Source organism: Pseudoalteromonas sp. SCSIO 43210 (assembly GCF_054133285.1).
The window spans coordinates 1,153,430-1,211,100 of sequence record NZ_CP087225.1; the positions used below are offsets into that span (position 1 = coordinate 1,153,430).

The following is a 57,671-nucleotide window of genomic DNA, read 5'->3' on the forward strand; positions in this document are numbered from 1 at the left end:
TAGAGACAATAAAAAGCACGCACAAGATGTACCATTTAGTAATGAACTGTTTGATATGCCGGCTGACAGCCCAGCTCACGATCTCCCAGAAGGGTTTGGATTTGCAGGTTTTAGAATAATGCGCCCAGATATGAAACCAGATTGGATATCTTTTTTAGGCGCGTCTTATTTTCGTACCGACGGGCCAGAGGGGCAATATGGACTGTCGGCTCGAGGTATTGCAATTAATACGGGTATGAATCAACCAGAAGAGTTTCCGCGCTTTTCTGCATTTTGGATTGGTCCCGCAGAGAAAAAAGGTGAAAGTGTGTCTGTTTGGGCATTGCTTGAAGGGCCTTCTATCACTGGTGCTTATCGATTTGGTTTAAGTAAAGATAACAAAGAAGCCAAAGGCCATATTACCTCTGTAACGGCTAATTTGTATATGCGCGCCGATGTTGAACGCTTAGGCGTAGCCCCGTTAACCAGTATGTATTGGTACTCACAAAAAGATAAAACAGAAGCTAAAGATTGGCGCCCAGAAATTCACGACAGTGATGGCCTGGCGATTCACACAGGATCGGGTCAATACGTTTGGCGCCCATTAAATAATCCTCAGTCGGTGTCGACCAATAGCTTTATTGATGAGAACCCAAAAGGGTTTGGTTTAATCCAAAGAGACCGTGATTTTAATAACTACCAAGACGACGGCGTATTTTACAATAAGCGTTCATCAGCGTGGATAAAACCTACTGACGATTGGGGCAAAGGCGCAGTTCAGTTAATCGAAATTCCAACAAAAGACGAGACGTTTGACAACATTGTTGCCTACTGGGTGCCAGAAAAAGAGGCGCGCAAAGGTGATGAGTTTACCTTTTCTTATGATATTGAATGGCGTCCACTCGATCCAAAATCAAAAACGCTTGCAAGCGTTGTAAATACTCGCCAAGGCTTAGGCGGAATTCCCGGCCAGCCTATTCCTGAAGGCGTTAACAAGATGGTGATTGATTTTGAAGGTCCAGTATTTAAAGGCTTAGATAGCAAAAGTGCTATAAAGCCGATTGTTGAAGCCAGCAACGGTGAAATATTAGAGCCTATTGGGGTTTATCCGGTAGTTGGTACAAACCAATGGCGATTAGCGTTTGACTACAAACAAGCTAACAACAATCCGGTGAACATACGCGCGTATTTAGTTGATAAAAATGATGAAGCTATAACCGAAACATGGGTAAGTGATGCAAAAGTAACGATTAAATAAGCCCTTAAATAAGCATTAAAGTAAAACGGGTGGCTATATTTTGTAATTATAGCCACCATAATGTCTTTTAAAACGCCAATCAAAACACCATTAAAACTCCCTTTTATATCCCACGTAAAATACAGTAAACGATTGAATCAAAATATGAACTCGGCTATGGTTTGTTTATCAATAAAAATAAAAAACGAGTTAACCTGCAGCTTGTTAGCTGTTTCGAGGGATTGTATGTTTTTTTTGAGTAAATTATTTTGTTGGGAGCGAGGCCGACAAAAATCAGGCTACGATAAAATGTTGATTTGTGGTGCTACGTGGCCAATTAAATTTGATACATATTTGCTTAAATTCCCACAAGGAAGTGAAATAGCACCACACACAGACAAAGTTGAATCTGGTAAACACTATCGATTGAATATAGTGCTTAAAAAAGCAGATTTGGGTGGTGAGTTTATTTGCAGTAATCCGATATTTGAAACAAAGCGGGTTAAGCTATTCCGCCCTGATGTAAGTGAGCATCAGGTATCAAAAGTTATAAAAGGTAATAGATATTTACTCAGTATTGGGTGGATAAAAGGGAGCTCTAAATGCTAGATTTAAGACCTAATTGTGAATGTTGTGATAAGAATCTACCTGCACAGTCCAGTGAGGCTTTTATTTGTTCATTTGAATGCACATTTTGTTCTGGTTGTGCTCAAACGCTGTTAAATAACGTGTGCCCAAACTGTTCAGGTAATTTGGTTCAGCGGCCAATTCGCCCTTTGGCTGCACTAAAAAATTACCCAGCATCGACTAAGCGGGTATTAAAAGAAAGTGTTTGTGCGCCAAACACATAAGAACACAAAGTATAATAATTACATTTTCTGAATATGGAGATCTGATGAGAAAATCCTTTGAATTTACTATTAAGTCAATCAAAGTTAAAATAATTAACACTTGGTTTAGTGGTGCTAAATTATATGTGAATGGTGACTTACGAGATACTGACAAAACTTTGTTAGCTATTAGGAATAATACTTTACTATCTGCAAATTTAGGTGAGTTGGGTGTTCTAGAAATCAAGCCATTATCGGGGCTAATTACTGTTGAAATGGATGCATATTTGGTTAATGGTACAAACATTCAACATGTATATAGCTCACATAAACGCCTTAGCCTAAAAGAGCAAAGGGCAGTCCGATAAAGCTACTTTAAATAACGTATATTCCTGCATTTACCTGCCTTCAGTAATAACCTCCAAATGACTTTGAGGAGGTTTAAGCCCCTAAGCATACCAAGTTAATATACTTGGTTTACTCGATTACCTTAAAATCACTCACACTCTTTCACATAAAGTAAAAGCGCGCTGTACATTACACTGAGTGCCTTTGTTACATCGCTGTCGATAACTGCTTCTGCTGGGTGATGGCTTATACCGCCAGGGCTGCGTATAAACAACATGCCAACGGGGCAAATTGGAGCGATTGCCATTGCATCGTGCCCTGCGCCTGAGGCAAGTGAAGGCGATGCTTGGTTATTGAGTTTACATGCGCTTGAAAACAAATGCTGAATAGTGGTGTCGCACGCTACGGCATCGGCGGCATGCGTCCATTGCCAATCAAGCGTTAAATTGCGTTTGCTTGCTATAGATTGTGCGCTGCTTTGTATGGCGCTTAATAAGTTAGCGAGATCTGTGTCGCTTTGTGCGCGTGCGTCTAGGCTTATGGTTGTTTTGCCTGCAATCACGTTTGTAGCCCCAGGGCGAGACTGTATTTGCCCTACGGTGGCAACTTCGCCATTTTTAGCATTACTTGCTAGTTTTTCAATTTCGGTTACTAATTCAGCGCAGCCTGCTAATGAATCCTGCCTCAAGTCCATTGGCGTTGTACCCGCATGACCGCTTTGCCCTGTTAGGGTAAGCATGGCGCGCTTTGCTCCTGCGATTGCAGTTACAACCCCTAACGCCTGATTTACCGATTCGAGTACCGGGCCTTGCTCTATATGAGTTTCCCAGTAACCTAGTAATTCGTTTTTGTTTAGTGCTGCCTTTGCGTAGTCGTTAGGGTTTAGGCCAAAGTCGAGCATGGCTTGGTGCATAGTTATGCCGTTTGTGTCTTCAATGTTTAGCCACTGTGGGTCAAATTCGTTAGCGAGTGCTTTTGAGCCAATTAAAGTAGTGGCAAAGCGGGTGCCTTCTTCATCGCAAAAGCCCACTACATCTAAATGAAACGGTAAATCAAGCTTAAGCGTGTGTGCAAGCGCTGCTATTTCAATCCCCAGTAGTACACCTAAAATACCATCAAACGCACCTGCATTTGGAACGGTGTCGAGGTGCGATCCTATAATTAAACGTTTAGCATGGGGGTTTGATGATTTAAGCCGACCCCAAAGGTTGCCCACTTCGTCTTGCCACGATTGCATGCCTGCCTCAACCATCCACGATGCAGTAACAGCGTTACACTCTTTGTGCTCTTTTGATAAGTACACGCGGTGAATACCGCCTTGCATTTGCGATAGTGCGCTGAGGGTTTTACAGCGAGATAAAGCGCGTGTTGCGTATTCATCAGCAAGTTCTTTATCTAATAGAGGGCTGTGTTGTGGGCATTCAATCGTCATGCTAAATCCTTTTTTATTCATAGTGAGCAAGGGCGGCAATGGCGGCTTCGCCTTTAGGGCCTTTGTAACCATTGGCATGTAAGCAAGCGTCTAGGCTTGCTAATGTTTGTAATACAGCATCTTTTCGGGCGTTGTAACCCATGGTGCCAATACGCCAAATTTTGCCATGCAGTGGTCCAAACGAGGTGCCAATTTCTATTCCAAAATCGGTTAGCATTTGCCCGCGTACGTGATCGGCATTAATGCCCTCGGGTATATAAACACCCAGTACGTTGTTCATTTTATGCGTTAAATCGCCAAATACATTTAAGCCCAGTGCTTGAATGCCTGTTAGCATGGCATCGCCATGTAATTTGTGGCGCGCTACGCAGTTATCTACGCCTTCTTCAATAACTATGCGAGCACATTCTGAGGCGCAATACAGCATGCTGGTGGCTTCGGTGTGGTGGTTGAGGCGCTCTTCTCCCCAGTAATTCATGATCATGCCTAAATCAAAATAGTTTGAGCGTACAAAGGGCTCTGTGCCGTCGGTATGATCGGCCGTGCGAATACCTGCCTCTACCTTTTTGCGTTTTTGGATCCAATCGGCGCATTTATCGCTAAGCGTTAATGGCGCAGACCCAGAAGGACCGCCTAAACACTTTTGCAGGCCAACAGAAAGTGCATCGAGTTTCCATTCATCGGCAGGAAGTTCGTTACCCACAATAGAGGCGGTGGCATCGCAATAAAATAGTACATCGTGCTTTTGGCAAATATCGCCAATATGCTCAAGAGGTTGGTTCATGGTGGTGGATGTATCGCCTTGTACCATAGCAAGTACATGGGGTTTTACATCAACAATGGCTTTTTCGATTTGTTCTGGCGTAAACACTTCGCCCCACGGTACTTCTATTGTGTGCACCTTTGCGCCAACGCGTTCTGCTATTTCAGCAAGTAGGTGGCCAAAGCGCCCCATAATTGGCACTAGTACTTTATCGCCTGGGCGTAAAATTGAGCATAATACGGCTTCAATCCCTGCGCGCGATGTGCCATCTATTAGCATGGTCCATTCGTTTTTGGTTTTAAAAATTTCGCGGTAACGTGCCATGGTTTCGTTCATAAAACCGGTCATTACTGGGTCGTATTGGCCTATAAGCTGCGCCGACATAGCACGTAAAACACGAGGGTCGGCATTAATTGGGCCTGGTCCCATTAATAAACGCTGTGGTGGGTTTAAGGTTTGAACTTGCGTGTTATTAAACATATTTTAGGCTCCCAGAGTCTGAATGAGCATGCGTATGCCGGTTATCATTAAGACAACGGCAAAGGCGCGTTTTAGTTGTTTTTGGTCCAGCTTGCTACCAATTTTTACGCCAATAGGCGCAAATAAAATAGTCAGCGGAATAATAAGAAAAAAGGCAGGGAGGTTTACCAATCCCCACGTACCTAGGGGAGCATCGGTTGGCGTTGTGCCAATACTTAATAAGGTAATAACGCCAGGTAGCGCAATCAATAAACCAAAAACGGCTGCAGTACCTACTGCAACATGGGCGCGTACATTAAATGCGTTTAGCATAGGTACGCCAATAGTGCCGCCACCTATGCCAATCATTACCGACAAACCACCGACAATACTTGCCATAACGCCTTGACCAAATTTACCTGGCAGATGTTTTACAAGCGCGGGTGCGCCGGCTCTAAATAACATGTTTAAACTGACTAAAATAGCAATACAGGCAAACATAAGTACCAGTGCATTACCGCGTATTGAGTGCGCTAAGTAGCTGCCTACAACGGCCATAACTAAAATAAATGGTGCCCAGTATTTTATTAGCGCAAGGTCAATATTCCCTTTGCTATGATGCGAGCGAATAGATGAAAGCGAAGTAGGTACTATGGTTGCAAGTGATGTAGCGGTGGCTATCATCATTGCCGACTCTGGGCTTACGCCAAAACCTTGCAGTAAAAAATACAGCACAGGTACGATAACAATACCGCCGCCTACACCAAAAAGTCCTGCTAAAATTCCGGCAAAAATACCGGTTGCTATTAAAGCCGCTACTATTGGCCATTGGTTTATTATTTCTGACATTGTGTTCCTGCTGTAGTTACTGTTGCACGTCCATCTGAACGAGGATCTGTTGCAGCTTCAAGGCTTGTAGGTGTATCTAAAATCGCCCCAGCGTGCCCCATCATTTCGTTATTATTATCAACGCTTACCCAATCGTGGTCACGTTGATTTAATTCATGTTCTATATGAAAAACTAACCCTTTTTCAATTTTTAAATTTGTACTTGTATCGCCCCATGTGCGTCCAAGTAACCAACGAGGGTCGCTAATTGCTTGTTTTATTGATTTATTTCGCCACGCGTAGCCTGCAAAAACAGCGGCTTGAGTTTGTGGCTGCCCTTCACCGCCCATTGTTCCGTAAGCAAGTCGACGACCATCGCTAAACTTTGCCATTGCTGGGTTAAGTGTATGAGCGGGCTTTTTATTTGGCGCAAGGGCGTTGGTATCTTGATTGTTTAAACTAAAGCTTAAACCACGGTTATTCCACACAAAGCCGCCTTCACTCATTAATATTCCGCTGCCAAATTCCCAGTAAATACTTTGAATAAAGCTGACTAATTGCCCGTTTTTATCTCTGGCTGCCATCCACACGGTATCGCCAGGCTCTGCGTTAAATGGCCATTTTTTGGCTTTGGCCATATCAATATTGTTAGCAAGTTCGCTTAAGCGATTATCGGCTAGTGCGTTTTTATAATCATCCCCTAACACATCAGGGTCAGCCCAAAGGGTAGGGCGATGGGTAAAGCTTTGTTTAGTTGCCTCAACAATTAAATGTGTCCAGTCGGCATCGGTTTTAGCTAAATGCTTTAACTTATTTACGGCACCAATTATTTGTAGTGAATGTACGCCCTGTGTTGGCGCGGGTAAGTTGTAGCAATCAATACCACTGAGGTTTGCATTTAGCGCAGTAACTACCTCGGCTTTAGTATTTGCAATGTCACCTGCGGTAATTAAGCTGCCTGCTTTTGCTAAGTCGGCGGCAAATGAGTTGGCAAGTGCGCCTTCATAAAATGCGTTTAAACCATGCTTTGCTAGGTATTCAAACGTTGCTGCAAGTTTAGGGTTTTTAAAATGCTGGCCTGCTTGTAAGGGCTTGCCATTGGGTATGTAGAGGTTTTTAAACGCGTCATTGGTATTGTTCGCAGCGGCTAGCTTTTCGCAGCCTGCTTGCAAGCTTTTTGTAACGGTAAAACCCTCGCGCGCAAGTTCAATAGCAGGTGCTAAAATTTTTGACAGTGGTAGTGCCGCATGCTCATCTAGTTCAAGCGCTTTTTGCCAGCCGCGTATTGTGCCCGCTTGAGTTAGTGCGCTTAATCCGCCGCGCTCTGGTATTTGTGTGAGCGTGTTATAGGGCGTTGTATTAGTTGCTGCGCGGCCGCAGGCGTCAATAGCAGTGGGCGTTTTTTGATTTGGGTTATCGATAAGCCAAAAGCTGTCGCCACCAATTGAGTTCATATGTGGATATACAACACTAATAGCAGCGGCAGCCGCTACCATAGCCTCGGTAGCTGTACCGCCTTGTTGTAATATATTTATACCCGCCTCAGTGGCCGAAAAATGAGACGCGGTAAATGCAATGTTGTGTGTGGTCATGCCGTTGTGCCTTGTTTAAAGTGTGCAGCTAGGTGCTTAACGCAAGCAAGTAGGCTTTTATCGTTACCGTGGCTCATCATTAATGAAAAACCATACGGATGATCATTTGCTAAATCAGCCAGCGGTAAATGCACTTGCGCTGAGCCACTAAGCCCTGCAATTGCCGAAAGCGTAATAATTTGCATGCGTAAGGCGCTTGTGTCGACGCCTAATTTAGGTGCGGTTGTGGGGGTGGTTGGCAAAAATAAACAGCTGTTTGTATTTAGGTTTTTAGCTATTAGTGTTTGCCATTGGGTTTGTACTTTTAGTGCTTCTTGTTCTTCTTGATCAGTTAGGGCAAGCGCCATATTAAAACGTGCCGCAATTGCTGGAGCAAACTGGGGAAGTTGCCCCGGCAATTGAAGCCAATCTTTATGCGTTTTTGCGATTGCTCGCCCTTGCAGTACTCTAAAGCTATCAGCAAGTTCATTTAATAAGCTGCTGTTAGGTAGTTCAAATTCTTTATGGTGCTTAAAATTAGGCTTGGTTTTTTCAAACAATTGTTTAAGTGGGGCTTGTAAAGCAGAGTCAACGAGTTCAAATAACGGCTCGCAAATAACTAAGGTATCAACGTTATTAATAGCTTGATTTGGTAGCAGTACATTACCTACATCGCTTAATAGCTCAGCGCTTTGGGTAAGCCAACCTATGGTATCAAAAGGCGGAGCCAACGGTTCTAGGCCGTCTTTTTCAATCACGTTATGGCTTGGCCTTATGCCATATAAACCACAATAGCTGGCGGGTATTCTAATTGAGCCGCCAGTGTCGGTGCCTAAGCCAATATCAGCTAAGTTTGCAGCAACTGCAGCAGCAGACCCCATACTCGAACCACCGCAAGCATGCCCTTTTAATTTAGGATTTTGCGCAGTGCCATAATGTATATTATTACCTTCTAAGCTATAAGCCAGTTCGTCAGTATGGGTAAAGCCTATAAAGTTACAACCAGCGGCCATGAGCTTATTAACCGAGCTTGCCGTATTTTGAGCCGGTTTAGCTGTTTTAAACCAGTGTGGATTGCCTGCGCTGTTACGCTCGCCCTTTACTGCAAATACATCTTTTACAGCTAAGCGATTGTTTGTAAGTAGACCAGATTGGTTTGTTTGCCACAGGGTGGGACCATGGTCACAAAAAATACCGGTCGTATTATTATTTTTGGTACTCATATCACCACTCGTTATAAAAAATCTGACCAAGCAGTTCAGATTTAGAGTGATTAAAAAGACGGATTAATTTTTATTATTTTTCAGCTCACTGCGTAACATCTTGTTTTTATTTTACAGAGCCTGATCCGCTTTTTAATCGGTTAGCTTATTATATTGTTTAAAACCTAAGCAAGAGGAATGCCATTAATTAAAATCCTGTCCAACTGGTCAGGTTTTGTTGGGTTATATGAGATTTGTAAATGTGGGCTGTAGAAATAGTGAGATTAAAATGAGCTAAAACAAACCAATTTGGTGCGCAGATGCACCAAATTGGTCTTTATTTATATGGTTTTGAGTGCTAAATAAGGGGCGTTCTACTGATGATTAAACCATTAATATCGGCGTAAACCCAATCGTTAGGTTCAATAGTGGTGCTAAGCATGGTAATAGCTTGGTTTTTATCACCAAAGCCGCGCTTTAAGGTACTACGTGGTGTAGAGCCTAGCGCCATTACAGGTAAGTTCATCGTGGCAAGTATTTCAATATCTCGGCAACAGCCATTTATTATTACGCCTTCCCAGCCATTACTTAAGGCACGTTCAGCCATAATATCGCCTATAAACGCAAAGCGTTTGCTCGCAAATCCGTTTATAACTAACACTTTACCTTTACCATTTTCATGCAATATATCGGCGGCAAAAGAGTTGTCTTCTGGGCAGGTAACGGTAACTACTTTGCCATAAAACGTGGTTTTTTTACCAAAGTGATAAAGGCCGCTGTCTGCTACTTGTACTTTATCGCGATGATCGTCAAACAAATCGGGTGTAGTAAAGGATGTCATGGGTTAAGTCTCACTTTGCTCAGGTATTTTAAGACCAATACCTTTTAAAATTATGTGGGCAATTGATTGCGTAATTTGTGCCACATCGGTTTCGTCGTACTCTAATTTGTTCATTACGAGTAAAACCTCAGCCTGAAAGTCGGCGTAATATTGCGTGGTAGACCAAATAGTAAAGAGCAAATGGTAGGGGTCAACCTTATCCATTTTATCTGCGTCCATCCATGCTTGAAGTACATCAACCTTTTGTTTAACCCAAGGGCGGGTATTGGTTCTAAAGTAGTTTTGTAAATAAGGGGCACCGCGCAGTATTTCACTGGCAAATAAGCGAGATTGCATTGGCTGATTTACGGCCAGTATTACTTTGCTTTTAATATAGTTATAAAGCACGGTAGCTGGATCGTCGTTAATTGTGACGTTATCAAGCCCTAAGTTCCAATTAGCTATTATGCGGTCGATCACAGACTCGTATAGACCATCTTTACTTTTAAAGTAATACAAAATATTAGCTTTTGGCACCTGCGCTTCTTTAGCAACCATGCTCATACTTGCTCCGTCGTAACCTAATTGCGAAAACAATTGCTCGGCGGCATCTAAAATTAGTTTTTGGTTTTTCTCGCGTGTCACTTCTTTTTTATTTGGTTTTATTTGTGTGGTCATTATAGAGTTTGCGTGTTTAACGTATTGATTGATTGTAGCTTTACTGACCAAAAGGTCAATTACTAAAAAGGGTGAATGCTAAAAACAAACGAGAGGTTTAAGCTATTAACTTTAGGGTCTGTTGATCTTTGCGGATTAAAATTTGTTCAAACTAGGGGCTATTTAATCGCGGCGCGAGATTTGTAACCTAGTGGGCTAAGTAAAAACCGAGCAACAAAGAGTAAGTAGCCCCTAGGAAGAACCCTTTGGGCAGCGCCTGTTTGGCATTAATGCTACGTTATCGCCCATTAATGGGGAATAACCACACTATATAGGCTCTGCCTTGCCTAAATACCAAACAGACTGCTGCAAATTTAACCTTGAAAGATCAACAGACCCTTATTGTTTAATTAAATAATTACTGTTAGCTTAGGCTCAAATTCATGAGTAGTACTTTAGGTTTAATATGGAGTTTTTAAGCAAAAATAAATACACGCTTTATGGAGTCGCGGCCATATTACTGTGGAGTTGCTTAGTTGCATTACTTCGGGATATTTCTGAGTTGTTTAGCCCCATAGGTGGTGCGGCGGCTATGTACTCTGTCAGTGCGATATTTTTAATTTTGGTTATGGGAGTGCCCAAGTTTAGTGGGTTTTCAAAACGTTACTTGGTAGTAGGTACTTTATTATTTGTAGCGCACGAAATTTGTTTGGCGCTTTCTATTGGTATGGCAAATAGTCGTCATCAGGCAATGGAAATGGCGGTTATTAATTATTTATGGCCCACGCTGACTATACTGCTCTCTATTATTATTGGTCGTAAAAAAGTAAGTTACTGGGTTTACCCAAGCATGATCATTGCTTTTTTAGGCGTTGCTTGGTGTATTACGGGCGATCAAAAAATGTCACTCGATACGCTTGTTACTAACTTTGCTGATAATCCTGCTACTTACTTAATGGCATTAGCTGCAGCGTTTATATGGGCTATTTATTGTGTAGTAACGCAAAAGCTGAGTAATGGTAAAAATGCCATTACGTTATTTTTTGCTGTTACGGCAATGAGTTTGTGGGCGCAATATGGTCTTAGTAATGAAGCGCCATTAACGTTTTCACTCAGTTCAAGCATAACATTACTATTAGCTGGTGTAGTCGTGGGGAGCGGTTATGCACTGTGGAATCAAGCTATTATTGGCGGTAACTTAATGTTTTTGGGCACGCTTTCGTACTTTACACCGGTGTTTTCTACTATTATTTCGGCGTTGTATTTATCTATTACGCTGAGTGCTTCGTTTTGGCAGGGGGTTGTGCTGGTAACAGTAGGCTCGCTAATTTGCTACTTTGTAACGCGAGAAAAGCCTAAACAACCTCAAATAGCGTCTGCAACATAAGACTAATTTTATTAAAAATAAGCCCTATTATTTTAGGGCTTTTTATTGCGTGCAGATTATTTTGCATTATTTACCTTTGCTAGTAACTCTATAACTTTTTGTTGACCAAATGTTTGTGCAAACTGCTCGGCTGTTTGACCGGCTTTGTTTTGATGCGCGTTATCGCAATCAAGTGATACGAGCGTTTTAGCGATACTAAATTCACCTCTAAAAATAGCGGCCATTAGCGCTGTGTTGCCACGGTTATCTTCTAAACAGGCATTGGCACCTAAGTGCAAAAGCGTGTTAACCGTGTTTTTATTGCCATGATAAGTGGCAATCATTAACGCGGTATAGCCTTTATTGTTGTAGCTGTCGATAGGAATACCGGCATCTACAAATTGCTCTATTACAGCTGTGTCGTTTGTGCGTGCTGCGGCAAAGTAATAAGCAAATAAGCTTTGGTATTGAGTTTTTGCAGAATGTTGGGTTTCAACTTGCGTACTGGGTGTTTGTGTATCTGATGTATTTTGAGCGTAAACGCTACTGGTAAAGCTCAGTAGTAGAGCGACTATAATTAATAAATTACGCATAACCATTGCCTCTTATAAAAGAGGAAGGGGTTTATTCCTTCCTCATGGTTGTGGTTTAAATAGCTATTTAGTTGGGACTAATTGCTTTTAACTAGTTGCTTATAAGTTAGCGGCTAGTTGTTTAACCATTTTAATATCGCCTTTTACAGCTTTAGTTAAGCGTGTACCGTACTCACTGTCTGCTTTGTAAAAGTGGCTAAGCATTTTGTGTTTAACACTGCTGTTTTGCACTTTGCCTAAATCGCCAGCTAGGTTATTAATTAGGTTTGTACGTTCTTGCTTGCTAAAACCACGGTATATAACACCTGCTTGCGCGAAGTTTTGCTGCTTTTTAATCGCGGCTTGTTGTACAAAGCCTTTTAGCTCTGTGTTACTTCTACGTGCAATTGGGTTTTCAGCTACGTTTTCTTGGCTTGGCTGGTAGTTCACATTGCTTGTAGTGTTACCAATATTCATTGCGCCGTCTTGGTTGTAGTTCACCACTTCAACTTTTGCACGGTTAATTGGCAATTGCTGGTGGTTAGCACCTAGGCGGTACATTTGTGTATCAGCGTAAGAAAACATACGACCTTGTAATAAACGGTCTTCTGATGGCTCAATACCTGGAATAATGTTTGCCGGTGCCATTGCTACTTGTTCTGTAGATTGGAAGAAGTTAGTTGGCATGCGGTTTAAGGTCATTGTTCCTACTTTAGTTTCTTTAATGTCTAACCACATTTTTGTTGCATCTAATGGGTTGTAATCAAAGTCATCAAGCTGCGACGGATCAAGCGTTTTAATGTATAGATCCCATTTAGGGAAGTTACCTTTACCAATTTCGCTGTATAGGTCGCGTGTTAAGTGTTGGAAGTCTTGGCTTTGCACTTTAGCTACTTCTTTTGAGTCAAGGTTATCAATACCTTGTTGGCTTACCCAATGAAACTTAACGTATTTAACATCGCCCGATTTATTAATCATTTTGTATGCATGTACACCCCAACCGTCCATTTTACGAAGACTTGCTGGTGTACCGTAGTCACTGTAAACCCACGTTAGCATTTGTGTAGAAGCTGGTTCATGCGAGAAAAAATCAAAAAAGCGATTAGGATCTTGAATGTTATCAACCGGAGATGGTTTTAAAGAGTGAACCATGTCTGGAAATTTGATTGCATCGCGAATAAAGAACACAGGTAAATTATTACCTACTAAATCCCAGTTACCTTGGTCTGTGTAAAACTTAGTTGCAAAGCCACGTGGATCGCGCAGTGTTTCTGGGCTGCCTTTTGAGTGAATTACTGAGGAAAAGCGAACAAATACGTCTGTTTCTTTACCTGCTTGTGCAAACGGTGCTGCAATTGTTAAATCATCTAGCTCTTTTGATGCTACAAACACACCGTGTGCGCCAGTACCACGAGCATGCACAACACGCTCTGGAATACGCTCACGTGCAAAGCGTTGCAGTTTTTGAATTAGTTGCACGTCTTCTAGTAATACACTGCCACGTTCGCCAGCAGTCATTGAATTTTGGTTGTCGCCAACAGCTGCGCCGTTATCCTTAGTAAGAGTTGTTGCTGCGCTTGCCGGTAATGCTATTGCAAGTGCCAGTGCAGTGAGTGTTAATTTTGTTTTGTTTATTTGAGTATTCATTGTCGACCTCATCTATTTAAAAGTGCCGGCAGTGGTGCAGGCTGTTAATCTGTTAACGATAGTATTAATTTTATTAACTTCGGTAAAACTGATTAATTAGATTGATGTGATTTGTAAAATAGATGAAATGAATTTGCAGATACACTTTTTACATTAATGTAATTTTTTTACTACGACCTTAGTCGCAATATGCTTTTATAAAATTTATTAAATACAAAGGTTTTTAGTTTTATCTGGCGGTATTTTCACCACGTTGGTGCGTTTTATACTTACAGTGTGTTGACATACTCGCGCAATAAAGGGAATATGCTCAGTCTATGGGCTTATGCCCATAGCTGGATTGTGCTAAAAAGTTGCACAATATTAATCGCGCTTAACTCGTTATGCTTAAATTAGCTAAATCAAACAGTTTGAATAAGGTGACAAGATGAATACTAATATTGAGCTAGTGATATTTGATTGTGATGGCGTTGTTATTGATAGCGAAATTTTAAGCGCACACGTACTCATTAATATGCTTGTTGAAAAAGGCGTTGAGATTGACCGCGCTTATGTACAGCAACACTTTTTAGGCTGCAACTTTAAAACAGTAAGCCAAAAAATAGCGGATGCATTTAATGTCACTCTTCCTGAAAGCTTTGAAGGTGACTACCGCGAGGCACTATTAAACGAATTTGAAACAGGACTAATCACGACTGACGGTATAAAAGACGTACTTAACAATTTAGCTGTTCCTATTTGTATAGCTACTAGCAGCAGCCCAGCACGCACCGCAAAAGCGTTGAGCGTAGTGAGCTTAAGTAAGTACTTTAGCGATACGGTTTTTACCAGCAGCGAAGTTAAGCGTGGCAAACCAGCCCCCGATTTATTTTTACATGCAGCTAAACAAATGGGTGTAAAGCCAGAGCATTGCTTAGTTATTGAAGACAGTAAAGCAGGCGTAAACGCAGGAATTGACGCCAATATGCAAGTACTGCATTACAGCGGTGGGCAACATATGCAAGGCTCTGTTAATCATGTACACAGTGCTTACCCAAATGTTGATCATTTAACGCATTGGCAAGATTTTTTTAGTGCATACCCTGAACTTAAAAAGCAGTAAACACGCAGCTTTTTAAATACACAAAGTTTTAAACGCGATTTGCTCGCCTTACACACTGACAGGCAAGCAAACGCAAAATATAAATGTAGATGGTTTTGCTTTACTAAAAACAAAACATGGCAAAACATCATGCGTTTATAAGCCAAATTATAAAAGGCAAAGTATTTAGGTACTATACCAATCTGCTTGAATATGGGGTTTATTTAACGATAAGAAAATTGCACTGTAACTAGGCAAAAATTTTTATATCTAGTTGTTCTAAATATAAAATTTTTAACGACGTTATGGGGTAATTTAACTCGTTAAATTATTCAAATAGTTATGCAGATTGGTATCAAATATTTTGCTGTTAACAATAGGAAATACCATGGCAACGAGTCCACACACACAAACATTTAAAGATGTAAACGAAGAGCAACTTCCTGTTGCTAATAATAAGCTTCACGGCTGGAAACATTTTGCAGGGCTATATGCTGGCGAACATGTTGCGGCTACTGAATTTGTTATTGGTGCAACGTTTGTTGCATTAGGCGCTTCAACCATCGATATTCTACTTGGTTTATTAATAGGTAACCTGTTAGCAATGTGTTCTTGGTGGCTAATTACTGCACCCATTGCAGTAGAAACCCGCTTAAGTTTATATAACTACTTAAACAAAATTGCTGGTAACTCAATGACCAAGCTCTATAACTGGGCTAACGTGGTTATTTTTAGTGTTATATCGGCCGCTATGATCACGGTATCCTCCACCGCCGTGCGGTTTTTGTTTGATATACCTGCGCAACTTGATTGGTATCCAAATAGCTTTTGGTTTGTAGCCATTGTTTTAGCTGTTGGATCTATTGTTGTATTTGTTGCGATGTATGGCTTTTCTACGGTTGCTGACTTTTCAAAGCTGTGTGCGCCGTGGCTATTTGTTATATTTATTGCAGGCTCGTTCGCGTTATTCCCTGAGCTTTCAAATCATGTATTAGGTTCTACCTCTTTAAGTAGCTTTAGCGACTTTATGACCATAGGCGACTCCTCCATATGGACAGGCACCAACGCCGATGGTGAAAAGGGCATTGGCCTATTAGAAGTGATTGGCTTTGCATGGGCTGCTAACTCAATTACTCATTTTGGTTTAATCGACATGGCTATTTTTAGATTTGCTAAACGCAAAAGCTATGGCTTGTTTTCTGGTGTGGGCATGTTTTTTGGTCATTACTTAGCGTGGATCTCTGCCGGTATTATGGGCGCAGGTGTTGCGGTATTACTTAAAACAACTATTTCATCACTTGATCCGGGCGATGTTGCATACCATGCATTAGGTTGGACTGGTTTTGTTATTGTAATTATTGCCGGTTGGACTACAGCTAACGCAAACCTTTACCGTGCAGGCCTTGCAGCACAATCTATATTTGTTAATCAATCACGTGAACGCACCACCGCTATTGTAGGTGTTGTAACCGTAATTATTGCGTGTTTCCCATTTGTATTTTCTCAAATGCTTCCGCTACTTACCTACGCAGGCTTATTAGTTGTACCAGTAGGCGGCATTGTGTTTGCTGAGCATGTGTTATTTCCTAAAATTGGCCTAACACGTTACTGGGCTAAATATAAAAATATTACCCGCAGCGTACCGGCTATAGCATCTTGGGCGTTAGCACTTGTGTTTGGCTTTGGCTTAAACGCAATTGATGTAATGTCGTTTTACTACTTGTTTATTCCTACATGGATTTTCACCATTGTTGTTTACACGCTTTTAGCTAAAAAATACGGCGCTGGTGACGATTACACACAAGAAATAGCAGCAGAAAAGCAAGAGCAACGTGATATTAAAGAATATCAAGCTGCTGAGGCTAAAGACATTCCAAAGCCAGTAATTGACAGCTCTGTATTTACAAAAGTACTTAACGCGGTTTCTACGGTTTCATTGGTTATTATTTTTATATTTGCCAGCCAAGTGATGTTTTTCAGTGAAACAATGAATATGTACAGCGCTAATAAATCGCAGTTCGAAATAGCCTGTTTTATTTGTACTGTTATTTATTTTGTTACTGCGTACTGGTCGTTAAAACGCCATAAAGTACTCAATACAGCATCGTAATTACTTATCGTAATACAGTATCGTAATTTATATTTTATCTTTGTTTAGTAAGGTCGCACCATGACGCAACATCAACACACTGACGCTCTAGTTACAGGGCTAAACCAACAAAGCTTGGCTCAATTACCAAGCCATGTTGATACACCAACCTACGACCGTAGTGCAGTTAAAATCGGTATTGTACATATTGGTGTGGGCGGTTTTCATCGTGCTCACCAAGCAGTGTATGTTAACGAGCTTTTAAAAACTCCGGGCTCTGAGCAATGGGGTATATGTGGTGTTGGCCTTTTAGAGGGTAACCGTGGTCTGCGTGATATTTTAAAGCAGCAAGATTACCTTTATACGCTTACTGTTAGACACCCAGACGGTAAAATAGATAACAAAGTAATTGGCTCAATGATCGACTTTTTGTTTGCTCCAGAGGACAAACAAGCGGTAATTAATAAGCTAGCGCACAGCGATACTAAAATTGTGTCGCTTACTATTACCGAAGGCGGTTACAACTTTAACCCTGCAACGGGCGAGTTTGACACCAGTAATCCAGATATTATTAACGACATTAATAACCCAAACGACCCAATTACAGCGTTTGGCTACATTACTGCTGCGTTAAAATTGCGTAAAGAGCAAGGCCTAGGCGCGTTTACAGTACAGTCGTGCGATAACATTCAGCACAACGGTAACGTAACACGCAAAATGCTTTTAGCCTTTGCTACAGAGCAAGACAAAAACCTAAGTGAGTGGATTGAGCAAAACGTATCGTTTCCAAATGCGATGGTTGACCGTATTACACCGGTATCTAAAAAGAGTGATATTGATTACGTGGTTGATGCATATGGTGTTAGCGACGAGTGGCCAATTACCTGTGAGTCGTTTACACAATGGGTAATAGAGGACACATTTAGTGATGGTCGTCCAAGTTGGGATGTTGTTGGTGCTCAGTTTGTTACTGATGTAACGCCTTATGAAACCATGAAAATACGTTTACTTAATGCAGGGCATTCTGTGCTTGGTTTATTAGGTTCAATCCATGGCTATGGCACTATTGACGAAACGGTATCGGATGAATTATTTGCCACATACCTACGTGCTTTTATGGATAAAGAAGTAACGCCAAATCTTGAACCACCACTTGAAGGCATTGACCTTGAAAGCTACAAAGATACGTTAATAGAGCGTTTTGCTAATCCTAATATTAAAGACAGCCTAGCGCGTATCTGTAGTGAAAGCTCAGCTAAACTGCCTAAGTTTTTAATTGCCACAATTAACGAAAACCTAGTACAAGGTCGAGATGTATCACTGGCAACGCTTGTTATTGCTATTTGGTGCTTATACAGCGATAAGGGTTTAAGTGAAAACGGCGAAAAGCTTGAAATTCAAGATGCGATGCACAAAGAGCTTAATTCTTACGCGCAAGAGACTCAAACTAGCCCAATTGCATTTTTAAAGTTAACGAGCTTGTTTGGTAAGCTTGAGCATAACGAAACGTTTACTGCTGAATATAAAAAGTCGATTGCTGCGTTGTATGCACCTAATAGTAAAATTAAAGCCATTATGCAGGCTGTACTTGATCAAAAGAGTAACTAATTATGAGCATTTTAATTAATCATAAATCAGGCGAAAACGTAAGTGTTAGCTGCTTTGGCGAAGTGCTGTGGGATTGTTTTGATTCAGGTAAACGCCTAGGTGGCGCGCCACTTAATATGTGTGTGCGTATTAACTCACTAGGGATTAAAGCCGATATGATCAGCGCTGTTGGTAACGACGAGTTAGGCGCTGAGTTACTAGGCGAAATTACTAGCAAAGGCGTAAGCTGCGAATACATTGCTATTAATAGTGACAAAAAAACTAGCACGGTTGAGGTAACGCTCGACAGTGGTGGCTCTGCAAGTTATGAAATAGTGGCAGACACTGCGTGGGATAATATAGCGCTTACCGATGAGTTGCTTAGTAAAGTTAAAAGTAGCGATGTATTTGTATTTGGCAGCCTAATTGGGCGAAGCGAAGCGTCTTTAGCTACGTTAAATCAACTCGTTGATGTAGCAAACTTTAAAGTATTTGACGTAAATCTACGTGCACCGCATTACAAGCTAGAAACACTTGTAGATTTAATGAATAAAGCAGACTTTATTAAGTTAAACGATGAAGAGCTATACGAAATTGCAAAAGCGATGGGTTGTAAGTTTCATTCGCTTGAACAAAATTTAGCGTTTATAGCACAGCAAACAAATACCGATTACTTATGTGTAACCAAAGGCAGCCACGGTGCTTTATTAACAATCAAAGGCGAGAATTTTTATAATTCAGGTTATTTAATTAGCGTAATTGACACTGTTGGCGCAGGGGACTCGTTTTTAGGTTCGTTAATTTATCAGCTTTGTAGCAACGACGACGCGCAATATGCCGTTGACTTTGCATGTGCCGTTGGAGCAATGGTCGCCGAAAGTTCTGGCGCAACACCTACTTTAACGCATCAACAAATTAGTGAGTTTATGAACCCACTTTAAAAAACATTGTGTGTGAAAGCGGTTATAACGTAAAAGTTTAACCGCTTTTTTTGTGCCCAAAATAAGACGCGTGTAATAAATATTCAATGTGGAACGTTAAGTGTGCAGGTTGCGTAAATAGTGGCTTATATCGATTATTGTATTAGCTAAACGTCTTATTGTTTGAGGGTTGAAGCTTTGTTATTGTTCGTCGATTATTCACGGATTGAAAAGGCGGGGCGACACACAATGCGCTCTATAATACAAATACAAAAAGAGAAACGTGCTTTATGATCATCTTTTTTATCTGCCTCACTATTTTAATACTGGGCTATAAGTTTTACAGCCCATTTGTTGAAAAACAAGCCGGTTTGGATTCAACTGCTGACACACCACAAAAACGCTTTAGCGAAGGTGTTGATTACGTCGCTATTCACCCTGTAAGAGCATTTTTAATTCAGTTTTTAAACATTGCTGGCGTAGGTCCAATATTTGGCCCAATTTTAGGTGCTTTATACGGACCAGTTGCACTAGTATGGATTGTACTTGGTAATGTTTTAGGTGGCGCTGTACACGACTTCTTCTCAGGTGTAATGAGTATAAAAGAAGACGGTAAAAGCCTACCAGAAATCGCAGGCCATTATTACAACGTCGTATTTAAAGGCTTTATGCTTGTATTTACTGCCATGCTACTGTTTTTTGTAGGTGTAGTATTTATTATGAGCCCTGCAGGTTTGCTAAGTAACCTTGATTTTTTTGAAGGTACAATACTGGCAAGCAACACCTTTTGGGTACTTGCTATTTTAGCGTATTACTTTTTAGCGACCTTGCTACCAATTGATAAAATTATCACTAAGTTTTACCCAATTTTTGGTGCGCTAATGATTGTAATGACAGTGGCAATTGCTATTTCATTACTTATTAATGCGCCGCACTTACCGGTACCAAGTGACTTTTTAGCTTACTTTGAAGCTGATCACGCACATGACTTTTTAGAGCCAAACCCAGATGGATTACCAACATGGCCATTGTTATTTATAACAATTACTTGTGGTGCTATTAGTGGTTTTCACTCTACTCAAGCGCCTATTATTGCGCGCTGTTTAACTAACGAAAAATACGTACGTCCAGTTTATTATGGCGCTATGATGTGTGAAGGTATTGTAGGTTGTGTATGGGCACTTGCTGGTATTGCAGCGTTCCCAGAGGGTTACGCAGGCTTAAAAGCATTGCTTGATCAAGGTGGTCCAGGCTTAGTAGTAAACCATGTAGCTAACAGTTACTTAGGTGTATTTGGCGGTATAATGGCAATTATTGCAGTAGCCGTATTCCCAATTACTTCTGGTGATACAGCGTTCCGCTCATTACGTTTAACTGTTGTTGATGCGTTTAATATTCCGCAAAGCATACGTAACAGATTACTAGTGGCCGTTCCTATACTGACAATTGCGTACTTTATGACGAAGCTCGATTTCTCATTAATTTGGCGCTACTTTGCATTTTCAAACATGCTGCTTTCTACAAGCGTATTATGGCTTGCCACTAAGTACTTGTTTGACCGTGGCACATTCCATTGGATTGCCAGTGTTCCTGCTGTTATAGCAACAGCGGTAACGGTTTCTTATATTGGTACTGCCGCAATTGGTCTTAACTTATCAAGTGATTTAGGTAAACCTATTGGCGCAGCAGTCGCTGTGATAGGTTTAATTGTTTTAGCAATTGTGCACTCTAAGCATAAAGTTAAACCAACAGCGGTTTAATAATCACATAAGTTATTTAAAGCATTAAAAAAGCGAGCTATTGATTATCAATAGCTCGCTTTTTTTGTGTACTAAATTTAGGTATTACTGAGTTGCAAGTTCAAAGTAACTATTATCGTCGAGCGTTTTGCTTATCATCATAGCGCCCTCAAGCAAGCTCACTGTTTGAATAGCCGCTTTAGTAGGGTTGAGTTCACCATTAGCTAAGTGCGCAGCGCTAAGCCATGTTAGGTTTTGATTAAAAAAGCGTTTTACTTCAAGGCGTACTTTATCTGGAAGGCTATCGCTTTCGGCTCCTAGCAACCCGCATAAACACATTTTTTTATCGGTTACTAATGCACTTCTAAAAAGCTGTATGTACACATCAATAGGATTTTTACCGCTTGCTTTAAGCTCGCTTGGCTCGCCTAACGCAGCTAAAAAAGAATCAGTATATTGATGAGCAAGCTCTGCACCTAAATCGGCCTTAGTTGGAAAGTGATAGTGCACACTGGCGCTTTTAATGCCGACTTCGCTGGCGAGCTCTCTAAAACTAAAATTACTGTACCCGCCAAGGCGCACCTTGTTTTCAGCTGCTTTTAATAAAGCTTCTTTTTTACTCATTTTTAATATTTCCTATCCGTAGCAATACCAATTTTATTAAAACATGATCATTCTATCGCATTAAATAACTTACTAACTGCGTTAAAAATTATTCATTTAGAACAACTGCATGCCATAATTTTCGTCTTTTTCATTGCGCTATATTCTTAGCGCAATAATAGATCACTTATTTAATGCAATTGGTACAGTAAAATTATCGACCAGTAGGTAGTTATTTACAAGTGTTTTTACTTTTAAGCAACCCCCAAATTTTATTATGAATTAAGTTAAATCCCATAAATCAGAAAAATTTAAACGTTGACTTAAATTTAGTTTAATATTATAAATTACCTATCGGTAGGTAGTTTGCGCCGTTAATTCACTTCTAAACAATAAAGGTAGAGATTGCTATGAAAATTTATGATGTAGAAAACTTTCCAAATCCACTTCGTGTTCGTATCGCTTTAGCTGAAAAAAATGCCACTTCAAATGTTGAGTTTGTAGCTGTTGATTTATTAAATGGTGAACACAGAACAAAAGCCTTTTTAGCTAAAAACCCATTAGCAGGTGTACCCGTATTAGAGCTAGATGACGGCACGTTTATATCAGAAAGTACCGCTATTACTGAGTATATTGATACCACGTTTGAAGGCCCATCTTTAATGGGTGAAACCGCAAAAGAGCGTGCAGTAATTAACATGATGCAAAAGCGTGCAGAATCTATGGTGCTTGACGCTGTGGCAACTTACTTTCATCATGCAACTGATGGCTTAGGTCCTGAGCTTGAAACATATCAAAATGTGGCTTGGGGTGAAAAACAAGGCGAAAAAGCGCGCCAAGGGTTTAGCTATTTTAATGATGTACTAGCGCAATCGGCGTTTGTTGCTGGTGAACAATTTAGTATTGCTGATATTACTTTGTATGCTGGGCTGGTATTTGCTGGATTTGCACAAATAGCAATCCCGAATGAGTTAACCCATTTAGTTGCATGGCAAGAAAAAGTAGCAAAACGCCCAAGTGTTGCAGCTTAATTAGGTTATTAGTTTAAAATTTAAGTGAAGTTACGCTTAGGAGCCAAATATGAAAATAGCTGCCGATTTTAGTAAACGAGTTGTGGTACATAGCGAATCGCTCCCGTGGGTTGCATCGCCAATGGCGGGCGTTGATAGACGAGTGCTCGATAGAGTGGGCGACGAAGTTGCTCGCGCAACGACTATTGTTCGTTATGCACCTGGCAGTGAATTTTCGCCGCATGTACATACAGGCGGTGAAGAGTTTGTTGTGCTTGAAGGGGTATTTCAAGATGAGCATGGTGACTTTGCGGCAGGTTCTTATATCCGTAATCCACCGCAATCAAAGCACAAACCGGGGTCTGAAAATGGCTGCGTTATATTTGTAAAGTTATGGCAGTTTCAGCCAGATGACCGAACGCACGTGCGTTTGCAAACAAACTTGATGCAAAGTACGGTGCATCCTAGTTTTAAAAATATTGCCGTAACCCCTTTATATAAAGACGACTTTGAAGAGGTAAGCTTGCTGCACTTTAAGCCCAACGCCTGCATGGTTATAAACGCAAAAGGTGGAGCAGAGCTGCTAGTACTTGAAGGCTCATTTGATGAGCAAGCCGATACTTTTGTAAAAAACAGTTGGTTAAGAGTGCCTATCAATAGCTCCGTTAACGTTAAAGCGGGAAGTAATGGTGCAAAAGTATGGCTTAAAACGGGTCATTTAACTGATGTAGAAAACCAGATATCTCGCGTACAAAATGCGTAATTGAGTCGTTTATTTGAGACTATTTATTGATCTAGTTCAGGACTAATTAATTTTAGAAGGTGTACTTTTACCACTCAGCCTATTTAAGGAGAGCAGTAATGGTACACACAACACATGGTTTATCTATTGGTCTTGAACGTGCAGGAAGAGAGTTTTTTTTAAAACTCAAAGCCGTTGGTACGCTTACTCACGACGATTACAAGATAATTACCCCAATGATAAACTCAGCTCTTGGCGAAGTTAAGCACCCAGTCGTGAACGCCTTAATAGATGGTAGCGAACTTGAAGGTTGGGAATTACGCGCAGCGTGGGATGACTTAAAATTAGGTGTTAAGCACTCTAAAGAATTTAAAAAAGTAGCTATTTACGGTAATAAAGAGTGGCAAGCTCGAATGGCAAAAATAGGTAACTGGTTTATATCGGGTGAGGTTCAATACTTTGAAAATGCTACCGCAGCAATAGATTGGTTAGACGAATAATAAATCCCTTCTCCAAAAAATAGCGCTTACAAAGCGCTATTTCAACTCTTAAATAAAGAACTTATAGCGAACGTTTAATAGTTTTCGCTTATTGTTAAGTATCAATTTTATCAAAATACGTTACTAAGCTATCAATAAATGAACGAAGTGCAAGTGACTGATGTTTCCTGGAGCGGTAAATACCGTATATGCTCAAAGTTTGTGGTTTAAGGTGTGGTAGTAAATGTATTAACTTTCCATTATTTATATATTTCTGCGCAGCAAACTTAGGTTGTAGAGTTATTCCTTGATTATTAAGAGCAGCTTTTAACAGTAAGCTCGAATCATTAGCACTGAAGTTACCAGCAATCGCTACAGATACGGGTTTTTCAGGGTGTGAAAAATGCCACATACTTTTTTCAAACCGTGAATAGTTTAAACAGTTATGGCGACTCAAATCATCCGTAGTTATAGGCTTAGAGTTTTTTTCTAAATATTCTGGGCTTGCACATAATACTGAATGGCATTTCCCAAGTGGGCGAGCAATTATATTAGGATCTAAGTCATTGGTAATTCTAATTGCTAAATCTATTCGCTCTTCTACCAAATTTGTAACGTGATTACTAATTTGTACATCAATACTGACTTCGGGATGAGCGTGTAAGAATTGTTGCAACATATCTGGTAGTACATCATGTGCTAAAAAAGGCGAGCACGACAACCTAATTTGCCCGTTTAATTTGTTATTACTTTCTATCGGCGCACTAATATTTTGGGCGATGGCAATGAGCTCTCGGCTATGATTAAGTACTTTTTCACCCTCTGCCGTGAGTGTTATTTTTCTTGTTGACCTATGGAGTAGTTGGGTATTTGCCCACTTTTCCATTTGATTCAAATACCGTGTAACCATAGATCTAGACATATCTAAAGCACGGGCAGCACCGGCTAGACTTTTCTGCTCTACAATTTTTATAAATACATCAGCTGCAATAATTCTATCCATTCACTTTGCCTATATGTTCGATTTATGCAACAGATAGTTGCATTCTGCCTAGTTTTTAATTCTTAAATTGCAACATACAATAGCCTCATCTTAACGAAATAACAAACAGGCTACTGAGAATGAAAAAAGTTAAACACGTATTAGCAGCAACAGCTTTATTAGCAAGCACATTAATGCAACCGGTATTAGCGCAAAGTGAATTAGTTGTGGATGTATATAACCCACAAGACAAAAGTATTTTTGCTGTCTCATCAAGCATTATAAGTGGTAATAACGAAGTGTTATTAGTGGATGCCCAATTTCAGCGTAATGATGCACAAGCATTGGTTGAAAAAATAAAAGCGAGCGGTAAAACATTAACAGCTGTTTATATTAGTCACAGCGACCCTGATTTTTACTTTGGTTTAGATGTAATTAAAGCTGCTTTTCCAAAAGCAAAGTTATTAGCAACTAAATCAACAGTAGAGAATATTAAACGCTCAATGCAAGGAAAGTTAAATTATTGGGGGCCTATTTTAAAGAGCAACGCACCTAAAGAACTTATTTTGCCAGAAGTAATACTATCAAATACCCTAACTATAGATGGGAAAGAAATTATTATTAAAAATTTACAGCATGATCCAAAGCATACTTACCTTTGGATCCCTTCTATAAAAACAGTGCTGGGTGGGGTTGTAGTATTTGATCAAATGCATGTGTGGTTGGCTGATTCGAGCACTGCCGCAGAGCGTCAAACTTGGCAGTCAACATTAGATAACATTGAGAATTTAAAACCACAGACTGTTATTCCAGGTCACTTTTTACAGGGCAGTAAACAAGACCTTTCTGGTGTGTCATTCATGAAAGGGTACTTAAATAAAGCGGATAGCGCTGCAAAAAATGCAAAAAACTCAACTGAATTTGTAGAGATCATGACTCAAGCTTACCCTGATTTAGGTGCAAGAAGCATTTTAGAGTTGGGCTCAAAAGTGGTTATGGGTGAGATGCAATGGCACTAAGTGCCCTTGCGTTAAGCGATTTTTAGATAGGAAATATTTAATGAAAAACGCAACGTTACATATAATTGTTGACCCTTTATGTGGTTGGACTTACGGCAGCGTGCCCTTGATCACCGCTGCTGAAAATATTGATGGTTTAATTGTAAAAGTACACAGTGGAGGCATGCTAACAGGTGATAATGTCAAACCTGTGACTCCTGCATGGCGTGAATTTGCACTTAAAAACGACAGTGTCATAGCGAAGAAAACCGGTCAGGTATTTGGTAGTAACTATACTGATGGGCTTTTAAAAACCAACGATATTATACTCAACTCGGCTCCGGCTATTACCGCTATATTGGCAGCGCAAGCGCTTGGTATATCAGGTGGGAAAATGCTTAATAGTATTCAACATGCTTATTATGCTCAGGGTAAAAACATTATGCAGCTGCATGTACTGACTGATATTGCATTGGAGCTGGGTTTAAACAAGGCCTTATTTGAAACCCACTTTAATGCGCTAGAAGGCGATGCAACAGATCAACATATAGCACAAAGCCGCGGCTTATTACACGATATTCATGGGCAAGGTTTTCCTAGTACAGCATTTGAATTTGACACAGGTAAGTGGCAAAAAGCTGATATAGCCCATTATTATGGAAAAACTGAGCAGTGGGTTACCTACTTACAGCAATCAGTTGCGCTAGTATAGTGTGATGAAACTTCTAAATAATAAAGCTGTTTATATTACAGCTTTATTGAGCTTCCTTTTTATAGTGCAAGGGTGTGTGAAAATGAGCAACATAGACATAATTAAAAGTACGTATGAAGGCACAACATCACAAGAGAATGGGCAAAATTTAGTTGCTCATGCAAGTGATACTATTACTTGGAAAGAGGCTGATGGTTTTGCCTATGCTGGTACTTACCATGGTATGAATGATATTACTGAACATGTTTTTCAAAAGCTTGCAAGCGAGTGGTATAACTATACGTTTACGCCACAAAACTACTTATCCCAAGATGATACTGTTGTAGTGTATGGCACGTATTCTGGTACTTATATTAAAACGGGTAAAAAAATGCAAGCTAGGGTCGCGCATATTTGGCAGCTTAAAAATCAAAAAATAACGCACTTTGAACAAATAGTGGATAGTAAAATGGTGTTTGATGCTATGCAGTAACTACGCGTTACTGCATATTTGAACTTAAAAAACATTAGGTCTATTAAATTACATCAGCCAACACCGGTAATGCCGGAAATGCCCCTTTAGCTAAACACGCTTTAGAGCCACATTTTAGGCCAAAGTTGAGTGCGCGTTTTACTATTTTCTCATCATTTATTTTAGCAGTAAGTAATACATCTTCATTGTTATGGTTTAGATAATATAAAACACCAGCAATAAAAGCATCGCCTGCGCTTGTTGTATCAACAGCTGTAATAATTGGTGCCGATTCACTTAGCGTGAACTCATTATGATAAACTGTCGCAGGCTCAGGACCATCTGTTAAAAATACTACGCTAACACCAACATCTAAAAGTGATTGTAAATAATCCTCGGGTAGCTGCTTTGTTTGTTCTGCTAAAAAGTTTAGCTCATCACGAGAGAGTTTAACTATGTCGCAATACTCATAGCAAGCACGTACATTTGCTTCAATATCATCTATGCTTTGCCATAAGCTGTAGCGTAAATTTACATCAAAGCTTACTAATTTATTGTTACTTTTAGCAAGCTGCAAAGCGCTAAATGTAGTTTGCGCAATTGCGTTATTGGTAAGCGTGTTTGAACAAAAGTGTAGGGTACTTAGTTTTTCCCATTGAATTTGCGCCAAGTGATCACTCGTTAAAAGCAAATCGGCCGTATTTTGGCGATAAAAATTAAAACTGCGCTCGCCTGTATCATCAAGGCTAACTATTACCATTGCAGTTTGCGAGCCCATAACTGTAAATAAGTAGTCAGTGCTTACATTGTATTGTGTAAGTGCTTTAGCAAGTTGCTTGGCAAAGTAGTCATCGCCCATACCACCACAAAAAGCAGCTTTACCACCTAACTTTGCATAGCCTACGGCTACATTAGCAGGTGCGCCGCCTGCAATAGGTAAATAAGCACTGTTTTGAGAGTCTTGCGGCAGCATATCAATAAGTAGTTCGCCGAGGCTAAGTAGTTGGGTCATATTGTAAATCCTAAAAAACCTAGCAAGGCTAGGTTAAAGTCAGTGGGAGAATTACTAAATAACCTGAACTCTGGATAATAAATCTATCTCGAGCAGCTATTTTCAGCGCTAACTGCGTTGAATTTATTTGTAATAGGCTAGCTATTGACGCGTAAATTCGCCTTGTTTTCACAGAAAATATCTGGCTAGAGAAAATAAATTTAAATATCACCATGATTCAATACGTTAGTAAATATCTTAACCAGAGTTCAGGTTTAATAAGTTTAGTTAGTTATAAAGCGCTGAAACAAAAAATCGTTTCAGCGCTTACACACTAGAACTCTATTAGTTAAACGCGTATTTAAGCGTTAAAGATGTTGTACGGCCATTAATAGCACGAGCACGGATAATATTGTTTTCAGGTACTGAACCTTCCTCTGCTTCTGTAATACCTACTGTATCGAAGAGGTTATTTACATTAAGGGCAATGTTAAGGTTTTCAGATAAGTCATAACTTACAAAGCCATTTACTTGTGTGTAACCGTCAAGTTTAAGGTCGTTATTATCTTGTGCATATGCATCGGTAGTACCAATAAAGCTAAGGCCAGCAGAGCCTTGCTCATAGTTATAACGTGCCATTAATGAATAAATTAAATCAGCTTGACGACGCGGTGTATTACCTACTACCTCAGGAGCAAGTGCGTCTTTGGCTATTTCTGCGTCGGTCCAGGTTAAATTACCACGGAAATCCCATGCATCAATAAAGTAAGTAGATTCTATTTCGATCCCTTTTGCTTCGTATTCACGGTCAAAAAATGTTTGTGATGTTGCTTCAAAGTTTTGCTCTTCAGTTTCGGCAAAAAACGCAGTAGCAAACACTGATAATGAATCAAAGCGCTTTTTAACACCAAACTCAAATTGGTTCACTTCATCAACTGCGTCTTCTTTTGCAACAGAGCCGTCAGCGCGTACTTTACCAAATAAAAGTCGGTCGGCGTTTGCTCGCCCGCCCTTACTTATACGTGCAAACGTGGCAAGGCTTGGGTCAATTTGGTAATTAGCACCAATTGAATAAGACGAATAGTTCCAGTCATAGTTTACTGGACTTGCGTTTGCAGTATCAATTCCAGCAACATTTTGTTCCGGCACAGAGATCACACCGTCGCGGTTCATATCTACTGTTGAAGTCACTGCACCTGCGTATGTTCCGCGAGCTTCACCGCTATCGTAGCGAGCACTTGCATCAATACTGACATCACCTAGCTTAGTCGAAAATGCTACGTAAGGGGCGCGAGTATCGTATTCTGTATCGTAATCACGTTGACAACAGTTACCAAATGCACTGTAAGCGTATAAACCGTTTTCAGATAACTCAGTGCCATCGGCACCTGTTACATTTAATAATGCAGCATTGTCACCCTTGAGCTCCATTACGTAAGAGTTCCATAACCACGACATAGCAATGTTTTGCGTAGATGCATAGTAACCAAATGTAAGGCTGGTATCATCGTCGAACGATTTAGTTAATTTAAAGTCATTAACTATAGAGCCGAAGTCATTCATTGTGACATCAAATGTCACCATCTTCATTGCTAAACCATCGTTAAACGCTTCACCGGTGTTCGCGTTACTCAAGGTTGCACCTGCGCCACCAATGCTTTCAGCTATTGATGTTGCACTACCGACTTGTTCTGTGAAAGGTGAATTAAAGTTACCGCTAATTGATGACTTACGGAAACGGTTTTCAATACGCCAATCGTTATCTAGATCAAATACAGCTTCAAAACCAACAGAGTCAACCTTTGGATTCATACCATCACGGATATCGCCGCTGCTAATTTGGTTTTCACCATTTAAGCGTACTGTTTTAGTAAATAACGCTGAGTGAGGGGTGTCTGACTGCGCATCAAAGCCAGCAATAGAGTCACCATTTGAGTACATTGGCATAGGAAGGTAGCCAACACTCTTATCGTCTAAGTGTTTGTAATAAAGGCGAACGTAGCCATTTTCAAAATCTTTTGTAAGGTTAGCTTTAATTTGGCCACCTTTATTAGACGTGTAACCTGTTTCGCGCGGGCCTTCGCCTTGTCGAACAAAACCACCAACATGAAAACGCACGCTATCGGTTAAGTAAGTGCCGTATTCAAAGTCTGTACGAACGCTGTCGTAATCTAAGCCTAGTGTTGTAGACACACTGCCAGATTCGTTTTCGCCATTTTTAGAGATAAAGTTAATAATGCCACCAGGTGCATTACTTGCTGCAGTAGATGCTGAGCCACCACGAATCGATTCAATTGTTTGCACCGTATTATCTAATCGCATAAAAATATCAGAATTACCAAAAGCGATGTCACCGTATTGCATTACAGGTAACCCATCTTCTTGTAATTGTAGAAATTTAGCACCGCCTGATGCTACAGGTAAACCACGAACAGCAATATTTGCATTACCTTCACCACCGGTAGATTCTGCACGAATACCCGGAATAATTCTAAACGCTTCTGCTGTTGAGCGAGGGGTAGACACTTGAACTTGTTCAAGTGATACGCTACTAACTGATACACTAGAAGCCATGATTGTTGTTCGACGTGGTACGCCGGTTACAACAATTGTTTCAAGACCTTTGTTTTGTGACGCTTCTGGTTTTGCTTGATCTGTTTCTTGTGCGTGAACGCCTTGGCTTACGGCAAGTGCTAAAGCACTGATTAAATATAAAGGTGTATTGTGTGTTGTCATGTGAACGCCTCGTTGTGTTGAGCCCGATGGGTTTGTTATTTTTACTTAATCGATTAAGTAAAAATAACAAATATTTTACAATAAGCAAATTATTTTATTATTAATTTGTTATTTATTTACCCATCTGTTGTTTTTTATAGTGTTTTTTATTGTATTAAAATACAAATTTACTCTGTAATTGGGTTACTTTCTGTTAAAGCACTTGCTGATGGGTCACGGCTATAATTAAATAACATAGCTAAAAACAGAATAACTGCAAAGCCTGTTGCTAAGTAAAATCCATAGCGTACATGGCCAAAGTAGTCGCTGATCATACCCATAAACAATGGGGCTAAGGCAGCTGATAAAGCAGTAAAAAAGAGTATAACGCCTGCTACAGCACCGTGTTGCTGCACTGCAAAACACGATATACCTTTGGAATTTAAAGTTGGGTAAACCATTGACATAAATAAACCCGAAAGCGGTAATAACACGACAGCCCAATCAACGCCTCCAAATAACGTACCTACATAGCACAATGCAATGCCAAAGCTTAAATAAGCCATAACACCTTGCCAGCTATAACGGTTTAATAACCATACCGCGATAAAGCGACCTGCTGCACGTAGTACAAAAAATATGGTTAGTGCATAGGTTGCAAGGAGTGGCCAAGAACCAGTGTAGTCTTTTAAAAGCGTAGGCATCCATACGTATATAGCAACTTCAGTAGCTACATAAAGTGCGATAGCTAGCGAAAAACCAAGGGCATACGGGTTTTTAATCATTTTCATGGTGGTTGCCAAAGAGGCTGGCTTTTCAGTTGTTTTAACAACGCTAGGGTAGTCGGCACGCCAAGCTAAAAAAGCAAGGACTAAACACATAACTCCTGCAATAATATACAGGTATGTCCAACTTACGTTTTGCACGAGTAATATTCCAACCAGCGCAGGTCCTACAATGGCACCAATGCCAAAGAAACCCTCAACCTTATTCATTGTTTTAGTGTGGTCCTCGTTACTATGTGAAATATCACCAAGTAAGGCAAGTGCACCAGTTTTAAATAAACCAATCGCTAAGCCTATACAGCAAAGGAGTACTAAAAAGAATGCAAAGCTGGTGCTAAAGGCGAATAAAAAACAACTCGCTGAAAATATTAATAAACCTAGCATAATAGTTTTTTTACGCCCAAGGCTATCGGCTAAAAAGCCTAAAAACAATCCACTAAAGGCAATGAGTGCCATAGGCGCGTAATGAAATGCACTGGCTTGGGTCATACTCAGCCCAAACTCAGTAATGAGTTCAGGGATGATCATACCTACTGCGTCAGAGGTCATGGCAAACATAAAAAACATCATGTATGTAAGCCAACGTATTTGTTGCAACGGATCGTTGCTTACGTGTGTGTGTGATTTTGTCATGTATTTTTCCTCGTTAAATGCTCTGTTAACACCCAGTAAGTCAATCAGTTACTTATTGTAGTATCATGTGAGCCACGATTTTTGTATGTAAAATTTTTAAAAATTACTTGTAAATTCTTACTCGCTAGTTAAAGATATATCTTAATCGATTAAGTTTCAACATGGTATTCACACAATGATGAAGAATAAAGTTCAATTGATCACATACGCTGATCGAATCACTGGCCAAAATATAGGCGCGCTAACCACACTTTTAAACGGCCCTTTAAAAGGCGTATTTGGTGGTGTGCACTTATTGCCATTTTACAACCCTATTGATGGCAGCGATGCTGGCTTTGACCCTATTGATCATAGTGAAGTTGATTCTAGAATAGGCACTTGGGAAGACATACAAGTATTAGGCAAAGATCTCGACTTAATGGCAGACCTAATTGTTAACCATGTATCGGCGCAGTCTTTTCAGTTTCAAGATGTATTAGCGAAAGGTAAGCAGTCAGAATTTTGGGATTTGTTTTTAACCAAAGAAGATGTTTTTCCCGATGGTATGAGCGAAGCTGAGCAAAAAGCAATTTACCGCCCGCGTCCAGGTAGTTGCTTTACCCCAATGAAGTGTGGCGATGGTAAAACGTATGATTTTTGGACCACATTTACCGACAATCAAATCGATATAAATGTAAAAGTAGAAGCGGGTGTTGCGTATTTAAATAACGTACTTACTAAATTTTCGGCTAACAATGTAAATATTATTCGTTTAGATGCGGCGGGTTACGCGATTAAGCAAGCTGGCACTAACTGCTTTATGCTTGATGAAACGTTTGGCTACCTAGATAACTTATCTAAGCAGGCAAACGATTTAGGCATGGAAACCATTGCAGAAATACATAGCCATTATCAAACTCAGGTAGAAGTGGCAAAACGCGTCAATATGGTTTACGACTTTGCGTTACCACCGCTTATTTTACACAGCTTATTTAACAACGATGTAGATGCACTGCTCAAATGGTTACAAATTTCGCCACGTAACTGCTTAACTGTACTTGATACACACGACGGTATTGGCATTATTGACGCAGGTCCAATGGGCGACAAACCAGGGCTATTAAATGCACAGCAGATTGATAACCTAGTCGAAACAATGCACGCCAACAGCAACAATCAAAGCCGCCAAGCTACGGGCGCTGCGGCGAGTAATGTCGACTTATATCAAGTTAACTGTACGTACTACAACGCATTAGGCGCTAAAGACTTTGATTACTTATTGTCGCGTGCAATTCAATTTTTTGCTCCAGGTGTACCACAAGTGTATTACGGCGGCTTATTTGCCTGTGAAAACGACATGGAATTACTGACAAATACAAATGTTGGCCGTGATATTAACCGCCCATATTTAGATGCAAATATAATCGACAAAGCCTTAAATAAGCCTGTAGTAAAAGGTTTAATTGAATTAATTAAAATTCGCAATACACACCCCGCATTTGCAGGTGAGTTTAGTGCGCAAGGTGAAGGCAGTATGTGTTGTTTATCGTGGCAACTAGATGAGCAAACTATTTCACTCACTGTTGATTTTAAATTACGCCATGCACTTATTACACAAGTGAACGGCGATGAAGAAACAACGATTAACTTAAATTCATTTTTAGCTTAATATTATAAAAGTAATTTACAAACGTCATGTAAAGCAAAAGCCAAGCTTAAGTAGCTTGGCTTTTTAACACATAAAACTATTACAAGGTTTGTAAGCTAACTACTCGCACCAATCTCTAATTCGTAACTGACTTCCTGAGTTTTTTCTTCTTTAGAAATAAATAATTCAGCGGCTATAACGCCTTTTTCTTGGCTGTTTTGATGAATGGTGGTTAGGCGAGGTACAAACCGGGCTGCTTCATCAATACCATCAAAGCCAACAATACGCAGTTCTTCACCTATTTTTATGCCTTGTTTTATTGCTTCTCGCATTGTGGCAAGGGCAATTAAATCACTCATACAAATAATAACGTTAGGGCGAGGGGAGGCACTTAAAACCTCCTTAGCAGCAATGCTTGCAAAACGCTCGCTACTTTCAGGAATGTTCCAAATACGATCGTCAGCTACCGTAATATTTGCCTCGTTTAAAGCGCGTTGATAACCACGTAAACGTTGATGCGAAATAGATTGTCCGGTTTCAAATTCGTGATGCTCATACACGCGGCATAATACGTTTTCATCAAGTAATCTAAGCCCTAATATAGCCACTTTATCGTTTTGATTATGTAGTACGTGTTTAGCAATTTCGTAACTTGCTTGCTCGTTATTAATATTTACAGAGGCATTGCGAGCAATATCAAAATCAATAGTCACTACATGTTTAGACACTGTTTTTAACTGCTCAACTAACGCGTTATTACGAGGGCGGCCATAACAAATAAAGCCATCTACAAAGTCGACTACGTTGTTAAGGTTATCGCTATTACCTGAAAACAATAAAACATTAATGCCGTTTTTTTCAAGCACCGAGGTAACACCGCGCATAAAGCTGCTCGCAACGGGGTCAGATACCATGTATTCCACACTATCGGGTAGCACTAAAGCAACAATATTAAATGTGCCATTACGCAACGATTGCGCGGCCTTATTAGGGCCATAATAACCAAGCTCTTTACATGCATTAAGTATGGCTTCACGGCGTTTGGCAGAGAGTTGATCTGGGCGATTAAACGCGTTAGAAACCGTCGCATTAGACACGCCTAATTCTTTAGCGATACTTTTTAGGGTCCAGCGGATTGGTTTGCTCATTAATTACTCTTAGCCATTAAACAGGGTATTAATAAATTAACATATTCAGCGAGTTAGCAAAGTAAAAAATGAGATTTTAGGGCTAATGTCGGCACTCTTTAGGGGCAATGCCAAAGGTTTGTTTAAATAAACGGCTAAAATGACTCGCACTATTAAATCCAACATCAAAACAAACTTTACTAATTGCATGACCTTGTAGTAATTGAGTGCGCGCTTTTTTTAGTCTTAGCTGTTGTTGCCAAAGGGCTGGGCTAGTACCAAATGTGAGTTTAAATTGCTGATAAAACTTACTGCGGCTCATGCAGGCTATTTTGCATAAGGTATTTATGTCGAGCGTTTCATTTAAATGTTCTTCAATATAAAGCAGAGCATCACTAACGTTTGTTTTAAGGTGTGGTTTATCGCAGTTAGCCAGTAATAACTCACGGCTTTGTTGTTGTAATAAACGGGTGATCAATTCATTTAACGACAAGTCAATCAAGTAATGGCGTTGGGCACCTTGTTCGCTAAATAAATGCACCATACGCTCTAATAATTGCTGCGTTTGAATATTGTGTTGGGTGTGCACTAACTGCGGTACATATTCAAACAAGCTATCGTGTGCAAAGTTTTGCTGCATGTTTAGTGCATTAGCCACGCTCGTTATTTTGTCGGTGCTAATTTCAATGGCTAAACAGGTAGTTGGAGTGCTCATTGATGCTTGTGGAAAATCAATTAATACGCCTTGCTCTGGCGCTAATACAAACGACTCGTGTGGTAAAAATGCTTTATGGTATTGGCTGCTTTCTACGTGCATTACCTTTTTGCCGCTAAGCATTGCACAAAACAGTAACTCGTTTGAGTGCAGTGCCACCTTTTGCGCACTTTGATACGTGTCGTAAATACTCAGCTCACTGTTATCGGCCGCAAACGTGACTTTATTTTCAATTAATACATCAAGTTGTTGGCGTTTTTTGTTTAACTGAGATGTGTGCATATCAATCCTTTAGGTTTTTATTAATGTGGACTCACAGACAATTTTTGTGGACAGCTAATCAAGTTTTTAGGCGCTTGTTAGTTTAATGTCGATTAAATATAAAGCATTTTGATTTATATAAATGTTCGACCTTTAGCTAACAACAATAAAGAGAGCACACACATGATATATGCAAATCCAGGCAGCGACGGCGCACTTTTAAACTTTAAACAACAATACGGTAATTACATTGGCGGAGAGTGGGTAAAGCCAGTGAATGGCCAATACTTTGATAATATAAGCCCAGTAAACGGTAAAGTGTTTTGCCAAATACCGCGCTCAGATAAAGACGACATAGAGCTGGCACTCGACAAAGCACATGCAGTGCGAGCGCAGTGGGGCACAACGTCGGTGACCGACCGAAGTAACATACTGCTAAAAATAGCCGACCGAATTGAGCAAAACCTAGAGTTACTTGCCGTAGCCGAAACATGGGATAACGGTAAAGCAATTCGTGAAACACTCGCTGCTGACATTCCGCTAGCGGCTGATCACTTTCGCTACTTTGCAGGGTGCCTGCGATCGCAAGACGGCACAATAGGCGAAATAGACGAAACCACCGTTGCATATCATTTTCACGAACCACTCGGTGTTGTGGGACAAATTATTCCGTGGAACTTCCCTATTTTAATGGCTGCATGGAAACTCGCGCCAGCACTTGCTGCAGGTAACTGCGTAATTTTAAAACCGGCTGAGCAAACCCCAGCTTCTATTTTAGTGTTAATGGAAATTATTGGCGATTTACTCCCCGCAGGCGTACTTAATATTGTAAATGGATTTGGTAAAGAAGCAGGTGAAGCACTGGCCACAAGCAAGCGTATCGCTAAAATTGCATTTACAGGTTCAACGCCTGTGGGCTCACATATTTTGAAATGCGCTGCTGAAAATATTATTCCCTCTACGGTCGAGCTTGGTGGTAAATCACCTAATATATTTTTTAATGATGTAATGGAAAAAGACGACGCGTTTTTATCCAAAGCAATAGAAGGCGCCGTACTTGCTTACTTTAACCAAGGCGAGGTGTGTACGTGCCCATCAAGGCTTTTTATTCAAGAAGATATTTACGAGCAGTTTATTGAACGAATACTCGAACGTACCTTAAAAATTAAACGCGGAAACCCACTTGATAGCGAAACCATGGTTGGCGCACAAGCTTCAAAAGCGCAATTTGATAAAATACTGAGCTACATTGAAATAGGTAAAAAAGAAGGCGCTGAAGTACTCACTGGTGGTAATGTAGAGCAGCTAAGTGATGACTTAAACGGTGGTTACTACATACAACCTACGCTACTTAAAGGCACAAATGACATGCGTGTGTTCCAAGAAGAAATTTTTGGCCCTGTTATTTCTATGTCGACCTTTAAAGATGAAGCCGAAGCACTCGAGCTTGCCAACAGCTCTGAGTTTGGTTTAGGCGCCGGTGTATGGAGCAGAAACATGAACCGTGCTTATCGTATGGGTCGAAAAATAGAAGCAGGGCGAGTGTGGATCAACTGCTATCACATGTACCCAGCACATGCTGCATTCGGTGGTTATAAAAAATCAGGAATAGGGCGCGAAACACACAAACTGGCACTTGATCACTACCAGCAAACTAAAAATTTATTAGTGAGCTACAGCGAAGATCCGCTTGGCTTCTTTTAAAAAATTTTAATACAACAATCACTCAGTAATGAGCGCTGCATATTTGCGGCGCTTTTTCATTTTAAGGGGTCCATTGCACCACTTACTGCTTGTTGTAATACATAAATAGGATACTAATTGAATTAAAATGTTGAAACTTCAGGGCTTTAAATAATTCATTAACTGCGTTAAAAAAGTGATTTAATAATATGAGTTTTATAAAAAGCTGATTCATAGTTAGCTAGTTGTTTACATAAGATTATTTGATGGCTAAGATAAATACATCGTAATTTATGAAACTTTACGGTCTATAAAACGATAAAGGCCTCAGAGAGAGTAACTAACTTTTTGTCAACGATATGGAGATCATTATGTACCCAAAAGAATTTTACATCCTACCCGAAGAGCTTTTCCGCCTCGGAAATGCTTCAAGTCCTCGTCTATCGAATGTTCGAGCTCGTGATGTTGATGTTACAACCGTAAATGGAATTAAGGTTATTATCGCAAACGGAAAAGGGATCAGCGTTTTCGATATAGAAGGTATCAACAATGCACCAATGACTGGTTGGGTTTGGAGGTTTCCACCGAATACCCAGCCGCCTCATGGATTGAAGATGGTTCAGGATAAGCCACACCATTACTGTATTTCGCCCACTCGGAATATGCCGGTTGACAAGTTCAAGGGACTTCTTGAGGAAATGGCCCTAAAAGCATCTCGAGTATTTAAGAAAGAAGGAAAGATTGTATGAGTCAGTTCAAGCTTGAACTTGCAGGATCAGAGCTAAAATACGTGCTAGAGGGTCTCATAGCACTTGAACAAGAAATGGCAAAAATATGTGAAACGTCAGATGACTCAGATGAGATTGCTGATGTAGGCAATGATTTGATTGAGCTGCGCTTGTTACTAAATCCTTTGAAGGAGAGAGCCATCAGTCAGTTCGGAGATAGTATAACTGATTTTTCGCGGGATGAGTTATAAGTTAAAAAGTAAGTTTGGTGTCAATACCTAATTTTAAACCAATTTAGGGTTCCAGATGACACCATCTCTCACCATTAAATTCATGATCGCTACCAGCTTTCGTATGAACGCAATGATAAATAAATCACAAAGCACAATAAGCAACACACCCACCCTACGCAAAAAGCTGAGCAATGTAGACAAAATGAAAGTAAAAATAGACTGCCCAATAGGGCGACGACAGCTGTTTATTAAAGAATGGCAAGCGATTTTGCTGTATTGAACCGGCTTTTCTTTAGGTTAAAAGTGCAATATTACCGTCAACAAAGGCATGACACAGCCAAGCGAAAGTGAACGCCCAATGGCAACTGTATTGTCTTGTTCATAATATAGAAAAGCTGCAAAACACGATGCATTAAGAAGGGTAAGCGCTTTTACCCTAAATAAAAGCCACTCAAGTACCCGTAATACCGTCTAAAACGCCAATTAAAACAACACCAAACTCCCACTTTATATTCTGCATAAAATACAGTAATCGATTGAACCAAAATAGGAACTCAGCTATGGTTTGTTTATCAATAAAAATAAATAAAAAACGAGTTAATCTACAGGCTCGTTATGCACTTAAGCAATTCCATTATCCTCAAGGAGATTAAATGTCGTTTTCTAACATGTTAAAAGATTCATTAACTATTCATAAGGCTAGCGGTGAAACGATAGAAAATGTTAAAGGTAGTGTTCAGAAAAACAAAATATTTATTCAACGTTCAGATGTTCTAATTGAATCAACAGATATAATTAAACGTGCAATGTCAAACGGTGGCGTTGAAGAGTTCGAAGTAATCGAACCTGGATTTCATGAAGGTATGGGCAGTATCAAAGCAGGCTACCAAATGGAAGTCAAAAAAGTTCAAGCTCAACAAGTCAGTAATGTTAAGAAAATTAAGGAAGATGTTTTGAACAATAAAGTATTCATAGTACATGGTCATGATGACTTAGCAAAGGTAACACTAGCTCGCTTTCTTGAGAAAGTTGGACTTGAGCCTGTTATCTTGCATGAGCAAGCGAGTTCTAGCCAAACTATTATAGAAAAAATCGAATCACACAGTGATGTAGGTTATGCGATTGTTTTATATACACCTTGTGATACAGGCGCGAAGAATGGTAACGATCACGTTCCAAGAGCAAGACAAAATGTTGTATTCGAGCATGGCTATTTCATAGGTAAATTAGGTCGTTCTAAAGTTACAGCATTAGTAAAAGGGGATGTTGAAACTCCAAACGATATTAGCGGTGTCGTTTATATCGACCTTGATGATCGTGGTGCTTGGAAAATAGATGTTGCTAAAGAACTTATCAAAGCTAAATTCACTATTGATTTAAGTAAGGCAATTTAAGGTTACTTTATGTATTTATCAAGTTTGGAATGGGTTTTTGAGAGTTTAGAAAGCTGGATGAGAAGAGCCTCAACTAACATTGACACATATGGACGCTCCCTTGAAGTCAAGACGAGCTAATATATAAACATAAAAATAAATGTTTTTCTTTAATTATCATGTATCTCATATCACAGTAATGATGCGTCACAAGCTTGCTAAAAAGCAAAGGTACTGACATATATTCGAGCTATGGTCTCATGGTTATCATGCACCATGCTCCTAATGAGCTTCGTACCAAGGGACCTAAAAAATATTCACCCAAACGAGATTGAATCTCGTGTCTTTATCTGGTTAACCTTGGTTAGCGTGCGCTTTTTGTTTCATTATAAGAAGAAAATTAAACTAGACACCCAACATAAACTTTGCTCTTTTAGTCTAAATAAAAGCCACTCAAACACCGAAATCCCTTCCAAAAGACCAATTAAAACAACATTACACTCTTTTTTATATGCTGAGTAAAAGTACAGCAATAGATTGAACCAAAATAGGAACTCAGCTATGGTTTGTTTATTAATAAAAAACGAGTTAATTTATAGGCTCGTTATGTTCACAAAGAGTATGATGAAAAATCTAACTATTGGCTGGTTAATACTACTTCTTCTAATGAGAGGGGTTAAGTTGACTCAGGAACAAATTGTAGACGGGGAACTAAATGGTCTAACTATAGTTTCATCAGCGATTTATCTTTGTTTAGTAGCCGTTGCCATTTACGGCATAGTGTCTAGAAAGAATATTGGCTACTTTTCTACTTTGACCATACTAGGCTTTCTTAGTTTTGGTAGTGTGTTCGGCTTAATCTCATTGATACATACCCTGAACTATCCAGATTTCCTCGAGGAGTCTTTGTTCTGGATTATTTTAATTCAGGGTGTTGTTAGTTTTGTATTTTTTTGTGGTTGGGTTAAACACGGCAGGTTTCAAGTTGCCAAAACATAACAACTCGCCGTGAGGTGGGTAACTAGTAAAATTTGGCTATTGAAAACTTTAAAATGGTGCGCCTTTGAGCGGTATTAAATAAAACACGCATCTTAAATTATATATACCACAACATTTAAACGGATTTTTATGACTATAAAAACAAAAATAACCAATCATGTATTGCTCTGCGCTTTATTACTATCACCAGTTATAAATGCTGCACAAGAACCCATTCTACCTACTACACCTGAGCAGTGGCGCAGCATAACAGAGCGCGATATTAACGCGGCTTATAGTATTACTGCACAAAATCATCCTGGTATGTTCGATGTTAATAACCCAACTTTTCCTGGTTTATTAAAACAGGCAAAAGCTGAGGCACTTACATTGTCGGCTCAAGCAAGCGGGCCGCAGGCGCATGTTGCGGCAATTGCACGCTTTAGCACTGTGTTACAAGATGGTCATGCTGGTGCGTTTTCAAGCGTAGATAGACCCGCGCGCCGCTGGCCAGGCTTTAGTGCTGTTTGGCGAGGAGATGCGCTAAAAGTGTATTACAGCGAAATCAAAAATATTAGCAAAGGCGACGTTGTAAGCCAATGTGATGGGCAAAGCACTGATACCTTAATGCGTGAGAGAATATTTGAGTTTCATGGTGAAGTTGCACAACCTGGGCATTGGTGGCAGCAAGGTTGGCGGTTACTAAGTGACGAGGGCAATCCATTTTTAACTCCTCTAAAAGCATGTGAATTTGTTAAAGCCAATGGCGATACCTATACACACGTATTAAATTGGTCAGTAAAGCCAAAGTCAGCAAGCAAGCATTTAGAAAATGCATATAACGGTGATGAACTCCCCATTGATTTTACGTGGCCTGAAAAAAACATTGGTTGGATTGCTATGCCTAGCTTTTCATCAACCGATAAACAAACTACTGCCTACAATAAAGTGTTTGAAAAAATACAACAGCAACGTAGCAAGTTACTTACTGCAAAAGCCGTGGTATTAGATTTGCGCCATAACCAAGGTGGCTCATCTTATTGGAGTTCACAAATAGCAAAAGGATTATGGGGCCAAAAAGTAGTAGAGCAAAAAGCAAATAATACTTCTCAAAACACGCAAGTGTGGTGGAGAGCATCAAAAGATAATACTGACTATGTAGAGTCTTTATTGGACGTTGTAAAAGATCAATCCGAAGTACTGAAAACTCTCAAAACCGTCTCTACTGGCATGGCTTTATCACTTAAAAATGATGATCCATTTTATGTAGAGCAAGAAACTAATACGCTAAATAACATACCACAAAAGCCTTTAGTGAGTGACTTTAAAACCAAGGTGTTTGTTATAGTGCCGCCGCAATGTGCGAGTGCTTGTTTAGATGCGCTTGATAAGTTTAAGCTTTTTGAAAATACAACGTTATTTGGTGCACCAAGTAGCGCTGATTCTATGTATATGGAGGTACGCTTAGCCGATTTACCTTCAGGCTTAGGCAAAGTTATTGTGCCAAATAAAGTATATGTAAATAGAGCCCGTGGGGCAGGGGATTTTTACAAACCCGATGTGGCGTATAACGGCCTTGATTGGACAACCAATGTGTTGCTTGAGCAAATAAAAACGCTATAAAAAAAGCCGCTTGTTGTAACAAGCGGCTTAACCTTCTAACTAGGAAATAGTTTAGAACGTGTAACGAGCACCAATTGAGTAACGAGGACCGTATTGATTAGCAAATAAGAACTGCTCTTCGTAACGTCCGTAGCCTTCTTCGGTGGCATTGTTTAAGTTTATGCCATCAAAAAATACCGTTACGTTTTCGTTTACATCGTAGTTAACGCTCATATCCCATTGGCCATAAGCTTTAGCATATTGCGGAGGCGCATCAGCTGAACCTTGTGCTTGGCCTACACCAATTAGGTATGAGTCGCGCCATGCATAAGTAATTTTAACTGATAGGCCGTCTTTTTCGTAAAAGCCTTGGAAGTTAGCTGAGTCACTTAAGCCTGTAAGTGGTGCTTGTTGATCAAGGCTTTCGCTATCAAATTCAACATCGCCATCTACAAATGTCGCGTTAACACCAACACCAAAACCGGTTTCACCAATTAAGTGCTGTACTGCAACTTTAAAATCATCTACCGATTTACTGTCGGTGTTTTGTGGCTGGCTAATATTCCATGTAATTAGCGGATCGTCGCTGTTTGGCTCAACAACGCCATTTGCATTGCCGTAACCGCTGGCAATCATTTGTGCAAAAATAGCGTCGGTTGTTGCTTGCTCGCCACGTGATTCAATATCGCTTACGAAATAACAAATGGAATAAGAATAACAAAGACACCCACCTTAAATTTTGCACTTAACCACCGTAATTCCTTCCAAAAAACTAATTAAAACAACACCAAACTCCCACTTTATATTCTGCATAAAATACAGTAATAGATTGAACCAAAATAGGAACTCAGTTATGGTTTGTTTATTAATAAAAACAGATAGAAAACGGGTTAATCTTCAGGCTCGTTATATTTCAATGAAAGGAATCTACGATGAAGCCGTATAAAAATTTATCTACACAAAACTTACCTTTGCTATTGCTAATCACGAGGGTTACAACTGTTTTAGCGCTCATTGCTATTGTCGTATCAATTATTGCCTTTATCACATCTTTCTTCATGAAAACGGGATTTGGGATTAATCAATTGTTTGTTTTATCAACAGCTATATTTCCATCAGCCATGTTTGTTTTATTAGGCTCTGGCGTGGTGGCTGCAATTATCGCTTTTGAAGAGAGTTATCGTAAAAAATCCGAGGCGTATATTGCATCACTTTGAAATCTAAGAACTCGCCCTGAGGTGGATAGCATGCGCTAAAGCTCACTTTCCACCGCAAATTTTAACAGCGGTGAACCCTTACTTTTCAATGAAGTTAAGGAAGTTGATTCGTCTTAAAGCGTACGTGTTTTCCAGTACCTAAATAGGATTCGTATCCACTTAAATGCCAATGATCTGATGATGGTATTATGGAATTTCACTTTGGTTTTTGCTGCCAACTATCCTGCCAATTTCACAAATGTTTGCCTTGAAAATTTAGAGTTAAGCCCTTTTACCCTAAATAAAAGCCACTCAAGTACCCGTAAATCCTTCCAAAACGCCAGTTAAAACAATACCAAACCAGCTTTTATATTCTATGAAAAATACAGTAATTAATTGAATCAAAATAGGAACTCAGCTATGGTTTGTTTATCAAAAAACAAATAAAAAACGGGTTAATCTACAGGCTCGGTATATTTTAAGGATAAAAAATTGAGTCTTGGAAGGTGGGATGACGCAATACTTAAAAGCCTCTTATTTGTGGGAATAGGCATTGCTGTCTGGGCTTTATTTACTGGTTTAGCACCATCATCAGTAAACGACCTTTTAGGGTTGGTTGTTACATTTTTACTATATGTGGGTGTTTATCTGTTTATTTCTATCGTAGGTTGGTTAGTAATTGGGTTTCCACTTCATTTTTTAATAAGCAAATACACAAATCGTTCCTATTTATATTATGCTGCTATACCAATGGCGTTTGTTCTACCGTCCTTGTTTTATAAAGGTTCATTGTTGTTTGGTCTCGCAGCACTATTTCAAGCCTTAATATTTCGTTTTTACGTTTACAAAAAAATACACCAAACGGATCAAACCTGATTCCGCAAGCAGGCCGGTTTTTTGCAAAACACACGGCGCAAAAAAGCGTCCAACTTGCTCCGCTGTTTATGCGGGCGTTATAACCCTTTTTAGTGGGGTGGCCGTGTTTAGAGGATTAGGTCAATGGAAAAACTCATTGAAGCCTGCTCACCAAGTTTACTCTTAAACGGGCTAATAACAGCTGGCTATTGTTCGTGCTTCACACATTTTAGCCAACGTTCTTTAGCCGTTTAATGTAAGCATTAGACGATTATCTATTCCATCACTCATAAGGATTACTATGTTAATAGGTCGTGTTTCTGAATTGACTGGAGCAACTCGAAAAGCTATTCGGTACTATGAGTCAATTGGTTTGATAACGCTTCCAAATAGAAAAGGTAGCTACCGTATTTATAGTAATCATGATGTCATGGTTATAAGTATGATTTGTCGTGCTAAAACCCTTGGGTTTAGCCTCGGTGAAATCAAGGACATAGTGTCAAAAAAAACGGAGGAAAAGAAACTTCCTATTGATTTGATTCACCTACTTATAGATAAAAAAATATCACTTTTAAAACAAGAGATTGACGAGATTTTGCTGAAAAATGAGAATTTGAAGCAATTTAAAATAGATTTAGTTAAAGAATTCACTTGACCTTCCCCTCAAGGGAAAGGCTTACAGTTAACTGATAATTAACTCATAGGATGATTTATAGTGAAAAAGCTGAATTTAGAAAACACAAATATATTAATTACAGGCGCATCTTCAGGCATCGGGAAAGAGTTTGCTAAACAACTCGCTAGCAAAGGAGCTAATTTAATCCTAACAGCCAGAACGCATAGCGATCTAATAAGTGTAGCGCAAGAGTTAGAGCGTGAACATAGGAATATTTGGATTAAAACTATTCCCGCCGATTTAAGTGAACTAAATGGCCCTAAAAAATTATTTGAACAAATAAATGATTTAGGCTTGTCAGTTGATTATTTGATTAATAATGCTGGTTTTGGAAAATTTTGTGAGTTTTCTGGTGAGAGTTTTGAAACTTATCATAAAATGTTGATGTTAAATGTTAATGCATTAGTTGAACTTACTCATTTATGTTTGCCTGCAATGGTAAATAAAAATAGCGGCGGAATTATTAATGTAGCATCTATTGGTTCTTTTCAACCTTTACCATACCAGACTGTTTATGGTGCATCTAAAGCTTTTGTATTAAGTTTTTCAGAGGCTCTTACCGGAGAATTATTAGATAAGAATATTCGCGTCATGGCCTTGTGCCCCGGTACTACAGAGTCTCGTTTTATGGAAAATGCTAATGCTGATACATCCAATATGAACTTGGCTCCTGCAAGCAAGGTAGTTAAATCTGCGCTCGCGGCTTACGAAAAAAATAGAATGTATACAGTATCGGGTAAGATTAATTACGTAGTCTCTTTAATACCTCGATTATTTTCACGTAAAAGGACAGTCAAAATAGTTGTTAGCATGTTTAAGGACAATGTATTGGGAAAAAGCTTAGTTTAAGGTTCATATAAGGACATGCCTTGAGGTGGACAGCAAGCACTAAAACTCACTTTCCACCGCAAATTTTAATAGTGGTGAACCCTTGCTTTTCAATACAGTTAAGTAAGTTGATTTATCGTAGGGCGTATGTGTTTTTAAACACCTAAACAGTATTCGTATCCACTTAAATGCTAATGTTCTGATGATGCTATTATGGGGTTTTCCTTTACTTCTTGCTGCCAACTATCGTGGCTAAGTAACGATGCTTTAGCGCAAAATGAATAACGCACAGATTATTACTTTGTAAAGACGCTCAATTGTTCTTCAAGCCAAAGCATAAATGCACTTACGCGCTTGGGTAGGTGGTGCCTATTTGGGTACAAAATATTGATTGGTAGGTCGGGCATCGCGTATTGAGGCAAAACTTGTATAAGTTCGCCAGATTCAAGGTATTTACTTATACCGTGAATAGGTGATTGAATAAGCCCGAAACCACTCAGTACTGCGCTTAAATATGCCTCTGAGGAGTTAACAGTAAGCTGGCTTTTCATCGTTATTGATTGCAATTGATTATTGCTATCTAAATATTCGAAACCCGGATCAGGGATACCAAGTGTTTGACTGTAGCGAACAATGTAATGATTTTTTAAATCGTTAAGAGTTTTAGGTAAACCATGATTTTTTACATAATAACGGCTTACGCAATTTAAAACTTTAAAGCTGCCCAAACGTCGTGCAATTAACGATGAGTCGGTAAGTTCGCCCACTCTTACTACGCAATCAAATCCTTCTTTAATGACATCTACTCGTCTATCGGAGCTGCCAAGTTCTATTTCAAGATTTGGGTGCATTTTTAAAAACGAACTTAAGTTTGGAATGATGGTATCTCGACTAACAGCTTGTGGCATATCTACACGTATTCGGCCTGTTAAACCTTTATCCTCACTTACAAATAAATTTTTTAAATCGTCAGCGTCGCTGATAATTCCTAGTGCACGTTGATAAAATAGCTCACCGTCTGAAGTCATATTTACAGTGCGTGTAGTACGGTGTAATAAACGCGTATTTAATGTACTTTCAAGCATGGTTACTGCTTGCGATACACTTGACTTAGGAAGATTTAAGCTTGTTGCTGCTTTAGAAAAACTACTGAGTTGCGCTACTTTAATAAAAATACGTATTGCGTTTAGGTCTTTCATAACACTGTTTATTGTTCGTTTATTTTGAACAGTGTAACTCTTTTCAGCCTGTTTATCTTTGTTGCTTGAAAAAATATACTGGCTTGGAAGTTATTTAACTCCCCGCTTTTATTTTCAACAGGATATAACAATGAACAAACGAATTGCAGTGATCACCGGTGGTAATCGTGGGCTTGGTAAAAGCACGGTGCTTTGCCTTGCAAAGCAAAATATCGATTGCATTTTTACTTACCGTCGTCATGAAAAAGAAGCAAAAGAGGTTGTAAAGCAAGTACAGGAGCTAGGCTCTAAAGCGGTTGCATTGCAATTAGATGTAAGTGATATGCTCGGCTTTGAGGGTTTTGCACAACAACTACAAAATGTCCTGCAGACTCATTGGCAACAAAGTGAGTTTGATTACTTAATTAATAATGCAGGGGTGGGGCTTACTAGCAGTTTTGCAGACACAAGTGAATCAACTTTTGATACGTTAATAAATATTAACTTAAGGGGAGTATTTTTTGTTACCCAAACATTGTTGCCCTTTATAAAAAACGGTGGTCGTATTATTAATTTATCAAGTGGTTTAACGCGTTTTTCATTACCCGGTCATATTACTTATGCAATGACCAAAGGTGCAATAGAAGTAATGACAAGGTATTTAGCTCAAGAACTTGCACCTAAAAATATTACGGTAAATGTTGTAGCCCCTGGTGCAATTGAAACCGACTTTGGTAATGGCGTCGTTCGTGATAACGATGAAGTAAATGCGTTTATTACATCACAAACGGCAATGGGCAGAGTTGGTGTAACAGACGATATAGGGCCTATGATTGCTAACTTATTAGCGGGCGAAAACCGTTGGATGACAGGCCAACGACTTGAGGTATCGGGCGGTATGTATATGTAATCATACCAACCGGCATGAATCTTTGAGCAATTTAGTGAATTAAATTTCACTATAGCGTCGTCTAAATTTTTCTTTAGAACAACTATGTACAAAAATTTTTGCCCAGCTCTAGCGTAATTTTCTTAACGTTAAATAGTCCCCATATATAAACAGATTGGTATCACTTATTAAAAAATTATGACTTTAGACAATAAAAAACCGCTCGGTGAGCGGTTTTTTGCATTTTTTACTAAAGGAAATTTAGTTAGAACGTGTAACGAGCACCAATTGAGTAACGAGGACCGTATTGATTAGCAAATAAGAACTGCTCTTCGTAACGTCCGTAACCTTCTTCGGTTGCATTATTTAAGTTTATGCCATCAAAAAATACCGTTACGTTTTCGTTTACATCGTAGTTAACGCTCATATCCCATTGGCCATACGCTTTAGCATATTGCGGAGGCGCATCAGCTGAACCTTGCGCTTGGCCTACACCAATTAGGTATGAGTCGCGCCATGCGTAAGTAATTTTCACTGATAGGCCGTCTTTTTCGTAAAAACCTTGAAAGTTAGCTGAGTCACTTAAGCCTGTAAGTGGTGCTTGTTGATCAAGGCTTTCGCTATCAAATTCAACGTCGCCATCTACAAATGTTGCGTTTACACCAATACCAAAACCGGTTTCACCAATTAAGTGCTGAACAGCAACTTCAAAACCATCTACCGATTTACTGTCGGTGTTTTGTGGTTGGCTAATATTCCATGTAATTAGCGGATCGTCTCTGTTTGGCTCAATAACACCATTTGCATTGCCGTAACCGCTGGCAATCATTTGTGCAAAAATAGCGTCGGTTGTTGCTTGCTCGCCACGTGATTCAATATCGCTTACGGCTTGTAAGTAACGAGGGCCGTTTAAAACATCGTACAAGCCATCAATAGTGGTTTGCGTAATGGTGGTTTGAATAAAGTTATCAACATCTTTTTTAAAGTAACCAACAGACGCGTAGCTGCCTTCTGCGTAGTAATACTCAAATGATAAATCAAGGTTTGTTGATTCAAATGGCAATAAGTTTGTATTACCTTGGCTACCTGTACGAGAACCTGGTTTTGGGCTGCCTGTTAAGCTGCGGCCACCGGCCAAATTACCTAGTGGTGCACGCGACATTGTTTTACCCCAAGATACGCGGGCTACTACGTCTTCAGTTAAATCAACACTTACGTCGATTGAAGGCAGTAAAACATCGTAATCACCTTGTTGCTCTAAGAAGTTATCATCGCCGCCAGCAGCGTATTGCATGATCCACTCTGAAGCGCTGATCCAATTAACTTGATCTTCAACGCGTTGACGTACAGTACTGGTTACGTCTGTTTGCTCATAGCGTAGGCCTGCATTTACTTTTACGTAGTAGTTACTTACGTCAAATTCCCAGCTTGATTGAACATAAAAGCTATTAGTGATTTCTTCTACGTAGCTTTCGCTGTCAATACCATCCATATAGGCATTAGCTGCGTATGCATCGCCGCCTGTTACATCTGCTGTTAAATAAGCAATTTGGCGTGCAACTGCTTCATCGAAGTCATACGTGTAGTAGTAATTAGGTTGTAAGTCGTTACCGCCGCCAGCAAATTGGTCTAAAAGACCCGAGGTATCGTGGCGAGTAAACATGCTATCTGGGAATATTTCTGTATACGACGGGTTAAAACCAGGGCCACCTACTAAACCACTCCACGCGGTGTAACCACCAGTGTTTTGCTCAGTACGTGATGCGCCAAATTTAACTTTAACTAAACCAATGTCGTAGCTTTCGTTATACCACGTAGTATGTAGTTGTAACTGTTCAATGTTTGACTCACCCGGTGAGTGAGTAAACTGACTAAAGTTTGAGTCAATTTCGCCTGATGTTAGTTCGCTTGTGCCGTTTAACCAGTTAACTTGAGCACTTGGAATATCGCCTGTGCGGTAATCGTAAATTTTATTAGCAAGCTGATCTGAGCCCAAAATCACTTGGCCGGTACTGCCTAGCCCGTCATCGGCGCCGTTGTCAGTCTCATTTTTAGAGTCGTGGTAATCAAGCTCTACGTGCCATGTGTCGTTAATTTCCCAATCTAGGTTTAAACCAAGTGAGCGTGCTTTTACTTCTGTAGTACCTTTATTGGCTGTGAATGACGCATCGTTACCGCTAATATCAGCATAAACAGCTGTACCATTTTCATCTAGTTCGTAGCCATTAATATTGCTACCAAAGTCGTTCCAAATACCCCAACCAATACTCTGAGAACCTGTTACAGCTTTACTTGCAGTGTAATCAAGTGTTGCTACAAAGCCATCTACCGGTGCGTATTGAAAAGTAACTTGCCCATTTGTACGTTCACGTTCTACATCTTCAATAGAGTAGTTCATGTCTTTAGGGAAGTAGTAGTTACCAGCAGGGTCTGTGCGGTTATCAACGACGTTGCTGCTATCTAATTCAGGTAAGTCTACGTTTGCCTGCCAGCCTTGAATATTGGCACTTTGTTTTTGAAAGTCACGCTCTTGGTGCGAAAATGAAAAACCAAAACCAAAAGTGTCATCTACAAAAGTATTGCTATAAACCGTAGAAAACTCTGGTGTTACGTTATCACCAGCTTCGTTTGACGAGTCGTGGTTTGCTTTAACGGTTGCTGAAAAGTTTTGACCCGGCTTTTGAAAAGGGCGCGCAGTAGAAATATTTACCGTTGCACCTAAACCACCGCTTGGCACGTCTGCACGTGCTGTTTTAAATACTTCAAGCGCACTTACGCCTTCAGAGGCGATGTTTTCAAGGTTATACGAACGTGTATAACCAGTGCCCGGCATTTGGCGACCATTTAAGGTAATTAAGTTAAACTCAGGACCAAAACCACGTACTGTAATTTGGCTACCTTCACCGTTTGCACGACTTACCGATACACCGGTAATACGTTGTAATGATTCTGCTAAATTGGTATCTGGGAATTTACCCATTTCTTCAGATGAAATGGCATCTACAATGCCAGAAGAGTCGCGTTTCATATCCATAGAACGAATAAGTGAACCACGAATACCTTTTACTTCAATAACTTCTACATCAGATGAAACGCTGGTTTGTGCTTCTGCCGCAATAGCTGTGTTTAATGTGCTCGCAGCAATGATGAGAGACACAGAAGCCGCAAGTTGGCTCTTTTTAAAATTGAATGTGTTCATAATAGCTCTGCTTTATAAAATGTTGTTCAAGAGTGAAGGTGCTGTGTAATACCAATTTTATTAAAAATATGATCATTCTATCGCATTAAATAACTCACTAACTGCGTTAAAAATTATTTATATAGAACAACTATATGTCACAATTTTCGCCTTGTTATTGTGCTATTTTCTTAGCGCTATAATAGGTCTCTTGTTTAATGCAATTGGTATAAACACCTAAATTTTTGTCAGTGAAATCTAAATTATGGGTTTGAAATTTTTACATTATCAACACGGTATACTGCGCCAGCGCCTTGGCCCCAATTAGGAAAAATCATTAATACATCTATCGAACTTACATCTAAACCGGCAGTCGATAAGTCAGAAAGCGTATAAGTATATGTTTGCCATTCGTTTAAAATAGGGGCAATGCCTTCAACACTTTCAGTAAGTGCAAGCTCTACAGCAGAATCACCTTCGTTTGACTCAACTTTGAAAAACCATGGAGCATCGGGTGTGCTTGGCATACTTGTTACTTTCATATCGAATGTAATTTGACCAACCGTTATGATAGCGCTTGCATCAAATGCTTCGCCGCTCCCGCCAACAGATGTACGGCTATTAAAGCCCATTACAGTAGGCGTATCGTTTATTGTAAACTCTGCAGTTATACCATGTTGTTCATCATCCATTGCTTCCACTGGCGTAGAGCCGCTACAGCAGTCCCACATTGGCCAATCAAGATTTTGGGTATCAGAGAACACATCAAGTTCTGGGAAATCTTGAGTTATTTTTACATCATCAACTCTATAAACAGCACCGTTACCAGTGCCCCATGCAGGGAAAATCATAACTACATCAATAGCACTAATATCTAAGTTTGCTGCAACAAGATCCGATAATTTAAATGTGTATATTTGCCATTGGCCTACAACAGGCGCAATACCTTCAACGCTTTGGGTAATAGGCAATTCGGCTGCAGTAGGGGCATCTCCTGCGCTTTCAAGCTTTATAACCCAGGTAGAGTTTGGGTCCGCTGGAGCACTCATTACTTTCATCTTAAATTGAAAGTATCCTTCTGCTAGAAGTGGCGTTGCATCAAATGGAGAGGCAACACCTGACTCATCAGTAATATTCTCAGTTCTTGAAATAAAGCCGTTTACCGTTGGGTTTTCACCAACACTAAATTCAACAGTATTACCTTGCTGTTCATCAACAACTATTGCAGGAGTTGAACCTCCGCAACAATCCCATGCAGGCCAATTAATATTAAAAGAATCACCAAATATGGTTAATGGAGTAACTCCTCCAGCTATAGGAACTGGTGCCTCACCCTCAAGTAAGGCATCGTCTAGGCTATCGTAGCCTGGACGCACGGTTTCACAGCCTTTACCTGTATCAGGATCTGATGCACATTGATAAACACGCACGTAATCAATAGCAAAGGTTTGGCCGTTTTCAAATGCGCTAGCGTCTACACCTAAATCATTAACGTTTTCAGGCCAGTCGCCGCCTACTGCTAGGTTTAGCAATAAGTGAAAGTCTTTATCAAATGGTGCGCTATCCCAATGCGTTGTAAGTTCGCCAGAACCTTGTTCAAAGTATTCTGCAAACCAACCACGATGTTTTAAGCCTGCAGGCTCATTTTTGGAATTATATAAAACCTCAGATTGACGCTGAGTTGCGTATAAGTAGCCATCAACGTACCAACGAATTTCGCCTTCTTGCCATTCAACAGCATACGTGTGGAAATCATCTGCCGGATTAGTATCTTCAGGGAATTTAAATTCTTTGCCCGTAGAGCTGTTATCTGGCCACGCGCGTCCGTAATGAAGGGTGCCGTGGATACTAGACTCGATACCGCCATCTTCATCCGGTGTTTTAAGGTTTACTGATTCTAAAACATCTATTTCGCCAGAACGAGGCCAAGTGCCGTAAACTTCATCTGTTGGCAGCATCCAAAATGCTGGCCAGCTACCTTGTCCTGATGGAAGTTTGGCGCGCACTTCAAAGCGACCATACGTAAAGTCAGCGTTGTAACGCGTATTTAAGCGCGCTGAAGTGTAAGGTTTTTCTGCACCTTCTTCAGCGGGTTAGGGCAACAATGTTTAACACACCGTCTGCAATAAATGCATTTTGCTCGCTGTCGGTGTAACACTGTTTCTCGTTGTTTACCACCGCCATCGCAGTTTAATTCATAGTTCCATTTGTTTGTATCAATGGCTGAGCCTTCAAACTCGTCGCTCCAAACCATTTGCCAATCTGATACTGGCTCAGAGGCATCTACATTTTCAAAATTTGATTTAGTGGCAGAGTCTCCACCACAGCCAGCTAACGTAACTAAAGAGAATAGCGGCAAGTAAACGTGTAATGTGCGTTGTTTCAATGTTCATAACTGAACCCCGGTTTCAACAGATTATTGTCAGATTAATTGTTTTTTGAGCTTTGTTTTTCATGCTGTAAGCGCTTACATTTTAGATTGTGTTTTGTAAGCGCTTACAAATGATATTGTGGAGTGACGAATTGGTCAACTTATTTGTCTAATTTATTTACAATTAGTTTACGGTAAGGCCTATGCAAAAAATCTAATTAACTTGAACTGAGATTAATGAATATCATTGTTGGTTAACCCAAGGCCCACTATAAACCTTGTTTTTATCGCTATAACACTGCAAAGCTTTTCTTTTTACTGTACTGGGCTCTTCCCTAGACAATACTCTTGTTATAGACAGCGCTTGCAGAGCTAAAGTTGTATTGTTCAGAGCTTGTTTACTAGAAGCGCCAACCCACATTATTGTTTCCTCATTCCCTTGAATAAGCACTTCAATACGTTGTGGTTGGCCCTCAAAATCGGCGCGTTGAATAAGGTAGTCTTTGTTTTTAGTAATACTTCCTACACTGGTGATATTAAATAGTGGAGTTTGAGTAGGGTTTAGTATGTAAATTATGACCTGATGGTGCTGAATTTGTAAAACAACTGACTGGGAAATTTTATTTTCTAATGTTAGGTGATACCAACCTCTATTAATAAGGCCAAGATAGTGTTGGTATTTTTCAACTATATATCGTTTTCCGCCTGTAACAATATGTCGAATAGGTAGATTCGGGCTAGGAGATTCTATTGCTGTGCTGATTAAAAAACACTCTATTTGTCCACCGTTACCACTGGTAATCGACAGCGAAATTGTCGATGTATCGTTACCTGAAACTAAAATTAGTGATGCATCGCCTTGTTTGTTTTCTGAGCCTGGAATTGTCATTTTTTTTGGCGCTTGCTGATTACTCCAATTTACATCTAGGAAAACGTTTCTGTCATTTTTGGACGTATTGTATATAAGTACACAGTAAATACGTTTAGGAAACAGAGAAGTACAGGTTATAGTTTGTCCTTCACAGAGCTCTACTCTCTCTCCTATACTCCAGCTATTTGAATTTTCTGGGTTACTTATTGCCTTGCTATAAAAAGAGGGAATGAGGGTAGATGTAAATAAGCTTAAGGAAAGTTTAATAAACTTTCTTCGCGCTTTAAGTTTTTGATTACTTTGTAATGGTTCAGGAGAAGATGTTTTAAATTTCATATTATTCATCGACTCCTGTTACATTAAAGCTAACTTAAATGTACTGAGCAACTATGGTTGAGTCAGACGAATTTTGCTGACTATCAGCATTCATCCATACTTTTTGCTGACCATTACCTTGGCCTTGGTAAGTGATCGTTTGTGGTTGCCCTTGTGGTTTAACAACTTCATAGCTTGAACCTTCAGCTACAGTACCTGTAGGTACGATTATATTACTTGGGTCGCCCACAGGGTTATTTATAAATACTTTTGCATGGTTCTCTGAAAACTGAACAGAGATAAATTGAGTTTGTGGACTATTGAGCGTCAACTGATACCAACGTGACTCCGGTACTGCGTAGTATCTAGCGCGTTTGTTAAATTGTTGCAGCTCACCATTGAATGGTAATTGCATGTTTTCGATGCCTGATGTATTGGTTGGCATACCAACACTACCGATCCATGCATCAATTTTTGCGCCACTTTGATGGCTCACAATCGACACATTAGCGGTTTGTGTATCGTTTCCTGAAATAAGGGCTAAAGCCGCTAGACCATTATTTCCTGTTGTTCCTGGGACATTGACAGTCTTAGGGGGGTGGCCGTTACCTATATTTACGGACACTGGGATATTTTGGTCTTCCCCTGAAGCATTATATAAAAATACAGCGTAAAGCTGTCCTGCCTTTAGGTTTTCGCACTGCGCTGTATCGCCACCTGTAAGTTGAATAGAACGTCCGTCATTCCAAGTAATTGTACTCATAGCTCTTATCTCCAATATAATAAATTAAAGTTCTAAGTACCAAAGTGAGCAATCGTTGCTCAATACATCAGGTTCGATAAGAGTAGTTATATTTAGCAATAATAATTATTACACTTTATTACGCTCGTTTTAGAAGGTTAAATTTTAATATTTTATAGCCCTAATAAAATATGAGTGTTGCCATTATTTACCTTTTTATTCAATAATACGTATAGTAAAGTCATTTTAATTCGATTGTAGGGTGCAATCGTTTATGTGTTGATTATTAAGTAGAGCTCACTTATTTTTAAATGGCATGATCAATAAACCCCAAAGCGAGGCATTTTGCTTTTGGCTTGGGTATTCTTTTAAGCCAATATTTATATCTGCGTCGGCTTTTTTTGCTTTATCTTTGTAGCTACCAAATAATTTATCCCACCAAATTACACTAAAACCATAGTTTGAGTTAGTTTCACTAACCACTTGGCTATGGTGAATTCGATGCAAAATTTGCGTCATTAATATTAAACGCAGTGGTTTTTCAATGGCATTAGGTAGGCGTATATTTGCATGATTAAATAGTGCTAAACCATTAAGTGCTATTTCAAAAATAAGTACCGCAATAGCAGGTACGCCAAGAGCTGTTACTGCAATGAGTTTTATAAGTATGCTCAGTACAATTTCGATAGGGTGAAAGCGCAAGCCCGTACTTGTATCAACATGCGCATCGGCGTGGTGAACGCGGTGCAAGCGCCATAAAATAGGCACTTGATGAAATAATCTATGCTGCCAATAAATTAATATATCGAGTAAAAGTATGCTCAATATAATAATTAAACTGCTTGGTAGGGCTATTTGATTAAATAAGCCAATGCCGTGCTCTTGATTGTAAAGTGCAACAGCGGTTAACCCAATGGGTACAACTAAGCGTGCAATAAGCGACGAGGCAAACACTAACCCAAAATTAGCAAACCAACGTGTACTGCTTTTAATAGGTGCTTGGCGAGCTGGCTTTTGCCATTCAAGCAGCATCATTATAATTAAAATGCTAAAAAAGCAGCCGAGTCGCCACCATACTTCATTAGTCATTTATTACCTCAGAATTTGCACTGTTAGGCACGTTTTCAGCTGCTTTGTTAGCATCGGCTTCTTGTTGCTTAAGCGTGTGATAACCGCCATGTATACGGGTAAAAATAGTTATGCCACACGCAATAGCAAAAATGCTCGCCATAACCGCAAAGTGCTGCGGCCAAATACAAAATGCAATAAATAGCGCTATTGTTTCAGTGCCTTCGGTTAAGCCGTTTAAGTAGTAAAAGCTTTTATATTTAAATTGCGGTTTTTCGAGTTTAAATTTTTCGGCGGCAATCGCAAAAGCTAAAAAGCTTGAGCCCGTACCAATAAAAGTGGCAAGTAATAAGGAGCCCGCTATCGCGTTTTGCTCAGGGTTTGCCAAAATAAAGCCAAGCGGAATAGCCGCGTAAAATAAAAAGTCGAGTGTGATATCTAAAAAGCCACCCGCGCTTGAACTTTGGTTTGCATAACGTGCTAATGCGCCATCAAGTCCATCTAAAATTCGATTTAAAGCAATGGCCACTAATGCGCCGTACCACATTTCAAACGCCAGTAATGGCACGGCTAATAAGCCAACTAAAAAGCCAACCACGGTTAGCTGATCGGCAGTTATGCCGCGTTTATGCATAAGCATAACCACAGGTGTTAAAAGTGGCTTAATTACAGGGGTGATAAATTTGTCTAGCATGTTTGTTGCCTTATGCGTATTAAAGCCACGAATTAAAGTGCGCTATTTAAAGTAATGAGTTTGCCATTTGCAGCGTCGGCGTCGCTATGGTCATGAGTTACCATAATTGCAGGTAGCTTATGATCGCGTATTTGGCTAAACACGAGTTCGCGTGTATCAATACGCAGTTGGGTGTCGAGTTTGCTAAAGGGTTCGTCGAGTAAAATGGCTTTAGGCTCGCTCAGCAGCATACGTAATAATGCAACACGGGCTTGT

At 39.8% G+C, this 57,671-nt stretch carries 49 protein-coding genes and 4 pseudogenes (2 of these 53 running past the window's edge); 26 read left to right on the top strand and 27 right to left on the bottom strand.

Annotation, left to right across the window (positions count from 1 at the left end):
- The 4 genes from LOS73_RS05185 to LOS73_RS05200 form a co-directional block, all read left to right on the top strand.
- Positions 1-1,237, top strand: partial view of a glucan biosynthesis protein gene (locus tag LOS73_RS05185; RefSeq protein WP_457934603.1) — the 3' portion only. 302 nt of this gene lie to the left of the window's left edge; 1,237 of the gene's 1,539 nt are visible here — the last part of the coding sequence; its start codon lies off the left edge, out of view; it ends in the stop codon at positions 1,235-1,237.
- Positions 1,238-1,462: 225 nt separating this feature from the next.
- Positions 1,463-1,825, top strand: coding sequence for a 2OG-Fe(II) oxygenase (locus LOS73_RS05190; RefSeq protein ID WP_010553586.1), 363 nt, complete (start codon positions 1,463-1,465; stop codon positions 1,823-1,825).
- Positions 1,819-2,067 carry a DUF1272 domain-containing protein gene (locus LOS73_RS05195; protein ID WP_457934604.1) on the top strand — a complete coding sequence of 83 codons (249 nt, stop codon included), beginning with the start codon at positions 1,819-1,821 and terminating at the stop codon, positions 2,065-2,067. Before LOS73_RS05190 ends, LOS73_RS05195 begins: the two co-directional genes overlap by 7 nt.
- A gap of 44 nt (positions 2,068-2,111) precedes the next feature.
- Entirely contained in the window at positions 2,112-2,414 is a 303-nt protein-coding gene (locus LOS73_RS05200) for a hypothetical protein (RefSeq protein WP_457934605.1), read from the top strand.
- Positions 2,415-2,542: 128 nt separating this feature from the next.
- Here the strand turns inward: LOS73_RS05200 and LOS73_RS05205 are convergent, their stop codons facing one another.
- From LOS73_RS05205 to LOS73_RS05235, 7 genes are all read right to left on the bottom strand, one after another.
- Entirely contained in the window at positions 2,543-3,826 is a 1,284-nt protein-coding gene (locus tag LOS73_RS05205) for an allantoate amidohydrolase (RefSeq protein ID WP_457934606.1), read from the bottom strand.
- Positions 3,827-3,839: 13 nt separating this feature from the next.
- Positions 3,840-5,069 (bottom strand): pyridoxal-phosphate-dependent aminotransferase family protein, encoded by a 1,230-nt coding sequence (locus tag LOS73_RS05210; RefSeq protein ID WP_457934607.1) that lies wholly within the window; start codon positions 5,067-5,069, stop codon positions 3,840-3,842.
- A 3-nt stretch (positions 5,070-5,072) separates the two neighbouring features.
- Entirely contained in the window at positions 5,073-5,897 is an 825-nt protein-coding gene (locus tag LOS73_RS05215) for a sulfite exporter TauE/SafE family protein (RefSeq protein ID WP_457934608.1), read from the bottom strand.
- The gene (locus LOS73_RS05220; protein WP_457934609.1) at positions 5,885-7,468 is read right to left on the bottom strand and encodes a gamma-glutamyltransferase family protein; all 1,584 of its coding nucleotides are present in this window, start codon (positions 7,466-7,468) and stop codon (positions 5,885-5,887) included. The genes LOS73_RS05215 and LOS73_RS05220 overlap by 13 nt, the downstream gene beginning before the upstream one ends.
- A complete protein-coding gene (locus LOS73_RS05225) occupies positions 7,465-8,670 on the bottom strand; it encodes an amidase family protein (protein WP_457934610.1) in 1,206 nt (401 codons plus the stop codon). Before LOS73_RS05225 ends, LOS73_RS05220 begins: the two co-directional genes overlap by 4 nt.
- A gap of 337 nt (positions 8,671-9,007) precedes the next feature.
- Entirely contained in the window at positions 9,008-9,490 is a 483-nt protein-coding gene (locus LOS73_RS05230) for a putative 4-hydroxy-4-methyl-2-oxoglutarate aldolase (RefSeq protein WP_457934611.1), read from the bottom strand.
- A gap of 3 nt (positions 9,491-9,493) precedes the next feature.
- Positions 9,494-10,147, bottom strand: coding sequence for a TetR/AcrR family transcriptional regulator (locus tag LOS73_RS05235; protein ID WP_004334664.1), 654 nt, complete (start codon positions 10,145-10,147; stop codon positions 9,494-9,496).
- A gap of 445 nt (positions 10,148-10,592) precedes the next feature.
- Here LOS73_RS05235 and yddG point away from each other — a divergent pair, with 445 nt between their 5' ends.
- Positions 10,593-11,513 carry an aromatic amino acid DMT transporter YddG gene (gene yddG, locus LOS73_RS05240; protein WP_457934612.1) on the top strand — a complete coding sequence of 307 codons (921 nt, stop codon included), beginning with the start codon at positions 10,593-10,595 and terminating at the stop codon, positions 11,511-11,513.
- Between the two features lie 56 nt (positions 11,514-11,569).
- Here the strand turns inward: yddG and LOS73_RS05245 are convergent, their stop codons facing one another.
- On the bottom strand, positions 11,570-12,085 hold the full coding sequence (locus LOS73_RS05245; RefSeq protein WP_457934613.1) for an ankyrin repeat domain-containing protein: 516 nt from the start codon (positions 12,083-12,085) through the stop codon (positions 11,570-11,572).
- Positions 12,086-12,184: 99 nt separating this feature from the next.
- Entirely contained in the window at positions 12,185-13,711 is a 1,527-nt protein-coding gene (locus LOS73_RS05250) for a catalase (RefSeq protein ID WP_457934614.1), read from the bottom strand.
- A 427-nt stretch (positions 13,712-14,138) separates the two neighbouring features.
- On the opposite strand from LOS73_RS05250, the gene LOS73_RS05255 reads away from it, so the two are divergent.
- From LOS73_RS05255 to LOS73_RS05275, 5 genes are all read left to right on the top strand, one after another.
- Entirely contained in the window at positions 14,139-14,813 is a 675-nt protein-coding gene (locus LOS73_RS05255; protein ID WP_457934615.1) for an HAD family hydrolase, read from the top strand.
- A gap of 367 nt (positions 14,814-15,180) precedes the next feature.
- Entirely contained in the window at positions 15,181-16,902 is a 1,722-nt protein-coding gene (locus LOS73_RS05260; RefSeq protein WP_457934616.1) for a purine-cytosine permease family protein, read from the top strand.
- Positions 16,903-16,962: 60 nt separating this feature from the next.
- Positions 16,963-18,489, top strand: coding sequence for a mannitol dehydrogenase family protein (locus LOS73_RS05265; RefSeq protein WP_457934617.1), 1,527 nt, complete (start codon positions 16,963-16,965; stop codon positions 18,487-18,489).
- Positions 18,490-18,491: 2 nt separating this feature from the next.
- A complete protein-coding gene (locus LOS73_RS05270; RefSeq protein ID WP_007584308.1) occupies positions 18,492-19,409 on the top strand; it encodes a carbohydrate kinase family protein in 918 nt (305 codons plus the stop codon).
- A gap of 269 nt (positions 19,410-19,678) precedes the next feature.
- Complete coding sequence (locus LOS73_RS05275) at positions 19,679-21,148, top strand: carbon starvation CstA family protein (RefSeq protein WP_457934618.1); 1,470 nt, start codon at positions 19,679-19,681, stop codon at positions 21,146-21,148.
- A gap of 84 nt (positions 21,149-21,232) precedes the next feature.
- Here the strand turns inward: LOS73_RS05275 and LOS73_RS05280 are convergent, their stop codons facing one another.
- Entirely contained in the window at positions 21,233-21,751 is a 519-nt protein-coding gene (locus tag LOS73_RS05280) for a TetR/AcrR family transcriptional regulator (protein ID WP_007378853.1), read from the bottom strand.
- A 389-nt stretch (positions 21,752-22,140) separates the two neighbouring features.
- Between LOS73_RS05280 and LOS73_RS05285 the strand changes: the two genes are divergently transcribed.
- The 3 genes from LOS73_RS05285 to LOS73_RS05295 all read left to right on the top strand — a co-directional run bounded on the left by LOS73_RS05285 (position 22,141) and on the right by LOS73_RS05295 (position 23,982).
- Positions 22,141-22,761 (top strand): glutathione S-transferase family protein, encoded by a 621-nt coding sequence (locus LOS73_RS05285; RefSeq protein ID WP_457934619.1) that lies wholly within the window; start codon positions 22,141-22,143, stop codon positions 22,759-22,761.
- Between the two features lie 49 nt (positions 22,762-22,810).
- Positions 22,811-23,503, top strand: coding sequence for a cupin domain-containing protein (locus LOS73_RS05290; RefSeq protein ID WP_008139283.1), 693 nt, complete (start codon positions 22,811-22,813; stop codon positions 23,501-23,503).
- 98 nt (positions 23,504-23,601) lie between these two features.
- Positions 23,602-23,982 carry a SpoIIAA family protein gene (locus LOS73_RS05295; RefSeq protein WP_002960091.1) on the top strand — a complete coding sequence of 127 codons (381 nt, stop codon included), beginning with the start codon at positions 23,602-23,604 and terminating at the stop codon, positions 23,980-23,982.
- A gap of 94 nt (positions 23,983-24,076) precedes the next feature.
- On the opposite strand, the gene LOS73_RS05300 is transcribed toward LOS73_RS05295, so the two are convergent.
- The gene (locus LOS73_RS05300; protein WP_008139280.1) at positions 24,077-24,964 is read right to left on the bottom strand and encodes a LysR family transcriptional regulator; all 888 of its coding nucleotides are present in this window, start codon (positions 24,962-24,964) and stop codon (positions 24,077-24,079) included.
- 119 nt (positions 24,965-25,083) lie between these two features.
- Between LOS73_RS05300 and LOS73_RS05305 the strand changes: the two genes are divergently transcribed.
- The 3 genes from LOS73_RS05305 to LOS73_RS05315 all read left to right on the top strand — a co-directional run bounded on the left by LOS73_RS05305 (position 25,084) and on the right by LOS73_RS05315 (position 27,125).
- The gene (locus tag LOS73_RS05305) at positions 25,084-25,962 is read left to right on the top strand and encodes an MBL fold metallo-hydrolase (protein ID WP_007378857.1); all 879 of its coding nucleotides are present in this window, start codon (positions 25,084-25,086) and stop codon (positions 25,960-25,962) included.
- 40 nt (positions 25,963-26,002) lie between these two features.
- Entirely contained in the window at positions 26,003-26,653 is a 651-nt protein-coding gene (locus LOS73_RS05310; protein WP_457934620.1) for a DsbA family protein, read from the top strand.
- Between the two features lie 82 nt (positions 26,654-26,735).
- The gene (locus LOS73_RS05315) at positions 26,736-27,125 is read left to right on the top strand and encodes a nuclear transport factor 2 family protein (protein WP_007378859.1); all 390 of its coding nucleotides are present in this window, start codon (positions 26,736-26,738) and stop codon (positions 27,123-27,125) included.
- A gap of 43 nt (positions 27,126-27,168) precedes the next feature.
- Here the strand turns inward: LOS73_RS05315 and LOS73_RS05320 are convergent, their stop codons facing one another.
- The 3 genes from LOS73_RS05320 to LOS73_RS05330 form a co-directional block, all read right to left on the bottom strand.
- Positions 27,169-28,116, bottom strand: coding sequence for a carbohydrate kinase family protein (locus LOS73_RS05320; protein ID WP_007378860.1), 948 nt, complete (start codon positions 28,114-28,116; stop codon positions 27,169-27,171).
- Between the two features lie 324 nt (positions 28,117-28,440).
- The gene (locus LOS73_RS05325; RefSeq protein WP_008139277.1) at positions 28,441-30,831 is read right to left on the bottom strand and encodes a TonB-dependent siderophore receptor; all 2,391 of its coding nucleotides are present in this window, start codon (positions 30,829-30,831) and stop codon (positions 28,441-28,443) included.
- 167 nt (positions 30,832-30,998) lie between these two features.
- Positions 30,999-32,228, bottom strand: a complete 1,230-nt coding sequence (locus LOS73_RS05330; protein ID WP_007378862.1) for an MFS transporter — start codon at positions 32,226-32,228, stop codon at positions 30,999-31,001.
- A gap of 175 nt (positions 32,229-32,403) precedes the next feature.
- Between LOS73_RS05330 and gtfA the strand changes: the two genes are divergently transcribed.
- Positions 32,404-33,876: a sucrose phosphorylase gene (gene gtfA, locus LOS73_RS05335; RefSeq protein WP_008139273.1), complete on the top strand. Its 1,473-nt coding sequence runs from the start codon at positions 32,404-32,406 to the stop codon at positions 33,874-33,876.
- Positions 33,877-33,971: 95 nt separating this feature from the next.
- On the opposite strand, the gene LOS73_RS05340 is transcribed toward gtfA, so the two are convergent.
- Together LOS73_RS05340 and LOS73_RS05345 are read right to left on the bottom strand one after the other, a co-directional pair.
- Positions 33,972-35,003 (bottom strand): LacI family DNA-binding transcriptional regulator, encoded by a 1,032-nt coding sequence (locus LOS73_RS05340; RefSeq protein WP_007378864.1) that lies wholly within the window; start codon positions 35,001-35,003, stop codon positions 33,972-33,974.
- Positions 35,004-35,085: 82 nt separating this feature from the next.
- Positions 35,086-35,979, bottom strand: coding sequence for an AraC family transcriptional regulator (locus LOS73_RS05345; RefSeq protein ID WP_033028504.1), 894 nt, complete (start codon positions 35,977-35,979; stop codon positions 35,086-35,088).
- Between the two features lie 162 nt (positions 35,980-36,141).
- On the opposite strand from LOS73_RS05345, the gene exaC reads away from it, so the two are divergent.
- The 5 genes from exaC (at position 36,142) to LOS73_RS05370 (ending at position 42,576) form a co-directional block, all read left to right on the top strand.
- Positions 36,142-37,662, top strand: a complete 1,521-nt coding sequence (gene exaC / locus LOS73_RS05350) for an acetaldehyde dehydrogenase ExaC (protein WP_457934621.1) — start codon at positions 36,142-36,144, stop codon at positions 37,660-37,662.
- 350 nt (positions 37,663-38,012) lie between these two features.
- Positions 38,013-38,390 (top strand): Tse2 family ADP-ribosyltransferase toxin, encoded by a 378-nt coding sequence (locus tag LOS73_RS05355; RefSeq protein ID WP_033028505.1) that lies wholly within the window; start codon positions 38,013-38,015, stop codon positions 38,388-38,390.
- A complete protein-coding gene (locus LOS73_RS05360) occupies positions 38,387-38,620 on the top strand; it encodes a hypothetical protein (protein ID WP_007379016.1) in 234 nt (77 codons plus the stop codon). Before LOS73_RS05355 ends, LOS73_RS05360 begins: the two co-directional genes overlap by 4 nt.
- 635 nt (positions 38,621-39,255) lie before the next feature.
- Positions 39,256-39,996 (top strand): TIR domain-containing protein, encoded by a 741-nt coding sequence (locus LOS73_RS05365; RefSeq protein WP_457934622.1) that lies wholly within the window; start codon positions 39,256-39,258, stop codon positions 39,994-39,996.
- Positions 39,997-41,103: 1,107 nt separating this feature from the next.
- Positions 41,104-42,576, top strand: a complete 1,473-nt coding sequence (locus LOS73_RS05370) for a S41 family peptidase (protein ID WP_457934623.1) — start codon at positions 41,104-41,106, stop codon at positions 42,574-42,576.
- A 51-nt stretch (positions 42,577-42,627) separates the two neighbouring features.
- Here LOS73_RS05370 and LOS73_RS05375 read toward each other — a convergent pair.
- Positions 42,628-43,248, bottom strand: a pseudogene (locus LOS73_RS05375) (TonB-dependent receptor); the annotation flags it as partial.
- 239 nt (positions 43,249-43,487) lie between these two features.
- Here LOS73_RS05375 and LOS73_RS05380 point away from each other — a divergent pair.
- Positions 43,488-43,772, top strand: coding sequence for a hypothetical protein (locus LOS73_RS05380; RefSeq protein WP_007377189.1), 285 nt, complete (start codon positions 43,488-43,490; stop codon positions 43,770-43,772).
- Positions 43,773-43,807: 35 nt separating this feature from the next.
- Here LOS73_RS05380 and LOS73_RS05385 read toward each other — a convergent pair.
- Positions 43,808-43,981 (bottom strand): annotated as a pseudogene (locus tag LOS73_RS05385) (IS110 family transposase); the annotation flags it as partial.
- A gap of 926 nt (positions 43,982-44,907) precedes the next feature.
- On the opposite strand from LOS73_RS05385, the gene LOS73_RS05390 reads away from it, so the two are divergent.
- Positions 44,908-45,261, top strand: a complete 354-nt coding sequence (locus LOS73_RS05390) for a MerR family transcriptional regulator (protein ID WP_096794380.1) — start codon at positions 44,908-44,910, stop codon at positions 45,259-45,261.
- A 60-nt stretch (positions 45,262-45,321) separates the two neighbouring features.
- Positions 45,322-46,131, top strand: coding sequence for an SDR family NAD(P)-dependent oxidoreductase (locus LOS73_RS05395; protein ID WP_033032216.1), 810 nt, complete (start codon positions 45,322-45,324; stop codon positions 46,129-46,131).
- A 39-nt stretch (positions 46,132-46,170) separates the two neighbouring features.
- Here the strand turns inward: LOS73_RS05395 and LOS73_RS05400 are convergent.
- Together LOS73_RS05400 and LOS73_RS05405 are read right to left on the bottom strand one after the other, a co-directional pair.
- A pseudogene (locus tag LOS73_RS05400) lies at positions 46,171-46,344 on the bottom strand (IS110 family transposase); the annotation flags it as partial.
- A 62-nt stretch (positions 46,345-46,406) separates the two neighbouring features.
- On the bottom strand, positions 46,407-47,309 hold the full coding sequence (locus tag LOS73_RS05405) for a LysR family transcriptional regulator (RefSeq protein WP_008134514.1): 903 nt from the start codon (positions 47,307-47,309) through the stop codon (positions 46,407-46,409).
- 130 nt (positions 47,310-47,439) lie between these two features.
- On the opposite strand from LOS73_RS05405, the gene LOS73_RS05410 reads away from it, so the two are divergent.
- Positions 47,440-48,198: an SDR family NAD(P)-dependent oxidoreductase gene (locus tag LOS73_RS05410; protein ID WP_457934624.1), complete on the top strand. Its 759-nt coding sequence runs from the start codon at positions 47,440-47,442 to the stop codon at positions 48,196-48,198.
- 244 nt (positions 48,199-48,442) lie between these two features.
- Here the strand turns inward: LOS73_RS05410 and LOS73_RS05415 are convergent, their stop codons facing one another.
- The 7 genes and pseudogenes from LOS73_RS05415 to LOS73_RS05445 all read right to left on the bottom strand — a co-directional run.
- Positions 48,443-51,376, bottom strand: coding sequence for a TonB-dependent receptor (locus tag LOS73_RS05415; protein ID WP_457934625.1), 2,934 nt, complete (start codon positions 51,374-51,376; stop codon positions 48,443-48,445).
- Positions 51,377-51,618: 242 nt separating this feature from the next.
- Positions 51,619-53,748: pseudogene (locus tag LOS73_RS05420) on the bottom strand (family 16 glycosylhydrolase).
- Positions 53,749-53,970: 222 nt separating this feature from the next.
- Positions 53,971-54,942, bottom strand: coding sequence for a hypothetical protein (locus LOS73_RS05425; RefSeq protein WP_033032222.1), 972 nt, complete (start codon positions 54,940-54,942; stop codon positions 53,971-53,973).
- Between the two features lie 25 nt (positions 54,943-54,967).
- Positions 54,968-55,675 (bottom strand): hypothetical protein, encoded by a 708-nt coding sequence (locus tag LOS73_RS05430; protein ID WP_033032225.1) that lies wholly within the window; start codon positions 55,673-55,675, stop codon positions 54,968-54,970.
- 276 nt (positions 55,676-55,951) lie between these two features.
- On the bottom strand, positions 55,952-56,743 hold the full coding sequence (locus LOS73_RS05435) for a sterol desaturase family protein (protein ID WP_008134509.1): 792 nt from the start codon (positions 56,741-56,743) through the stop codon (positions 55,952-55,954).
- Positions 56,736-57,416: a CDP-alcohol phosphatidyltransferase family protein gene (locus LOS73_RS05440; protein ID WP_039488395.1), complete on the bottom strand. Its 681-nt coding sequence runs from the start codon at positions 57,414-57,416 to the stop codon at positions 56,736-56,738. Before LOS73_RS05440 ends, LOS73_RS05435 begins: the two co-directional genes overlap by 8 nt.
- Positions 57,417-57,448: 32 nt before the next feature.
- A protein-coding gene (locus LOS73_RS05445; RefSeq protein ID WP_007377202.1) for an ATP-binding cassette domain-containing protein crosses the window boundary here: on the bottom strand, positions 57,449-57,671 show its 3' end. Its footprint extends 416 nt past the window's final position; 223 of the gene's 639 nt are visible here — the last part of the coding sequence; the start codon falls outside the window, past its right edge; it ends in the stop codon at positions 57,449-57,451.

Bases quoted from the DNA above. Each gene is read 5' to 3' on its own strand.
- LOS73_RS05190 (WP_010553586.1), top strand. From the start codon at position 1,463: ATGTTTTTTTTGAGTAAATTATTTTGTTGGGAGCGAGGCCGACAAAAA.
- LOS73_RS05195 (WP_457934604.1), top strand. From the start codon at position 1,819: ATGCTAGATTTAAGACCTAATTGTGAATGTTGTGATAAGAATCTACCT.
- LOS73_RS05200 (WP_457934605.1), top strand. From the start codon at position 2,112: ATGAGAAAATCCTTTGAATTTACTATTAAGTCAATCAAAGTTAAAATA.
- LOS73_RS05205 (WP_457934606.1), bottom strand. From the start codon at position 3,826: ATGACGATTGAATGCCCACAACACAGCCCTCTATTAGATAAAGAACTT.
- LOS73_RS05210 (WP_457934607.1), bottom strand. From the start codon at position 5,069: ATGTTTAATAACACGCAAGTTCAAACCTTAAACCCACCACAGCGTTTA.
- LOS73_RS05215 (WP_457934608.1), bottom strand. From the start codon at position 5,897: ATGTCAGAAATAATAAACCAATGGCCAATAGTAGCGGCTTTAATAGCA.
- LOS73_RS05220 (WP_457934609.1), bottom strand. From the start codon at position 7,468: ATGACCACACACAACATTGCATTTACCGCGTCTCATTTTTCGGCCACT.
- LOS73_RS05225 (WP_457934610.1), bottom strand. From the start codon at position 8,670: ATGAGTACCAAAAATAATAATACGACCGGTATTTTTTGTGACCATGGT.
- LOS73_RS05230 (WP_457934611.1), bottom strand. From the start codon at position 9,490: ATGACATCCTTTACTACACCCGATTTGTTTGACGATCATCGCGATAAA.
- LOS73_RS05235 (WP_004334664.1), bottom strand. From the start codon at position 10,147: ATGACCACACAAATAAAACCAAATAAAAAAGAAGTGACACGCGAGAAA.
- yddG (WP_457934612.1), top strand. From the start codon at position 10,593: ATGGAGTTTTTAAGCAAAAATAAATACACGCTTTATGGAGTCGCGGCC.
- LOS73_RS05245 (WP_457934613.1), bottom strand. From the start codon at position 12,085: ATGCGTAATTTATTAATTATAGTCGCTCTACTACTGAGCTTTACCAGT.
- LOS73_RS05250 (WP_457934614.1), bottom strand. From the start codon at position 13,711: ATGAATACTCAAATAAACAAAACAAAATTAACACTCACTGCACTGGCA.
- LOS73_RS05255 (WP_457934615.1), top strand. From the start codon at position 14,139: ATGAATACTAATATTGAGCTAGTGATATTTGATTGTGATGGCGTTGTT.
- LOS73_RS05260 (WP_457934616.1), top strand. From the start codon at position 15,181: ATGGCAACGAGTCCACACACACAAACATTTAAAGATGTAAACGAAGAG.
- LOS73_RS05265 (WP_457934617.1), top strand. From the start codon at position 16,963: ATGACGCAACATCAACACACTGACGCTCTAGTTACAGGGCTAAACCAA.
- LOS73_RS05270 (WP_007584308.1), top strand. From the start codon at position 18,492: ATGAGCATTTTAATTAATCATAAATCAGGCGAAAACGTAAGTGTTAGC.
- LOS73_RS05275 (WP_457934618.1), top strand. From the start codon at position 19,679: ATGATCATCTTTTTTATCTGCCTCACTATTTTAATACTGGGCTATAAG.
- LOS73_RS05280 (WP_007378853.1), bottom strand. From the start codon at position 21,751: ATGAGTAAAAAAGAAGCTTTATTAAAAGCAGCTGAAAACAAGGTGCGC.
- LOS73_RS05285 (WP_457934619.1), top strand. From the start codon at position 22,141: ATGAAAATTTATGATGTAGAAAACTTTCCAAATCCACTTCGTGTTCGT.
- LOS73_RS05290 (WP_008139283.1), top strand. From the start codon at position 22,811: ATGAAAATAGCTGCCGATTTTAGTAAACGAGTTGTGGTACATAGCGAA.
- LOS73_RS05295 (WP_002960091.1), top strand. From the start codon at position 23,602: ATGGTACACACAACACATGGTTTATCTATTGGTCTTGAACGTGCAGGA.
- LOS73_RS05300 (WP_008139280.1), bottom strand. From the start codon at position 24,964: ATGGATAGAATTATTGCAGCTGATGTATTTATAAAAATTGTAGAGCAG.
- LOS73_RS05305 (WP_007378857.1), top strand. From the start codon at position 25,084: ATGAAAAAAGTTAAACACGTATTAGCAGCAACAGCTTTATTAGCAAGC.
- LOS73_RS05310 (WP_457934620.1), top strand. From the start codon at position 26,003: ATGAAAAACGCAACGTTACATATAATTGTTGACCCTTTATGTGGTTGG.
- LOS73_RS05315 (WP_007378859.1), top strand. From the start codon at position 26,736: ATGAGCAACATAGACATAATTAAAAGTACGTATGAAGGCACAACATCA.
- LOS73_RS05320 (WP_007378860.1), bottom strand. From the start codon at position 28,116: ATGACCCAACTACTTAGCCTCGGCGAACTACTTATTGATATGCTGCCG.
- LOS73_RS05325 (WP_008139277.1), bottom strand. From the start codon at position 30,831: ATGACAACACACAATACACCTTTATATTTAATCAGTGCTTTAGCACTT.
- LOS73_RS05330 (WP_007378862.1), bottom strand. From the start codon at position 32,228: ATGACAAAATCACACACACACGTAAGCAACGATCCGTTGCAACAAATA.
- gtfA (WP_008139273.1), top strand. From the start codon at position 32,404: ATGATGAAGAATAAAGTTCAATTGATCACATACGCTGATCGAATCACT.
- LOS73_RS05340 (WP_007378864.1), bottom strand. From the start codon at position 35,003: ATGAGCAAACCAATCCGCTGGACCCTAAAAAGTATCGCTAAAGAATTA.
- LOS73_RS05345 (WP_033028504.1), bottom strand. From the start codon at position 35,979: ATGCACACATCTCAGTTAAACAAAAAACGCCAACAACTTGATGTATTA.
- exaC (WP_457934621.1), top strand. From the start codon at position 36,142: ATGATATATGCAAATCCAGGCAGCGACGGCGCACTTTTAAACTTTAAA.
- LOS73_RS05355 (WP_033028505.1), top strand. From the start codon at position 38,013: ATGTACCCAAAAGAATTTTACATCCTACCCGAAGAGCTTTTCCGCCTC.
- LOS73_RS05360 (WP_007379016.1), top strand. From the start codon at position 38,387: ATGAGTCAGTTCAAGCTTGAACTTGCAGGATCAGAGCTAAAATACGTG.
- LOS73_RS05365 (WP_457934622.1), top strand. From the start codon at position 39,256: ATGTCGTTTTCTAACATGTTAAAAGATTCATTAACTATTCATAAGGCT.
- LOS73_RS05370 (WP_457934623.1), top strand. From the start codon at position 41,104: ATGACTATAAAAACAAAAATAACCAATCATGTATTGCTCTGCGCTTTA.
- LOS73_RS05380 (WP_007377189.1), top strand. From the start codon at position 43,488: ATGAAGCCGTATAAAAATTTATCTACACAAAACTTACCTTTGCTATTG.
- LOS73_RS05390 (WP_096794380.1), top strand. From the start codon at position 44,908: ATGTTAATAGGTCGTGTTTCTGAATTGACTGGAGCAACTCGAAAAGCT.
- LOS73_RS05405 (WP_008134514.1), bottom strand. From the start codon at position 47,309: ATGAAAGACCTAAACGCAATACGTATTTTTATTAAAGTAGCGCAACTC.
- LOS73_RS05410 (WP_457934624.1), top strand. From the start codon at position 47,440: ATGAACAAACGAATTGCAGTGATCACCGGTGGTAATCGTGGGCTTGGT.
- LOS73_RS05415 (WP_457934625.1), bottom strand. From the start codon at position 51,376: ATGAACACATTCAATTTTAAAAAGAGCCAACTTGCGGCTTCTGTGTCT.
- LOS73_RS05425 (WP_033032222.1), bottom strand. From the start codon at position 54,942: ATGAATAATATGAAATTTAAAACATCTTCTCCTGAACCATTACAAAGT.
- LOS73_RS05430 (WP_033032225.1), bottom strand. From the start codon at position 55,675: ATGAGTACAATTACTTGGAATGACGGACGTTCTATTCAACTTACAGGT.
- LOS73_RS05435 (WP_008134509.1), bottom strand. From the start codon at position 56,743: ATGACTAATGAAGTATGGTGGCGACTCGGCTGCTTTTTTAGCATTTTA.
- LOS73_RS05440 (WP_039488395.1), bottom strand. From the start codon at position 57,416: ATGCTAGACAAATTTATCACCCCTGTAATTAAGCCACTTTTAACACCT.